The organism is Abyssisolibacter fermentans (assembly GCF_001559865.1).
Classification (GTDB): Bacteria; Bacillota; Clostridia; order Tissierellales; family MCWD3; genus Abyssisolibacter; species Abyssisolibacter fermentans.
The window spans coordinates 57,672-115,342 of record NZ_LOHE01000074.1; the positions used below are offsets into that span (position 1 = coordinate 57,672).

Annotated in this window: 55 protein-coding genes (1 of these 55 only partly in view); 26 read left to right on the top strand and 29 right to left on the bottom strand. The window is 28.1% G+C overall.

Features of this window, described 5'->3' with window-relative positions:
• Positions 1-343: 343 nt before the first annotated feature.
• The 8 genes from AYC61_RS14080 to AYC61_RS14115 all read right to left on the bottom strand — a co-directional run bounded on the left by AYC61_RS14080 (position 344) and on the right by AYC61_RS14115 (position 9,587).
• Positions 344-1,612: a lipase family alpha/beta hydrolase gene (locus AYC61_RS14080; RefSeq protein ID WP_066503673.1), complete on the bottom strand. Its 1,269-nt coding sequence runs from the start codon at positions 1,610-1,612 to the stop codon at positions 344-346.
• 555 nt (positions 1,613-2,167) lie between these two features.
• Positions 2,168-2,701 carry a methylated-DNA--[protein]-cysteine S-methyltransferase gene (locus tag AYC61_RS14085; protein WP_066503675.1) on the bottom strand — a complete coding sequence of 178 codons (534 nt, stop codon included), beginning with the start codon at positions 2,699-2,701 and terminating at the stop codon, positions 2,168-2,170.
• Entirely contained in the window at positions 2,692-3,378 is a 687-nt protein-coding gene (locus AYC61_RS14090) for a DUF2225 domain-containing protein (RefSeq protein WP_066503680.1), read from the bottom strand. Before AYC61_RS14090 ends, AYC61_RS14085 begins: the two co-directional genes overlap by 10 nt.
• A gap of 38 nt (positions 3,379-3,416) precedes the next feature.
• Positions 3,417-4,742: a VanW family protein gene (locus tag AYC61_RS14095; RefSeq protein WP_066503682.1), complete on the bottom strand. Its 1,326-nt coding sequence runs from the start codon at positions 4,740-4,742 to the stop codon at positions 3,417-3,419.
• Positions 4,743-4,842: 100 nt separating this feature from the next.
• A complete protein-coding gene (locus tag AYC61_RS14100) occupies positions 4,843-6,843 on the bottom strand; it encodes a cell division protein FtsA (protein ID WP_242866806.1) in 2,001 nt (666 codons plus the stop codon).
• A gap of 458 nt (positions 6,844-7,301) precedes the next feature.
• Entirely contained in the window at positions 7,302-7,796 is a 495-nt protein-coding gene (locus AYC61_RS14105) for a sigma-70 family RNA polymerase sigma factor (RefSeq protein WP_066503684.1), read from the bottom strand.
• Between the two features lie 345 nt (positions 7,797-8,141).
• Entirely contained in the window at positions 8,142-8,366 is a 225-nt protein-coding gene (locus AYC61_RS14110; protein WP_066503685.1) for a hypothetical protein, read from the bottom strand.
• 111 nt (positions 8,367-8,477) lie between these two features.
• On the bottom strand, positions 8,478-9,587 hold the full coding sequence (locus AYC61_RS14115) for a tyrosine-type recombinase/integrase (protein WP_066503687.1): 1,110 nt from the start codon (positions 9,585-9,587) through the stop codon (positions 8,478-8,480).
• Between the two features lie 344 nt (positions 9,588-9,931).
• Between AYC61_RS14115 and AYC61_RS14120 the strand changes: the two genes are divergently transcribed.
• From AYC61_RS14120 to AYC61_RS14235, 24 genes are all read left to right on the top strand, one after another.
• Positions 9,932-10,270: a sigma factor-like helix-turn-helix DNA-binding protein gene (locus AYC61_RS14120; RefSeq protein ID WP_066503691.1), complete on the top strand. Its 339-nt coding sequence runs from the start codon at positions 9,932-9,934 to the stop codon at positions 10,268-10,270.
• Between the two features lie 100 nt (positions 10,271-10,370).
• Positions 10,371-10,700, top strand: a complete 330-nt coding sequence (locus tag AYC61_RS14125) for a hypothetical protein (RefSeq protein WP_066503698.1) — start codon at positions 10,371-10,373, stop codon at positions 10,698-10,700.
• Positions 10,701-11,228: 528 nt separating this feature from the next.
• Positions 11,229-11,660 (top strand): hypothetical protein, encoded by a 432-nt coding sequence (locus AYC61_RS14130; RefSeq protein ID WP_066503701.1) that lies wholly within the window; start codon positions 11,229-11,231, stop codon positions 11,658-11,660.
• Positions 11,661-11,675: 15 nt separating this feature from the next.
• Complete coding sequence (locus AYC61_RS14135) at positions 11,676-12,425, top strand: hypothetical protein (RefSeq protein WP_066503703.1); 750 nt, start codon at positions 11,676-11,678, stop codon at positions 12,423-12,425.
• Positions 12,426-12,560: 135 nt separating this feature from the next.
• Positions 12,561-12,944 (top strand): hypothetical protein, encoded by a 384-nt coding sequence (locus AYC61_RS14140; RefSeq protein WP_066503705.1) that lies wholly within the window; start codon positions 12,561-12,563, stop codon positions 12,942-12,944.
• 74 nt (positions 12,945-13,018) lie between these two features.
• Positions 13,019-13,207, top strand: coding sequence for a hypothetical protein (locus tag AYC61_RS14145; protein ID WP_066503715.1), 189 nt, complete (start codon positions 13,019-13,021; stop codon positions 13,205-13,207).
• Positions 13,208-13,516: 309 nt separating this feature from the next.
• A complete protein-coding gene (locus tag AYC61_RS14150) occupies positions 13,517-17,695 on the top strand; it encodes a phage tail tape measure protein (protein WP_066503716.1) in 4,179 nt (1,392 codons plus the stop codon).
• Positions 17,696-18,024: 329 nt separating this feature from the next.
• Positions 18,025-19,047: a hypothetical protein gene (locus AYC61_RS14155; protein ID WP_066503717.1), complete on the top strand. Its 1,023-nt coding sequence runs from the start codon at positions 18,025-18,027 to the stop codon at positions 19,045-19,047.
• Entirely contained in the window at positions 19,048-19,725 is a 678-nt protein-coding gene (locus tag AYC61_RS14160; RefSeq protein ID WP_066503718.1) for a hypothetical protein, read from the top strand. It begins immediately after the preceding gene.
• Positions 19,726-19,728: 3 nt separating this feature from the next.
• A complete protein-coding gene (locus AYC61_RS14165) occupies positions 19,729-20,781 on the top strand; it encodes a hypothetical protein (RefSeq protein ID WP_066503719.1) in 1,053 nt (350 codons plus the stop codon).
• Entirely contained in the window at positions 20,781-21,056 is a 276-nt protein-coding gene (locus AYC61_RS14170; protein ID WP_066503725.1) for a hypothetical protein, read from the top strand. The genes AYC61_RS14165 and AYC61_RS14170 overlap by 1 nt, the downstream gene beginning before the upstream one ends.
• A 21-nt stretch (positions 21,057-21,077) precedes the next feature.
• Positions 21,078-21,833: a hypothetical protein gene (locus AYC61_RS14175; RefSeq protein ID WP_066503727.1), complete on the top strand. Its 756-nt coding sequence runs from the start codon at positions 21,078-21,080 to the stop codon at positions 21,831-21,833.
• Position 21,834: 1 nt separating this feature from the next.
• A complete protein-coding gene (locus tag AYC61_RS14180; protein ID WP_066503729.1) occupies positions 21,835-22,146 on the top strand; it encodes a hypothetical protein in 312 nt (103 codons plus the stop codon).
• 1 nt (position 22,147) lies between these two features.
• On the top strand, positions 22,148-22,294 hold the full coding sequence (locus AYC61_RS21710) for a hypothetical protein (protein ID WP_202906846.1): 147 nt from the start codon (positions 22,148-22,150) through the stop codon (positions 22,292-22,294).
• 491 nt (positions 22,295-22,785) lie between these two features.
• Positions 22,786-23,607, top strand: a complete 822-nt coding sequence (locus tag AYC61_RS14190) for a hypothetical protein (RefSeq protein WP_162265469.1) — start codon at positions 22,786-22,788, stop codon at positions 23,605-23,607.
• Positions 23,591-24,772: a hypothetical protein gene (locus tag AYC61_RS14195; RefSeq protein ID WP_082759978.1), complete on the top strand. Its 1,182-nt coding sequence runs from the start codon at positions 23,591-23,593 to the stop codon at positions 24,770-24,772. The genes AYC61_RS14190 and AYC61_RS14195 overlap by 17 nt, the downstream gene beginning before the upstream one ends.
• Positions 24,769-25,044 (top strand): hypothetical protein, encoded by a 276-nt coding sequence (locus AYC61_RS14200; RefSeq protein WP_066503734.1) that lies wholly within the window; start codon positions 24,769-24,771, stop codon positions 25,042-25,044. The genes AYC61_RS14195 and AYC61_RS14200 overlap by 4 nt, the downstream gene beginning before the upstream one ends.
• Before the next feature lie 329 nt (positions 25,045-25,373).
• Positions 25,374-25,898, top strand: coding sequence for a phage holin family protein (locus tag AYC61_RS14205; protein WP_066503736.1), 525 nt, complete (start codon positions 25,374-25,376; stop codon positions 25,896-25,898).
• Positions 25,899-26,085: 187 nt separating this feature from the next.
• Positions 26,086-27,237 (top strand): AAA family ATPase, encoded by a 1,152-nt coding sequence (locus tag AYC61_RS14210; protein WP_066503738.1) that lies wholly within the window; start codon positions 26,086-26,088, stop codon positions 27,235-27,237.
• Positions 27,212-27,988, top strand: coding sequence for a hypothetical protein (locus AYC61_RS14215; RefSeq protein ID WP_066503739.1), 777 nt, complete (start codon positions 27,212-27,214; stop codon positions 27,986-27,988). Before AYC61_RS14210 ends, AYC61_RS14215 begins: the two co-directional genes overlap by 26 nt.
• A gap of 481 nt (positions 27,989-28,469) precedes the next feature.
• Positions 28,470-28,841 (top strand): hypothetical protein, encoded by a 372-nt coding sequence (locus AYC61_RS14220; protein WP_066503740.1) that lies wholly within the window; start codon positions 28,470-28,472, stop codon positions 28,839-28,841.
• Positions 28,842-29,802: 961 nt separating this feature from the next.
• A complete protein-coding gene (locus tag AYC61_RS14225; protein WP_066503743.1) occupies positions 29,803-30,282 on the top strand; it encodes a hypothetical protein in 480 nt (159 codons plus the stop codon).
• 934 nt (positions 30,283-31,216) lie between these two features.
• Positions 31,217-31,906 carry a hypothetical protein gene (locus AYC61_RS14230; protein ID WP_066503745.1) on the top strand — a complete coding sequence of 230 codons (690 nt, stop codon included), beginning with the start codon at positions 31,217-31,219 and terminating at the stop codon, positions 31,904-31,906.
• Between the two features lie 484 nt (positions 31,907-32,390).
• Positions 32,391-33,083: a hypothetical protein gene (locus tag AYC61_RS14235; RefSeq protein ID WP_066503747.1), complete on the top strand. Its 693-nt coding sequence runs from the start codon at positions 32,391-32,393 to the stop codon at positions 33,081-33,083.
• Positions 33,084-33,476: 393 nt separating this feature from the next.
• On the opposite strand, the gene nth is transcribed toward AYC61_RS14235, so the two are convergent.
• The 8 genes from nth to AYC61_RS14275 form a co-directional block, all read right to left on the bottom strand.
• Positions 33,477-34,121 (bottom strand): endonuclease III, encoded by a 645-nt coding sequence (gene nth / locus AYC61_RS14240; RefSeq protein WP_066503751.1) that lies wholly within the window; start codon positions 34,119-34,121, stop codon positions 33,477-33,479.
• A 12-nt stretch (positions 34,122-34,133) separates the two neighbouring features.
• Positions 34,134-34,421 (bottom strand): DUF503 domain-containing protein, encoded by a 288-nt coding sequence (locus tag AYC61_RS14245; RefSeq protein ID WP_242866807.1) that lies wholly within the window; start codon positions 34,419-34,421, stop codon positions 34,134-34,136.
• Between the two features lie 315 nt (positions 34,422-34,736).
• Positions 34,737-35,849: a lysylphosphatidylglycerol synthase transmembrane domain-containing protein gene (locus tag AYC61_RS14250; protein WP_066503755.1), complete on the bottom strand. Its 1,113-nt coding sequence runs from the start codon at positions 35,847-35,849 to the stop codon at positions 34,737-34,739.
• Complete coding sequence (locus AYC61_RS14255) at positions 35,839-36,540, bottom strand: polysaccharide deacetylase family protein (protein WP_066503757.1); 702 nt, start codon at positions 36,538-36,540, stop codon at positions 35,839-35,841. The genes AYC61_RS14250 and AYC61_RS14255 overlap by 11 nt, the downstream gene beginning before the upstream one ends.
• On the bottom strand, positions 36,540-37,631 hold the full coding sequence (locus AYC61_RS14260; RefSeq protein ID WP_066503759.1) for an MGDG synthase family glycosyltransferase: 1,092 nt from the start codon (positions 37,629-37,631) through the stop codon (positions 36,540-36,542). The genes AYC61_RS14255 and AYC61_RS14260 overlap by 1 nt, the downstream gene beginning before the upstream one ends.
• Before the next feature lie 1,439 nt (positions 37,632-39,070).
• Positions 39,071-40,258, bottom strand: coding sequence for a glycine C-acetyltransferase (locus tag AYC61_RS14265; RefSeq protein WP_066503762.1), 1,188 nt, complete (start codon positions 40,256-40,258; stop codon positions 39,071-39,073).
• Between the two features lie 164 nt (positions 40,259-40,422).
• Complete coding sequence (queG, locus tag AYC61_RS14270) at positions 40,423-41,529, bottom strand: tRNA epoxyqueuosine(34) reductase QueG (protein ID WP_066503766.1); 1,107 nt, start codon at positions 41,527-41,529, stop codon at positions 40,423-40,425.
• Positions 41,530-41,543: 14 nt separating this feature from the next.
• Positions 41,544-42,374: a deoxyribonuclease IV gene (locus AYC61_RS14275; RefSeq protein ID WP_066503767.1), complete on the bottom strand. Its 831-nt coding sequence runs from the start codon at positions 42,372-42,374 to the stop codon at positions 41,544-41,546.
• Between the two features lie 244 nt (positions 42,375-42,618).
• Here AYC61_RS14275 and rodA point away from each other — a divergent pair, with 244 nt between their 5' ends.
• Positions 42,619-43,734: a rod shape-determining protein RodA gene (gene rodA, locus AYC61_RS14280; RefSeq protein WP_066503768.1), complete on the top strand. Its 1,116-nt coding sequence runs from the start codon at positions 42,619-42,621 to the stop codon at positions 43,732-43,734.
• A gap of 239 nt (positions 43,735-43,973) precedes the next feature.
• Here rodA and AYC61_RS22100 read toward each other — a convergent pair whose 3' ends face one another.
• Positions 43,974-44,105 carry a hypothetical protein gene (locus tag AYC61_RS22100; protein WP_275935255.1) on the bottom strand — a complete coding sequence of 44 codons (132 nt, stop codon included), beginning with the start codon at positions 44,103-44,105 and terminating at the stop codon, positions 43,974-43,976.
• A 135-nt stretch (positions 44,106-44,240) separates the two neighbouring features.
• Between AYC61_RS22100 and AYC61_RS14285 the strand changes: the two genes are divergently transcribed.
• On the top strand, positions 44,241-44,582 hold the full coding sequence (locus tag AYC61_RS14285) for an IS1182 family transposase (protein ID WP_066503772.1): 342 nt from the start codon (positions 44,241-44,243) through the stop codon (positions 44,580-44,582).
• Between the two features lie 222 nt (positions 44,583-44,804).
• Here AYC61_RS14285 and AYC61_RS14290 read toward each other — a convergent pair whose 3' ends face one another.
• From AYC61_RS14290 to AYC61_RS14345, 12 genes are all read right to left on the bottom strand, one after another.
• Positions 44,805-45,212, bottom strand: coding sequence for a hypothetical protein (locus AYC61_RS14290; protein WP_066503775.1), 408 nt, complete (start codon positions 45,210-45,212; stop codon positions 44,805-44,807).
• A gap of 197 nt (positions 45,213-45,409) precedes the next feature.
• A complete protein-coding gene (locus AYC61_RS14295; RefSeq protein WP_066503777.1) occupies positions 45,410-46,453 on the bottom strand; it encodes a HAMP domain-containing sensor histidine kinase in 1,044 nt (347 codons plus the stop codon).
• Positions 46,446-47,123, bottom strand: coding sequence for a response regulator transcription factor (locus tag AYC61_RS14300; protein ID WP_156456474.1), 678 nt, complete (start codon positions 47,121-47,123; stop codon positions 46,446-46,448). The genes AYC61_RS14295 and AYC61_RS14300 overlap by 8 nt, the downstream gene beginning before the upstream one ends.
• A 1,247-nt stretch (positions 47,124-48,370) precedes the next feature.
• Entirely contained in the window at positions 48,371-48,922 is a 552-nt protein-coding gene (locus AYC61_RS14305) for a class IV adenylate cyclase (protein WP_066503782.1), read from the bottom strand.
• A gap of 14 nt (positions 48,923-48,936) precedes the next feature.
• On the bottom strand, positions 48,937-49,626 hold the full coding sequence (locus AYC61_RS14310) for a metallophosphoesterase (protein WP_066503786.1): 690 nt from the start codon (positions 49,624-49,626) through the stop codon (positions 48,937-48,939).
• Positions 49,627-49,796: 170 nt separating this feature from the next.
• Positions 49,797-52,046 (bottom strand): ATP-binding protein, encoded by a 2,250-nt coding sequence (locus tag AYC61_RS14315; RefSeq protein WP_066503789.1) that lies wholly within the window; start codon positions 52,044-52,046, stop codon positions 49,797-49,799.
• Positions 52,046-53,152: a metallophosphoesterase family protein gene (locus AYC61_RS14320; RefSeq protein ID WP_066503791.1), complete on the bottom strand. Its 1,107-nt coding sequence runs from the start codon at positions 53,150-53,152 to the stop codon at positions 52,046-52,048. The genes AYC61_RS14315 and AYC61_RS14320 overlap by 1 nt, the downstream gene beginning before the upstream one ends.
• Before the next feature lie 229 nt (positions 53,153-53,381).
• Positions 53,382-54,110: a metallophosphoesterase family protein gene (locus tag AYC61_RS14325; protein ID WP_066503797.1), complete on the bottom strand. Its 729-nt coding sequence runs from the start codon at positions 54,108-54,110 to the stop codon at positions 53,382-53,384.
• Positions 54,111-54,389: 279 nt separating this feature from the next.
• On the bottom strand, positions 54,390-55,853 hold the full coding sequence (locus tag AYC61_RS14330; RefSeq protein WP_066503801.1) for a UDP-N-acetylmuramoyl-L-alanyl-D-glutamate--2,6-diaminopimelate ligase: 1,464 nt from the start codon (positions 55,851-55,853) through the stop codon (positions 54,390-54,392).
• Between the two features lie 15 nt (positions 55,854-55,868).
• A complete protein-coding gene (locus tag AYC61_RS14335; RefSeq protein WP_066503804.1) occupies positions 55,869-56,375 on the bottom strand; it encodes a hypothetical protein in 507 nt (168 codons plus the stop codon).
• 867 nt (positions 56,376-57,242) lie between these two features.
• Positions 57,243-57,635 carry a C-GCAxxG-C-C family (seleno)protein gene (locus AYC61_RS14340; RefSeq protein WP_066503807.1) on the bottom strand — a complete coding sequence of 131 codons (393 nt, stop codon included), beginning with the start codon at positions 57,633-57,635 and terminating at the stop codon, positions 57,243-57,245.
• An 11-nt stretch (positions 57,636-57,646) separates the two neighbouring features.
• Positions 57,647-57,671: the 3' portion of a hypothetical protein gene (locus AYC61_RS14345; RefSeq protein WP_066503808.1), read on the bottom strand. Its footprint extends 194 nt past the window's final position; the window shows 25 of its 219 coding nt (coding positions 195-219); its start codon lies beyond the right edge, outside the window; the stop codon is at positions 57,647-57,649.

Here is a 57,671-nt window from a genome sequence, read left to right on the forward strand (position 1 = left end):
TTATTCATAGAAAATTATGAGCAGTGAACTAAAATCTATGATTTTATGTGAATCGCTTACTCATATGAAGGAACTGAATAGGAGATTCATTAACAAGGTATCCTTCCGATTATAACAAGGCGAAAGATGTCTCTCATCTCTATAGGTAGCAGGTATCGATTATATTTAACAGTCGGTGCGTAATTGCGCCTTGTTGAAACGGTGTGTTGCAATTACTACGTAATTGCCTTCGTTGTTATAAGATGTCCATTAAATGGCGAGCATACCAACTCGGTATGCCTTCGAATTCACCGAAATCTTCTAATTCAAAGTTATATGAATAATCAGGGTTAAATATACATAATTACAAATCTATCCATCCTGAATTATAAATATTTATATTTATATTTTGATTTTTATGAACATTGCTATTACTAAATACACTTACATTACATTTTCTACTTAATGGATCAACTTTTATTTTTAACTTATCATCCTCATTTACATATATTAAAACCCAATAATTATTATATCCAGTTTTCTCAACATTGATATTTTTATATACATTTTTGTAATGCCTATCAACAACTATTTCATTCTCATTAACTTTTATATGTGCTCTTTTAGCACCATTTATAAGCACATTACAAATTTTCTTATTCTTTTCTTCCTTAATTTTAGTTTGTTTTACTTGTTTATTTAACATATTTGCTAGAATAAGCTTATTGTCTTTTAATAAATCTGTATGGCTACCAGTTACTAAAACTTGTTTGCTTTTTATAGTTTTACAACTATCACATGTTACTCTACCATCCCCATAAACAGTCTTGACACTATATACAGGTTTTCCATCTTTCCATGTTTTTTCATCCGCTTTTTTTATACAGATATATTCATCAGTCTCATAGCCATATCCAATTATTTGATATATTTTAATTCTTCTCCTATACAATATATTACTATTATCATTTAACTCATTAAGAAAATTATTTTGCAATTCCATATCACTAATTGGTATAAATTCTAAACATTCTTTATCATCATCTTTAAAAATGTAATCTCCATATTGTCTACAAGGCAATAATTCAGTAACACTTGGAAAAAAATTTTTCAATTTACCCATCTTATTTCCTTTACTAGATGCCTTCATATACCATACAAAACCTTCCCATAAAGCCTTAAAAAAGAAGTTATTGTTAACTTCATCATATGGAAGCTTTCCCCCTGAACAAAAGAAATAAGAACTAGGAGAACCTGCATTAGGTGTCCCAGCTAAGATTAGTTTATTTATATCATCTCTGTAATCTTCACTTTGTATATAAGATCTAGCTACTAACCCTCCCATACTATGAGCAACTATATCCACTTTATTCGATCCAGTTTTATTTTTTGCCTTCTCAATTATTGGAATCAAATATTCTTTTGCACTATACTTATTTGATTTTCTCCAATTATAAAAACAAACGAATAAAGTCTCTTCTTTTTTATAACCCATATCAATAAAATTTTCCACGACAGGTTCGTATACGTATTTTGATGGACCAAATCTCATTTTACCAGTACCTGGTATTATGTCATGTCCTAAAGAGCCGAATATTCCAGGTACAAACACAACCGGATTTTGAGATGTCATATATCGAATATTTCTCCTAAAATGCACTATATCACTTCCCATAACTATCTATATATTTATTTTATGAGAAGCTATAGCACTCTGACACAAAAGAACATGCTTTACAAAAAAAATATATAAGAGCCTAAGAAATATAAACACTTCTTAAGCTCTTGTCATTTTTATATACTACAATAGTGCAATTTTTTAATACATTTAATACCAGTCTGGATATTAAACATAAATTTGCATTATTAACTAGCAACCATATAGATACTAGGAGACATGCAGGGTTTCTTTCTAAGGAACATTGGTGCGCATGTTTTTTCATTCAACTTCTACTAAATAGGTAACTCCTACTCATTTCATTCCTAGCAGTAAGTGATTCACGAGAAATCATAGATTTCTGCTCTCTACTCAAAACATGTACACACACCGCGTAAGAGAAAGATTCCTGCATGGCTCCCTCGCCACAAAGTAAAGAGTTAAAACATTTTTTAGCAATTTAATTTTTACTATAAAAAATTTCAAAGCATTGGTTGGTTTTTAATTATAAGATTTCCCAGCAATTTTGCACTATTGTATTATATAATATTTTTTACCTGCTTTTGTTTCTTTAGTTTTTACATCATGACCTTCTAATTCAAGTAAACGAACTTTATAGTCCATTCCTCCACCAAAGCCTACTAAATCACCATTATGCCCAATTATTCTATGACATGGTATAATTATTGGAATAGGATTTCTATTATTAGCCATTCCAACAGCTCTATAACCTTTAGGACAGCCAATTTTTATTGAAATATCTTTATATGTCCGAACCTCTCCATACGGAACTTTTGCAAGTTCATTCCAAACACGTAGTTGAAAATCAGTTCCTCTTAAATCCAAAGGAATATTAAAACTTTTTGTTTTTCCTGTAAAAAAACTATTCAATTCTTTCAAGAGTATTTCTTTTTCCTTTGATGAATCAACAACCTGACCTTTATGCTTCTGTAAATACTCTTTCATTTCTGTATTATTAATACATAATTTCACAATCCCTACATCTGAAAAAGCTGCCCACATTTGTCCTAGTTTAGTATTTAACTCATAAAATTTTAAACACATTGTTCCTCCTTATATTTAGCTTTGGCTTCCATCCACTGCTCTCTTGTAAGTTTTTCTATTCGAGGATTTGTCTTAATAGAACTACTTGATGCCGTTTTACTAAACCACTCTACTGCTTTTTTGTAATTACCTAGTCTTCTATTTAACTCGCCAATTAAATATGTAAGTGAATTTTCATCAATTTTATCATATGATATATTTTCTCCTTGATATGACTCTTCATATAATTTGCAAGCAAACATTAAAAATCTTTTTTCTTCATCTTTTTTTTCTACTAGCCTATTTAACCATGCAATTCTCATACATATACCAGCTAAATCAAATTTTTTATATTTTAAAGTCTGAGCGCAATATAGTGCTAATTTATAACATGCAAGTGCATCATTGATTGTTCTCTCATTTGTATAATCTTTTTTCTTCCACTTAGCAGTAATCATATCTGCTACTATATGTTTTTTATCATTTGGAAAGTATGAAAACTTATTTTCTAAAGCAGCAAACCCACACTCTGGACATACTACCACATCATATATAAGCGGACTTTCTGATTTATAATAAACCATAAAATCCGTATCTGTTTTAAGTATTCTCGTTCTAGAAGCTTTAACCTTTGTTGTTTTAAACTTTTTGTTACATACAGGACAAGTTATATGTTTCTCATATAGTTCTATATTCAATTTAGATTTCCTCCTTATTATGTCTATAATATTATGTCTTAATCTATTGGTCCTTCTCTAATAATTGCTTTTTTTGGTTTATATACATCTGTATGTAGTTTTACTCTTTTGATAAACTTACCATTTTGGTAATAATGTTTGTATGTTTGTACTTTATATCCAGGACTTGCTGTCTGATCTACTATTCTTTCACCAGGGTTTAAATTTTCATCTAATTTTATTTCGTCTTCAGGTAGGTCAGTTTTGCTTAAAACCTTAGATGATATTTTGATTTCATATTTTTTATCTGAACTATCACCATAAATTGATGTATATACCTTATTACTCTTTGTATACATCATAATATATATAGGATACTGTTTATTGTTTCTAAATTTCAAGTCAAAAACATTAAAAACAACAGTAGCATCTCTTCCTTTATCTACATAATGTGATGGAAAAGAATGATTATGTCTTTGAATTATCTCTAGATCAGCGAATAAAGCAGCATTATACAAGGTTGTAGACACTTGACAAATTCCACCACCCATACCTAAAATGTATTCTCCATTTTTAAGAATCTTCGCTTCCTTATATCCAGTTTTACTGCTTCTAGGTCCAACTACATCATTAAATGAAATAATCTCACCGGGCATTAAAACTTTACCATTAATAGATGCACTGGCACGTTTAATATTACTTGTTCTATTAGTTTTGGCTGTGTTAAATGATGTGTAAAAGCCAGCAATTTTATATCCAACATGACTTAATAGTTCTTTAGTTTTCTTTGGTTTAATTATATTAACAGGTATATCTATTGATTGTTTTTTATTAATAGAAGCTTGTATTAGTTCCTGTAACTTTTCTTTGTTAACCTGTAATCCATTTATTTCAGGTTTTATAACAAATTTTTTGTTTTCATATTTTAATGAAGCATCTTTAGCTTCACGATATAATTCATCCGAAATTTTGTTTGCAATGCTTTTTAATTTTTCTATATTTAAGTTTAATTTAATATTATGATTATATCCATCTTTCTTCAAAGTTCTAATTTTGTTATACCTAGTAAGAAAATTTCCTTTTCTTCCAAATTGATAAAGTTCATCTACCGTAGTATTATAATCACAACAAAACCCTAATTGTTTATAATTGAAATTATATACCTTATCTTCGTACTTAAGCTGCATTTTATTATTCTCTAATTGCAAATTAATCTCATTCTCTAATAAAGTTACTGCTTCTTTTTTATTAAGTCCTCCTATATTAACGTCATTAACAGAGATACCATCATATATTTTGTCAGTATTTAATTTAAAGTAAAATACCCCAAAAACTGCTATAATAATTATTGGTACAAATAATAATAGCTTACTAAACTTCCTCACTTTTAAAATTTCCTCCCTCTTTGTAGGTAGAAAAACCAATTAGTTTTAGAATGTCCTTTAGTTATTATTATTATGTAACACAAATCTTTATGTTATTGATTTATATTTCATCAGTCTCCCAAAAAGCTTCTATGTTATCTCCATTAAAAAGTCTTTGATAATAATCAGCTTTTACACCATTTACATTCAAAATAAGTTTACCTTTAGGTTTAGATAAATCTATGTCAATATAATTAAAAATATCTATAAATACTAAATATTCCTTGTTATGCTCTAATTTCATCTCTTCTCCATTAATTATCGCATATAAACAATTGTTATTATTTTGTTTTTTTGGCATAACTTCATCTATTAATAATACATCATTCTCTTTTAATAGTCCATCTTTTTCAACTTCTACTCCATTTGAATAAGTTACAGTAGAGTTTTTGTTCAGTTCCATACTATCTAATAACTCAAAAACAAATTTAATTTCTTCAGTTATTATATTATCATCATCTCTTAATAGAACGTTCTCTCTAGTAATATTATCATTAACTTTGATAGCTTTTATCAAACTAATATCTTTACCATTTACATTGACCTTTTTATTGATATTTATACAATCGTAAAGATATACCTTAGCAGTTTCACCTTGAGTTGCTGCTGTTACTTTAATTATGTCACCATTTTTTAAACTGTAATCCAAATTAGAAGGTTTGTCATTTACATAAACCTTTGCTGGTTCTCCAAAGCCACTTTTCGCTATATACAATTTACCATTAACATAGTACCTAAAATCCTTACCTTTTTGAGGAATAAGTTTTCTAGGATTGTATCCAATAAGTATTAACGCATCTGAAACTTTCATTTTTCTAGAATTGAATAATTTTATTTTTTCATCATTAACTATTACTTCAAGAAAATCTTTATCTCTTGTTAAACCTGCTGTAATAGCTATACCTATAGGAGTAATAAAACTTGGTCCTATTAAATCCTCATTTAATTCCTCAATATCCTGTATTATATCAGAGCTTCTCATTACTACTCTTTCTGGGGGCATTTGCAAGAACTCAGCTATAAACCCAGCCAGCCTTGGAATTTGACTGCCTCCACCTATCAAAAATACAGCACTTGGTGATTTTTGATTGTATTCTAGAATTTTATCACTAATTTCTCTAGCTAATTTAACAATAGATTCCTCTATGTTGTCTAATATTTGCTCAGAAGCTAACTCTTGCTCAATTCCTACGATATCAGTAAATTTTTGCGTCTGTTGTTTTGTTAGCTTAATCTTTAGTTCTTCAGCTGTATCAAAATCTAATAAATATTTCTTAGCTATTTCTTCGGTTATTTCATCTCCAGCTATTGAAGCCATTGCATATGCTGTAATAGCACCATCCTTTGTAATAGCAATATCAGAAGTCCCAGCACCTATATCTATTAGGGCAAGATTCAAAAGCCTCAAATTTTTCTTAATTGCAACATTAATTGCTGCTATAGGCTCTAATGTCATGTTCATGACATCTAATCCTATTCTATTCATAACTGTATACAGACTATCAACTACAACATGTGGTAGAAATGTTGCAAGTACATCAACCCCAACACTATTTCCTCTGTGTCCTTCTAGGTTATCAATAAAACTTCCATCTAAAAAATAGTTTGAAATAGTATATCCAACACAATAGTATTTCATATCATTTTCATTAGTTTTATCTATCATCTCTTGAGCTTTTTGTATAGCTTCCATTTCAAGACTCTCTATAGTTCTAACATCTATTTCCATACTTATATCAAAATCTCTATCAATTTTAATTCTTTGAGTTTTCAATGCTCTACCAGCAGCAGCAATAGCTGCTTTAGTAAGTTTAATATCAAGCTTTTCTTCTAGACTTTCCTTGACAGCTCTGCAAATATTTACCACTCCATTAATATCATGAATTTGACCATCATACATATTTCTCTTATCATGTTCCTTTATTTCAGAAGCTAAAATTTCAAATTTATTATTTATATATTTTCCTACAATACCTATAACACTTCTAGTACCTATATCTAAAGAAAATATTACTTCATTTTCATTATCCACACCACCGTATGAATTTTGAATACTATCCACAATTTAACACTCCTTTGAACCAATATACATAATCCTAAAATTCTAATGTAATAAAATGTATAGCTAGTTTAGAATTATTACCAGATACTGTATGTCTCAAACTCAACATATAATGACAATTATTCTTCATATAATATTAAATTTCCTTTAATATATTAAAAATAATGGTGATTTAGGACATAATCTTTGATTATTTAATCAAACCCAATGTAATTCTGATTATTTTCTTCAAAAATATAGTTAGTATTTCAAGTGTAAATACAAACATTTTGAAAAACAAAGTAAAAAAAAGAGCCCTTTCGGACCCAACGGTAGGTTAAACGATAGGTGATATTTATTTCATCAAATCGTTAACATTTTTATTTTACCATAACTTCTATAGTTTTTCAATAATTTTTGGTATAATTTTTCTATATTCTTAATATTTTCTTTTAAAAAATATATATATTTCCATATTGCTACTTAGTTAACCATTTTAATTTTTTTCTTAGAATTATCTTCGCTTTTTTTATTCTTCTACAAATAGTTCTCTCACATAAATTATATTTTTTAGCTAATTCATTATTTGTTAGCTTATTAACATATTTATCAACTAAAATATTAACATCTTCTTCTGTAATATATTTATTCATTTCAATAACTATCATATCTAAAGCAACATCATCTTCTAAACAACTTGTATGATTATCAAACATAACATATGAATTATTATTTTTCTTGCTTTGCTGCTTCCTTAGCCAATCTATAATATCACTATATATTATCTTGTAACAATGTGTTATTAGAGAATAGTTAGAATTCTCTTTATATGTATCTAATGCCGTCCAAAGAGAAATTCTACCCACTTGCTCCAAATCTTCTATTTCAACATTTTTAGGAATATATTTTAAACCATTTATTACTTTATAAACTATCTTTTCATTAGATTTTATCAATATATCAATATCTTTCATAACGTCTCCCTCACTTTGTTATTAACATATGTTATGTTTTATTACGTTCAATATTTTTAACTTCTTCTTTATAGCATTATAATTTTCATCTTCTTGAACTATAATTAAAAGTTTTATCGTATTCCACTTACTTCATCATTATTATTTCTTCATAAGCTATTACCTTCTCATAATTTTATGTAATTCACCACGTTATTATTATACGTTATGTTTTATAGCTGGGTTAACAAATTTTCTTCCTTTAGATTCTATACTTACTTCTGCTTTTAAATATTTTTATTATCTATTTATTACATGTTTTATATTTAAACAGCACATTTAAACTATATCACATATAATATAAGTTTATCTATACTTTAAATTCATATTGTCTACCCAATTAAAAATTACATCTTGAGCTTTATTTTTTGCCTCTTCATTATCTGAATTAACAAGTTCTAAAACTAAACCATTTGCTTCTTCTAACTCTAAATTACCCTCTATTACATTATGGCATAACCTACACAAAAAACATTCTACTCGTTCTTCATCAAACTTAATTGTATTAATTCCCCTTTTTTTATTATACATTGCTTGATTCTCCCCTTTGTTTTCATACGTATCACATTAAGGGTGCTTTTGCACCCTCTTATTGTTCGAACGTGTGTTCGTATTTATTATACTACTTTCATCTTAATAAGTCTAGTATAAATCTCTAAATTTTTCCGGATATAGTTTCTGTGCCATTTTCAGGTACCTTTTTACAACCCATTTATTTTCATCACCCATAAGTGTTTGAACCTCTTCTACACTTTTGCCAATTGAAAATAAACAAGCTCTTTTTGAATGTCTTAATGTTTCAGTATTAATACTTGAAACTTTTTCTTCGGAAATTTTTTTAGCTTCTTCGACGTTCAGTTCTTTGTTTGCTAATTTATTAAGATAATATTCAAAAGCAGTATCTTTGAGAGCTTTATAAATAGTTGAATAACTAATTTGAGAACTTCTTGGAGTCTGAAATAGATACTCTGAAATCTTTAACTCATAATATGTTCCACCTTTAGCTTTTACTCTTTTCATACGTTTGTTATTAATCTCTTCAACTTTTTTCTCCCACTCATCAATATATTGAACAAGAAGCTCTTTAACAAAATCTGAAAAATATCCAATTCTATCAAAATTACCATCATTAAATATTTTGACAGTTCTATTCTCAAAATCAATATATTCTTTTTTACAGTCAATAAGCTCTTGTCTTCTCATTCCAGTTTCATACATAAACAAAATTAATAATTTGTTTCTTAATGTATCTGAATACTCTGCAATCCCTCTTATTTCTTCATCTCTTAACGCATCAATCTTAGAAGCTGTATTTTTAGGAATTTCAATGTCTCTTATTTGGGGTCCATCATAACCTAACTTTGATAAGTAATTAAAATATTGTAATAAACTATTCTTAAATCTTCTAATTGAAGCTGGAGAGTATTCATTAATAATTAAATGAGTAAAGAATCTTTCAATATCATCTTTTGAAAACTGAGGTAATTTTACATCATCCTTAATATCTTTAATGTTTTCTGCACAAAAAATATACTGCAAAAACTTTTCAACATTTGTTTTATAACCACTTTTCGTATTCTGTGTATATTCATTTTTAAGATGCATCACGAACTGATTAAAGGTTTTTTTTATGTAAAATTCACTGTCATTTTCAATAATTTCTTTATTTAATTTTTCTACGTCTTCTTTATTTAATAAACCTTTTTCTAGTAATATTCTTAATGTATTTTGATCTAAATCATTTTTACTCATTTACACCTACACCTCCTCTCATCAATTAAATAATGTTTATTTACATCTACGTTAATATAAGTTCATTTTTGATATTATCTCATATTATTCATAGAGAATTATACAGTCTAATATTCAAAGTTAATAAGGGATAATCATAATCTTAAAATTATTATATCAAATTCTATTTAATAAGTTCTACTAACAATCTGACACTTTTTAAATTTATTTTAAAAAATGTGTCTGTCTTTTAATACTTTTATCGATTAATAAAGTATAACCCACTTATTAAACATAACATATTTTTGTATCTTTGTGAAGTGAAATCTTTAAATTAGCAAAATGTCAATAGGAGGTGTTTATTTATGGGATCAGGTTATTCAATAAATTTTAAAGATAAATATACCTGTATAAGTTATAACAATAAAAAATGTATTCAGGGCTTACTAAGATTTTATTACGCACTAAAAGTAACAAACGAATTTAACCCAAATTTTGAATTAGTATGTATTTTAATTGATATTGACAATTCTCTATGTGCAGCAGAATTAACCACAAAACAAAAAATAGTTATTAACTTATACATGAAAGGTTTTACAGAAAAACAAATAGGAAAGAAACTCAATATAACTCAACAAGCAGTAAATAAACATATAAATCTAACATGCAAAAAAATATCGGATTATTTATTCTTCAATAAGTAAAACAAGTTATTTAAAAGCTTTATAAATAAATGTACTAAGTTGTTTCGTATTTCTTACAACTCATGATTTTCTCAATTAAATGTGAAAGGACGTGTTATTAATGAAATTAAAACTAAATGGTGCAAGGGACATTAAACTACCAAAGGAGCTTGATTGCCAACAAAGATTAGAATTATCAAAAAAAATTATACTAGATCATCCAAGAAGCTTTGAAATAACAGGTTATGCTATTACAGATAATAAAGTAATAATTCGACTTGATATACTAGGAACTTATATACTCAACTCAGTTAAGGATATTAGAGAAACTGTACTCAGTAGATACAAAGAAAAACGCAGACCACATCAAGAAAAGGCGTTTAGTAACTTATTAAAGCAGCAAGAAATAGATATTATAGAAAAGATTTATTCGCAAAGAAAGATATCTTAAAACTTTATTCATATAGCCTTGAATAATCTGGTTTAAATTAATTCTAACTCTCAAGTATATGGAGAGGGAGCCATGCAGGAATCTTTCTCTTACGCGGTATTGTACGTGTTTTGAGTAGAGAACAGAAAACTATGATTTCTCGTGAATCACTTACTGCTAGGAATGAAATGAGTAGGAGCTACCTATTTATTAGAAGCGAAAGGGAGAAACACTATCACCAATGTTCCATAGAAAGAAACCATGCATGTCTCCTAGTAACTATATGGTTATTTTTTATAGCTATTCTCTAGGGATTAATGCTAAAGCTATAACAAATTTATTTATACATTAATTGTATTAGTAACTTAATAGCAATAAAAAAATTTTTAAAAAATAGGTTGTATTATTATCGAGTTATCGACATATAGCTGTGAAAGGAATTGTTAATGTTAATAAAGTTGATTTAATAACTTTGCTATAGCAAGATTACAACTTACCGGTAAGTTACATTACATTTCCTATCAAATAAACTGCAAAGGAGGGATATGAGTGAGATTCAAAGACATTGTAGGCGGTGTTTTTTCTAAAATTGCTGTAGACAGTGAACTATTAAATTTACTTGATATACCTTCTGATAATTTAGAAACAATTAAGAAGCAGATAGTTGAAGAAAAATATCCAGCTGAAATTGGAGCTGATAATTTACCAAGGCTGTATATTTATGAAAATCAACCAACAAACTCTCTTAATTCTTCTACAGAATGTTGTAATATCCAAATTGATATCTATGTACCTAAATCTCTATACAAAGAAGACAAAAGAACACTGTTAATTGCAAGTAGACTTTATGATCTCTTAAGCGGCAGTGATATTGAAGGTATTACATTAAGATATTCAACAAGATTGCCAAATTTACCAATCGACAATAATGATTGGATTAAATATGGGATAGTTTTTAACTATACAAATATAATCATTTAAGGAGGTAATATTATTATGAAACAAATTTTATATGGTGTAGGTAAATGTGTATTAAAGGATTATTTAGACTCAAAAGAGGTAATTGCATTATCCAAATTAAAGGATGTTGCAATTAATTTTGCTGGTGAGGAAGAAGCCATCACAGGTGGTGACGATCCATATCCAATAACATATTTTCCAAAGGATAAAACAATAACAATATCAGCAACTAATGCATTATTTGACATAAAATTACTCAATGCTGCTCAAGGTGCAACTATTACAACAGGCAAAGTTATAATGACAGAATTTATTGAAGCTGACATACCAGCAGATGGTATTATCACACTTGACTATACTCCTATCGCAGGTAGCATAGTAATTAACGGTTTCGAAGAAGTCAATGACGAAGCCAGTTTAGCTGAGGGCAAATTCTTTACAGATACTGCTAACAATGAAGTTAAATTTGATGCTTCTGATGCTAAAAAAGGCATCAACGGAGTTTATGAGAGAGAATCTTCTGAAACTGCCGAAACTATGAGCATATTAAAAGATACTCTTGCTAAACCTTTCACTTTCATTCACAGAATACCTGTATATGATGAAAACAACAACATTGTTGGACAAGGTCAGCTAACAGTCTACAAATGTAAAGCAAGTGGTAACTTTGATTTTAATTTACAACCACAGACTGCTTATGCTCCAAAAATTGATCTTAAAGCATTAGATCCAAAAAGACCTGATAAAAAACTTTGGGACTTCACTATTGAGACTACAAACTGCTAACATTATGAGCTAAAACTACTTTAGCTCGTGTTAAAAGGAGCTATGAAGGAATTTTTTCGTCACTGTTAAAAACCCTTCATGTCTCCTAATAACTTTAGAATCACAAATTGATACTAAAATAAAAGAGGTAGCCATATGAAAAATAACAATGTTCAAGATAAAGTGAAAAAACAATATCAAGATCTTGATGAAATGCTAGGCAGTAATGATTCTTTAGATGTTTTTACAGATGGTAAAACAAGAGAATTTAAACCTATTCCCCTAAAGGATTTCAGTGAATTTATGAGCAATATTGCTATTATAAATTCAGAAGCTCTTTGGACTAATTTTTTGCAAGATGAGTCTGCACAAGCAGTTACTAAAATCCTCTCTATGTCCATAGATGAAAAAGAAGATGAGATAATGAAGGTTGTAAATGCAAAAAATTATCCTGCAATAATAAACAAAATATTAGAAATCAATGGCATAGAGTTAAGTTCTAAAGAAAATGATGAAATTGACTCAAAAAAAAAGGAATAAGTTTTAAAACTGGAATTACTGCAATACTCACCTATACTTCTCTTGATATAGATCAAATTAAAGAATTAAGTTATGTGCAGTATAAAGAAATCATAAACGCAATTAATACTAGATTAAACTGGGATGTACATTTAAGTACATTAAGTGTTACAGGTGAATTTAAAAATGAACTCAACCCTCTATATTCTGAAAATGAACCTGTAGATAGAGTATTTAAATTATCAGATGCCATGAAGTTGAAGAATATGGCAAGTAATAGTTAAAAAAATTTAAATATAATATGTAAATAACTAATTGTTTAGCTCATAAGTTTTTGGTGAGGGGAAGCATCTCTACACGTAATCATATAATTTTTTCAAAATGTGTATAATCTTTGACGGTTCCGACAAGAGCTCGTTTCTTTTTAGTTAAGTAGAAGCAATGAAGAAACGAACTCTTGAAGTCACACTTTCAAAGAAACATTAGATACTTCCCTAGTAACTTTATTAGTTTTACAAAAAACAAATGATTTCAATACATTAAAGAAACGTAGTATTTTACAATTAATTATATAACAGAAAGGAGGGCTACATTTGGACTTAACAACAGTAAATAAAGATATAAAAACTATGCAGTCTTTAATCAATGAAACTGAATCTGACATAAAAAAGCTTGGCAGTACATTTTCAAAATCCATAAAACAGATAGATGATAATTTCAAAAGTTCTTCAATAAACAAAAAAGCAATACAAAGTGTTATAGATATATATAAAGCTTTTGAAAAAGAGCAGACAAAACTCAGACGAAGCTTGAAAGCTACTAATGAAGAAATGAAAAAATTGACTGCTATGACTATTGAAGTGGGAAAAGCTACAGGAAAATCTGTACAGGAAATACAAGCTATTGAAAATCTCTGGGTTAATGCAGGTGTAAAAAGTCTAAATGTCTTAAAGGAGCTTGTTAATATCACAAGTATTGGACTTAATACCGCTAATTTTAGAGATGCAGGTGAAGCAGTAACCTTCCTAAGTGATGCAGTCAATAAAATGGCTGGTGGAGATTTTAGTAAAGCTGGAGGAATAATTGACAGCTGGACTAATATAGCTCACAATACTCAAACTTCTGTTAGAAATTTAGCAGAAATTATTTCAACTGCTGGCAGGCAGGCTCAAAAGCTTGGTGTTGATTTTCACAGGTTAAACGCTATTACTACTGTATTATCTGAAAACATGTCATTAAGCTCACATCAGATAGGAGCTTCTCTAAAATCAATGTTTGATAATATAGGAGCATTAAGCGGTAAGTTAGACAAACTAAGCCTTGAAGATTACAGCATCAGCTTAAATGCTGACAGTTCATTTGATGATGGTTTTCAATCAGACATTACCTCTAGCTTAATAGAAAACTGGAATGAATATGGGGAAATTGTAGAAATGTCCTTAAATTCATCAGGTTGTGCTTTAGAGCAGAATAATTTAGTAATGCAGGATTTTAACATGCAGGTTGAAGCGTTAAAGACAGCTATGACTGAGCTTGCCATTTGTATTGGTGAAGATGGGCTTAATAGTATTTTAGATTTAGCTAGTGGTACTGATGAAGCTATTAGTTCATTTGATGGTCTTAGTCCTAAGATGAGAGAAGCAAAAGGGTTTACAACAGAGTTATTTACAGCATTTGGTCGTTTAAATACTACAACTAGTTTATTGGCTAAAACAGGGATTATAGAATGGCTAAATGGCATTATTCAAAAGAACACTGGAATTAAGGTACTAGCTAATGCTGAACAATTGCTTAATCAAAAAGTTGTAGCAGGTACAATAAGTGCCACAGACAGAACTAATATATTAAAGGTTCTAAGAGGTGAAGAAGTTGCAAGTACATTACAAGGAAGAGCAAGAACTGCAATGCTTGAAGCTGAAACAACAGTAACATATGGAGCTACAGCAGCAACAACTGCTTTAACTACAGCAATATCTGCTGGACTTATTGTTATACCTATGATCATTTCAGCTGTTTCAGCATGGAGTTCTGCACAAGAAGAACTAAACAAAAATGCCCTAGAAAACATAAACTCTCAACAAGAAGAAATTGAAAACATAGATAATTTAATTAGTGAATATGAAGCATTAAAGCAAAAATCAAACAGTCTTGGTGGTCAAACAGCACTAACAGCTAATGAAAAACAACGATTATTAGAAATAGAAGAGAAATTTGCAGAAATATACCCTTCTACTGTCACTGGCATAAATGCTCAAAATAAAGCATATAGTAATCAATTAGATATAATAAAACAATTAACTGATAAAAAGAAAAAAGAACTATTAGATGACACTCAAAATTACGTAGATGCTAACAGCAGTGAATACAAAGAAGCTCAAGATAAAATAAAAGAAGCAGAGGAAAAGAAAAAAAACGCAGCTAATGAAGTAATGAAAAAGAAACTCTTATTAGGTATTTTATCTCCTATTAATCCATTAAACAGTAAGCCAAGTAAAGAAGAAATAGCAGAATATAAAATTAAGCAACAGGCAATTATTGATGAAAATCAAATAATAGTTGATACTGTTGATAACAAAAAAAAGCTAATCAACAATTTGGCTTCTGCATTATATGGAGATACATTTAAAAAAGTTATTGATGAATTGCCAACTATACCTGGAACAAAAGATCTTTACAAAGGTTTAGCAGACAAAGGTATAAAATACCAGCGACAAGAAAGTGATAAAAATGTATTCAACGAAAATTCATTTAATAATAAATTAGATGAACTTAGGCACAAATACAGAATGGATGATTTATCTAAATCGGAATATTCTAAAGAATTAGATAAACTGTTACAAGACAACAAAAGAAGCCTAGAAAAAAAAATAATATGGCAGTTAGAGGAACAAATTAAAAACTTAACTGATGATACAGGCGAAAACAATCATATTGAAAAACCATATCAAAAACAAATAAAAGAATTAAAACATAGATACAAAATAAAAGAACTTAATAAAGAAGACTATGCTACTGAGCTAAACAGAGTATTAGATACAAATAAGGATTTAATGAAACAAGATGAAATTTGGAGATTAGAAGAACAAATTTATAATTTGAAAAACTCTAAAAAAGGCTTCTCCATAGATTATAACGAACTAAAAACATCTCTAAATTCTCTTAATCAAGAGCTTAAACTACTTGAAAAAGAAGAAAAAATGATAAATCTCTTAGGTGAAGATAAATCAAAGCTCTTCCCTGTATTCACTAAGCAAATGCAGAATTATAAAAACACTATAGACGAGCTTAATAACTTGAATAAAAAATATATAAGTTCACTTGAAGAAGTAGATGACATGATTTCAAAGCTTGACCCTGATTCAGATGATTATGATAAGACTCTTAATTCTCTTATCAACAATAAAAGAAAGCTCACACAGGAAATTGAAAAAAATACCTTGAGCATACAAGACAACCAATATGCTATAGAAAAAATCAAAATAACTATGCAGGGACAAATAGAATCACTGCTTAAAAAAAGCTACTCTCTTAAAAAAGAAATGGCAGCACAAATATTAAATAATAATCACAAAAAAGATTTGGAAGCTTTAAAAGATGAGCAAGAAAAGTATAATGAAAGAATGAAAACATCTATAGCGAATAAGCAAAGTGAACTTGATATGCTTGATGAGCAAATTTCAAAGCAGGAATACCTAAACGAAATTACAAATATCAAAGATGAAATAAGCAAGGTCAAAGCAGATACTAGATTTGCATATATAGATGAAGCTTCTGGCAGAGAAATATATACCTATGACAGAAATAGAGTTGCTGAGCTTGAAAAACAGCTTGAGGAAAGAGAACAGCAAGAAGAAAACAGCATCAAAAGAAAACTACTAGAAGATGAACTTACCAAGCTTCAAGAAGCTCAAACTAATAAAAATGAGAATTATGATGAAGAAATGAGAAAAAAAGAAGAACAGCAAAGAATAGAGCTTGAAAACTTCAACTTGTACTGGAATAAAAAACTTAGTGACGAAAGCATCAAACAGCAATCACTAAATTTAATTCAATCAGAAGGCTACAACAATGCATTAACTATAGCTCAAATTTATTATGAAGATATGAATAATGAATATGAGAAAAATTCTCTTGAAGCTTTTACAGCAGGAGAAGATATAACAAATTCTCTTGCGGGAGGTTTATTTGCTAATTTAAATAAAGTTATTGATATTTATAAAGAAAAATTAAGAGAGCTGACTAACTTAAAGAACAAGACATCATCCAAATCAGCAAAAAGGAGCTATAGAGAACTTGCTGGTTTTGAGAAAATGACTCCAGAAGACTTTAAAAAATATAAGCAAAATAAACTTTTTGCAGAAACAATAGCCAAATTTAATCGTAATTGGAATCACAAAGATATTGAGCCTTACAGAAAAGAAAATGAAGATCTTAGAGAACACTATGGTATAGGCAAAGATAACGATAAATACAGCTATTCTGATTTGAAAAAATACCATACTGGCGGTTTTATAGGAGGAAAACCTCTAAACAAGCGACATGAAGTAGTAGCAAAATTCTTAAAGGGTGAGCTTGTAACTTCTATACCTGCTTTGGACATGCTGAGTATCAAACTTCCTCAGATGACGTATAACTCTATAAGCACAACAAATACAACAACACAGCCAAATGCCAGCAGCAGACCTATTATGATACAGATTGATAAATTAACACCTAGTGATTTTAATGATTTTATGAGGTCGATCGATCCATATATTATTTCCCACAAGTAGGAATGTCCCAAAATGGTTAATTCCTTCGTTATTGAAATGTCTAACGACTACTCACGTACCTTTAGTACGCTCGTATCCGTAAGAATTTCAATGCCTTGGAATTCATCCATTTTGAAACATTCCTACCCTCCATACTGCATAACTGAAACATCGAGGGTTTTTGGGAATGTTTAAATGAATTCTAAAAAATTACTTTGACACTAAAGTATACTACAAGAAAAGTATACAATTTTTAAAATATCAACTTAATAATAATTTTAAAAAACAACAAATTATGGTTGTTTTTTTGTGCTTTTATCGACATATATAGATGAAAGTGAGGTGATTTGATGATTTTAAAACCAACAGAGTTAACCCCTAACAATAATACTTATTGTGCAGATGAAGCTGTTACTATCTCTTGGAAAAACAACGGGGATATTATGACTTCATATAGTATTAATGTTAAGGATAATTCTACTGGAGTTATAACTTATTCATCAGGTTTAGTTAAAAGCAATATTACAAAGCATGTAATTCCTGCTGACACGTTAGAAAATGAAAAGGAATACTGCTACACTATAACAGTTTATAATGCTGTTAATAACAGTATTATCTCTGATGCAGTTATTTTTAGAACTAGTGCAAAACCAGTAGTTACTATACCAAATGATGGTTATGTAAGAAATCAGTTTTTGACGGTTAAAGCTGAATATACTCAACCCTCTGACGTAGCAATAAAGTCATATAAATTCATACTTTATGATATTGCAGAGAATATATTAGAAGAGTCTGATAGCTTTCTAGATGACAAATTAATCTATACGTTTAAATATCAACTTGTTGATGGTGAAACCTATAAGGTTGAATGTACAGCAGTCAGCCAAAAAGACATCAGCGGTAGTTCTGGCAAAATAACCTTGACAGCTGATTACAATTCGCTGGAAAGTTACTCAAACCTACAAGCAGAAACCTTTAGTGACAAACCATATGTAAAACTCCAATGGTCGATAACCAGAATAATTGGAGAAGCTGATAAGGAGTTTGATTATATTGAGGGTGAGAAAGCTGATTTAACTAACGGTTCAGTTGTAAGCTTTGACAATAATTTTTCAGTTGGTGATGATTTTACACTCAAGCTTTGGGTTGAAAAGCTTAGAGATGATATAGACATAGTAAATATTTCAGGTACAAATGGAGCTTTAAATATCAGGTTTAAAGATGACCGTATACATGTTTATAAAGCTTTCAGTTCCCTAACCTATCACACAGCTTCAGATAAGATCAATCCAAGGGTAACAAAGGATACAAAGCTGTACATTTGTATTCAGCAAATAGAAAACAGAATAAACGTTTATTGTGAGGTGATATAAATGACAAACAGATCTAATTTCCCTAACTCTGTAGATACCTTTATAGAGCATTTTGATATTAGAGCTGATGATGTACCAAAGGTTAAAAGATATCAAGCACTCAAACTTAAATCAGACCTTACAGCCTCGGAAAGCACTGAACTCGAGAATCTGACAACAGTCCTCAGAGATAAGATTATAACCTCAGAGGATTGGAATAAATTTCAAGATGCACTAGTTAATATGCAGATTTTTATAAAGGATGAGGTTGAGGGGTATATACAGGAGAAGCAGACTGAATTTCAAAATAAAATAAATAAATTTCGTGTAATTGGTGATTACAATCCATCTGCCAGCTACTCCGCTAATAATATGGTGAGATATGAAGCCTGCTTATACTTATGTATAAAAGACTGCAAAGACATAGCTCCAAGTAACACAGCTTATTGGGAGCTTATTTCTTCAAAGGGTGATCAAGGTATTTCAGGTGTAGGGCTGTCTTACAGAGGTGAGTTTGATACCAATAAAACTTATTACAAAGATGATTTAGTAAGATTTGATAACGGCTTTTATTATGCATTAAAAGAGTCAAAAAACATACTTCCTACTAATACCGACAGCTGGTGTTTGTATATGCTGACAGGAATTACACAAGAACAGTTTTATAATTCACAAATACAAAACATTTTGGGGGTGTAAATATTGAAAATAACTGAACCAAAGAGGTTATTTGATTCAACTCTTAAAGTAACCGAAAACTTAATAACAAATACAGGAGATGAAAAATGGATAATATCTGATTTATGGATATCAAATTCATCAGATGTAGAAAAATACGTTACACTAAAAACAGAATATCAAGGCACATATGACAAAGTCAAAAGAACACTTTTAGACAGCATAGAGGTACAGCCTAAGCAAACATTGATAGTAGGTAATTTTATATTAGAACCAAATGAAAAGCTTTATGCTTATACAAATGGAACAATTCATGCACATTATGATGCAGAATTTGAAAGTGATGATAGTGATTTAGTATTTGTAGCAAAGGAATGTGGAACAGCAGGAAACAATATCACTTTAGAGATACTTAATCCTCAAAAAGTAAACAATCCTCTGTCCTGCATAGTTGATAGTAAAGCTATTTCAATTTCACTTGCAACAGATGACATGACAATACCTCAAAAAGCATCACTGACAACAGAGCTTTTTGACCCAAATAATGATTTAGTTTTTACTTCTAAAGCATATGGTAGTGACAGCAACAATATAAGCATTGAATATATAAATCCATCAGCACCTAATGTACCTCTAGCTTTAGATGTAAATGTATGGGCTTTGACAGTAACTCTGGGAACAGATGATAATGGTAACATAGTTACTACTGCAAATGCTTTAAAAGACTATGTGAACAGTAATCAGGAGTTAATAGATGTTGAGCTTGCTGAAGGTAATGATGGTACAGGCTTTGTGAGAGCTTTGGAGAAAAAATACCTAAGCGGTGGCATTGATTCAAATGTCACTACTACCGCAAATGATGTTATAAATTTAGTCAAAACCAATGAAGCATTAGATGAGCTCGTATATATACTAAAGAGTGAACCTCACAGCGGAGAAGGTTTATTAAGACATTTTACCTTACCAGGTACTCACGACAGTAAGGTTCAATTTAACTATGGAGATGCAGACAAATATAACCCTAACCATTTTGGTATAACAGGTGTTGATATTATAGGATATGGGAGGTCGATATAATGAAATCAGTTGTAATACCTCAAAGCGGTTCATATTATGAAAAATTAGAAAAAACTCCTATTGGACAGCAAAAGTATTGGTGGGATTTATTTTACAGTGATTACAATAGCAGCATTGGGTTATTAGAAATGATTATGAACGATAAAGAATTATCAGCTGAAATTGTTAATAACAAATATGCACTTAAAGCCATATTTAGTGGGTATGAAAAACATAGTATACAAACATCAATTAAAGAGGGTATTTCTAATTTAGAATTAAAACATAATAAATAAATTTAAAGGAGGAAAAATAAATTGGATTTAATTAGTGCGTTTTTTAAAGGTAGATATAATGTTGGGTTGGGGCTAGCTAATTACGTAGGTATAGATAATGAAACTTTAAAAAAAGTAAACACACTTAAGGATTTTATTAAATATGCTGACCGAGAAACATTAGATTTATTATTAAACAATGAGAACTTTCTAAAATACTTTCTAACAAATGAAGATGCAAGATACATTATTTGTAACAATCCTGAACTTAAAGAAATTATATATTGTCAAGATAATATAAATAGGTTATTAAATACTTTAGATAGTGAATTTAATCTTGTGAATAGTGATGGTAAATTAATTATTAAAACGCCGTTTACACCAGTTGGCAGTTGTCATTACGGAAATAATTATGAATCGTCATATGATGATAGATTTATTATTGGTACTAATGGTGCGTCTGATAGAGAAAATACTTCAAATTTTTATAGTAATGAGAAATTTGATTTAACGCACATTGATAGTGTCTTAGTTCAGTCATATGTATATTATAATTACTATTCTCCTACAGTTTATGTTGGTTTCTATTCTGATAATACGCAAACAAATAAAACATTTGATTCTAGTGGTGCTTATACTGTATCGTCAACGAACACATATGAATTTGAAATTAATACAAAAAACTTAAGAGGATTTTATTATATAAAATTTTCTTTTTATGATAATTATGTAGATCACATTGAACAATGTAAAATGTCAATTGATAAAATAATTTTTAAACCTGAAAGGAGATTATAAAATGAATTATGTTGTATATAACACAAGCATGAAGGTAGAACAAATAGTAGCTATCAAACCTGAAAGTATTGAAGAAGGTTTATTTATAGCTCAATCAGAAGATCTACAGCTGGGTGATGAATTTAGTTATTCTATAACTATTCATGAAGTAACAGAAGATATAGTTAAAAGCTATTCAGCTTATAGAGTAGCACCAAAAGTAGAAGAATTGCTGAAGGATAATTATGAAAAAGAGAAAGAAATAAAAGATTTAAAAAAGCAATTATCACTTGCTCAACAGGCATTAGACGATTTAATTTTAGGAGGTATGTAGTATGGGTGCTTATTTAGGACAAAGGGTAATAGATGAAGTTTATACTTATGATTTTGTTATAAGTAAAAGACCAGATTTAAAAGAAAGCATTAATGCTTATTTAATTGAAAAAGGAAAAGAAGCATTGATTACAGTGGAAAATTCCTAATATTAAAAACTATAAAGCTTCAATAATAATTAAATAATCTTACAATTAAAATTAGTCTATACTCAATGATTATTTTATAATAAAGTTATTTCTCTTTTTGTTTTAGCTCTTTAGTATGTGGTGAGGGAGCTATGCAGGAATCTTTCTCGTCTCGGTGGTGTACGTGTATTTTCTGATTAGAAGTGAAAGGAAAATACACGCGCACCAATGTTCCTTAGAAAGAAACCCTTCATGTCTCCTAGTAGCTTTATTGGTTTTTATTATAGCTATTTTCTTTGGTCGTTTATTGTAAGGCTTTGTAAGAATAAAAATAAAGAAAGATATTTTATGATTTATGAATATATGATAAAATTTATGATTTTATTATTTAAGTATGGTAAGAGGACTATTCAGGGTTTGCGTGATGGTATCGTAAACCTATTTATAGTTTTCTTGCCATTGAATATGAAAATAGAAAAACAGAATAAGGTGGTGATATATAAATGACCACAATGATTGGAATTGGGGTTTATGGTGATGGTGGGGTTTTTGACCCTGCTACTTCACATATATATAATATAGATGAAGTAAACATTACTAACGCTGTATTTGATGAAGTTGATTTGTTTGATGGGTTACAAAATATAGCTAATGAAAAAGGTAAATGGAATTCTAATACTAAATTTGTTGCTAAGTTTTTGGGTAATCTAGAAGCTGGCAATATATCTCTAGGTGAGGCTGAAATATCTGGGCTTAAGGTTAAGAGGAAAAGGAAGAAAACCTCTACTTATAAGGATTTAGCTACTGTTGATTATATACCTAACAGTATGATGACCTACTATGATTACTTTGCTGCAAGTAGTAAAGATTATGAATATGCTGTTGTTCCTATTGATAATGCTGGTATTGAGGGTGTTATAAGTACTATAGCTACTTCTCCTGATTTTGAGGGTTGGTGGCTTATTGATCCTGATAATCCTGAGGATGGTAGTTTTCATTTTTACTACAACCTTGAAGATGTGAGTATCTCTACTTATGAGGACAGGACTGAATTAAATACCTTTGCTAAATATCCAAAAGTATATTATGGTCAAAAGCGTGCTAAGCATGGAAGTCTTTCTGGCTTATTTATTCCTGAAAAAGACAGTGTAGTCAAGCAGTATGAGAAATTAGAAAGTATTATCAGCAAGCATAAACCACTATTACTAAAAGACGGTGAAGGCAGATGCTATTATGTTGATGTGTCTGCTCCTAATGAAGTTGCTGTTCAAAGACCTTCTGGAATATCTTCTTTTACTATAAATTGGGTGGAGGTTGATGAGTACAATGATTAATGCAAGTGATGCTTTTAAACAAACACTTCTCTCCCCTATTTCTGAGGTTTATGTTAAATTAGAACTTTTAGATAAAGATGAAAATGTAATAGATATTTTTACAGACCAGGTCAGCAGTGATTCGATTGGTGATATATCTGTAGACGGAAATAGAGATATAAGACGTATGTTTACTCTTACGCTTGATAACAGTGACGGTAAATTTACTTGGAATGAAAATGGTTTGATATGGATTGATAATAAGAAAATCAAGCTGTATATTGGTTTGAAAACTCCTTTGGGAATTGAATACATTCCTCAAGGAGTTTTTGTTATTACTCAACCTGAGGCAGTTCACAAACCTCTTGAAAACTCTGTTACTATCAGTGGTCAAGACAAGTGGTATCTGCTCACAGGGAATTTTGGACGCTTCACTCATGAAACTACTATTAAAAAAGGTACTAATATAAAAGAAGCTGTCAAAATTTTAGCTCAAGGTGGAGGTATTAACAAGATGATTCTTGAGGATACTGATATAACAGTTCCTTATGATATGACTTTTCAAATAGGTCAAAATAGAGGTACTGCTATCAAAGACCTTGCGGGTAAGGCTTATGTAGATGATGAATATTTTTATGATGTCTATTTTGATATTAACGGTTATCTAAGGTTTTCTAAATACAAAGACCCGTTACTTGAAGCTCCCTGCTGGACTTATAAAATAGATGACTCTACCCTATATGCAGGAAGTGTAAGAAAACTAGATGATACTAATTTGTTTAATCACATTCTTGTATTAGGAGGTTCTTCGCAAACTGCGGAGTTCAGAACTGAACTGGTTATTGATGAAAAGCTCCCTGAGTGGGAAAGTAATCCTTATTCTATACAAAAAATCGGTAACAGATTTTATGCCTATAATAACGGTAATCCTGACAGTATGATTGACAGTCAGTCGCAGTGTGATGCTAGAGCTAAATTTGAACTCAATAAGCGTTTACAGTTCTCTGAAAAAGTCTCTTTAGATTTAGCTCCAAATTATTTACATCAAATAAATGATGTTATTGAGATTATTGATGATAAAAATGGCTGTTTAGGAAGTTATCAATTGGTACAGTTTTCTATACCTATCAGACCAAAAATCATTACAGCTCAGGCAAATAAGATAAGAAAGGGGCTTACAAAATGAAGCAGGATGAATTTATAAACAAAATACAAAGCATTATAACTAACTTCTTAGAAAAAAGAGGTTTTTTTATTCATGAATGGCATTTAGGCAGAGTTGCCGCTGTAAACTCTGATAAAACTTTAGATGTTTACATTGACGGCAGTTCTACCTCTACCCCATCAATACCTGCAAACTCCGACATAAATTTTTCTGTAAATGATTATGTATGGGTTCATTTTGTAAACAGAAATCCAAATAATCTTTTTGTTCCATATCATAGATTCGTTAAGTAGAAAGCAGAAACTTTATTTGGTGTAAGTTAAATTATATTGGGATGTTCCAAAATGAGTAAAGTTCAAGGCGTTGAAATTTTCGCGGATATGAGCGTACTAGATGTAGCTCACTACTCACTTCGTTCCTAGGAATAAGTGATTCACAAGAAATCATAGATTTCTGTTCTCTACTCATGATTAGTCGCGAAAAAACTAATGAAACTCCTACTCATACTTCCTAGGAGTAAGCGACTCACTAGAAATCACAGATTTCTGTTCCCTGCTTAACGCAGAAATTTGCCATTTTAGGGCATCCTTTTAGGTTAAATTAGAGGTAGGTGATATTAATAATGAAAGAAATGCTGATTGAGATATTTAACTGTGCTGTTGACATAATACAGCTTTGTCTGAATAAAGGTATATGGTTATTAGGTACTATTTTGGGAATAGTTCTATCTGAAATAGGCTATCCCAAAGAAATTCTAATATTTATCGTTACTTTGATAGTATTTGATTTGATAAGTAAACAGTATTCTATTATCATGAAAAGTTACAAAAGATTTACTATAGCTTTATATTTTCAGGGTTGGAAGGACAAGCATTTGACAAGCCGCTCTTTAAAAAACGGTATTTGTGTTAAGGTGCTGTTATATTTACCTGTGCTTTATACTGCAAATAAATGCTCTGTTTTACCCCAAATTGTATACGGCTCTACTATATCTAATATACTTTATACTATTTTGGCACTGGTTGAATTAACAAGTATTTTAGAAAACTTTATAGATGCAGGTTTTACTAATTTGAAGCCTCTTTTAAAGTTTTTAAAAAATAAACAAAAAAAATTAATCAATGATAATAGTAAAAAAAATAGTTAGTTACAATATTTTAGCTAAAATCATATTTATAAATAGTTATTTTTTTAATAAATGTATATCAACTAATACTAAATCAAAAACTACAATTGATGGTAAAAAAATTACACCTAAATACTATCCATAAGTAATAAATGTACTATTTATTTTGAATTTGGTGTATAATACTATTAAGAAAGGAGTGAATAATATGTTAACCAAATTAAGAATTAAAAATTATAAATCATTTAAAAAAAATACAATTATAGATTTTACGAAAACTAATTACAAGATCTTATCTAAAACTAATATACATGAAAATACATTAAAAGGCGGATTATTTATTGGAGCAAATGCTTCAGGAAAAACAAATGTAATAAAGGCAATAAAAAAATTATTAGAACTACTATTTGCAGAAAAAATTACTAATATTGAAGCTGATAATTGCTTATTTTCTAAAGAAAGCAATATGATACTAGAGTATAGTTTTTTAATTAATCAAGCTGTTATTAAATATCATATTGAATATGATATAAAAAAAGAAATTCTTATCGAAAAACTATTTTTAGATGAAAAATTATTATTAAACAGAATTGGTACAAATGGAGAAACAATATTAACAGAAAATAAAGTTTTTAATGAATTAGATAATGAGTCACTGCTTTTAAGAGAAATTTATTTTAACACTAAATTTAGAGGTCATGATATATTAAAAGAATGGTTTGATTTTCTTTTAAATTCAGTTGTTATTGATGCTTATTATGGAGGTATCTTTTCTCCAGGTAAAAAAACATTGATAATAAATGACTTTTTAGAAGAACATGGTGTTAATAATATAAATGCTTTTTTTCAAAAACTAAATTTTAAGCAAAAGATAGAATATTCAAATACAAGCAGTGGTAGTTTAATCACAATAAACTCAAATGATGAAAAAAGTGTTTTTTTTAAAAGAAAAGGAATAGGAGAACCTATACCATATCAATTAGAATCATTAGGAAATAAAAATTTATTGAATCTCTTACCTTCATTTTTTCATGTGATTAATAATAACGGAATGTTAATCATAGATGAATTTAGCAGTGGATTTCATAATCAATTAGAAGAATTATTATTAAGATACTTTATGCAAAAATCTAAACAGTCACAGATATTCATAGTCTCTCATTCAACAAATTTATTATCTAACTCATTATTAAGACCAGACCAGATTTATCTAATTGAATTTAAAGATATGAAAGGAAGTATTATTAAAAGAGCATCAGAAGAAAAACCAAGAGAAGCACAGAATATCGAGAAAATGTATTTAAGTGGAGTGTTTGGGGGGATACCAGCATATAATGATGAAGAACTTAACTATAAATAAAGAAAAAAATATAGGACAAGTATTGTTTATTGTAGAAGGATCAAAGACAGAATTTTATATTTTGCATAAAATATTTACTAAAATATTCAACTATCAATTTGAAAGAATAACTAGATACAAACCATATAGAAAATATAATAATAAAGATAATCCATTATCTCGCATTTTAGTCATAAATACAGAGGAGTCAAATATAAAATATATTGATGATAAAAATGAATATTTAAATGATTTATTCAAAGAATTAATAGATGAATATCATGTTAGAATTGATAATGCAGCTATATATTATATTTTCGATAGAGATAATCATTCAAATACAGATCCAGAATTTATTGATTCATTATTAAGAATTCTTAAAAACTCTCGAGATAATGACAACTATTATATGCAAGGACTGCTACTATTAAGCTATCCTTGTATAGAAAGCTTCACTCTTTCAAATTTTGATGACAATTCATATCTCTCAAGCTTTGAAAAAGGAGAAAAAGATATTAAATTACATTTAAATATGAATGGAATAAATCAATGTAAAATCAATGAAACATCTTTGCTGAAAGCAGCACAGCAAATGGAATTTGCATTAGATAAATTGGGAATTAAGGAGTATGATTTAGATGAATTTTTCCCAACAAATATTGATATATTTAATAAACAAGAAAACCTGTATAGTATTAATAAAAAATATAATACATTAAGTCTTCTATGTATTGCTCTCTTAGATTTAGGTCTAATATCTGTTGAAGATTGATACAAAACTATTTTTACAATAAAAAACATGAGCCTTTCATATTGCAAACTTTTATTTCAAATTCGGTTCGTCTTATAAATAAGATGAGCCTTTTATTTTGTAGAAAATAAACGCTGATAGCATGTTTGAAGATAATAAGCTTAAAAAATAAGTATAGGTAGTTGCAAAACTAAAATATAAAAAATGTGGATAACTTTTAATGTTTTAGCTCATAAGTTTTTGGTGAGGGGAACTATCTCATAATCTTTGACGGTTCCGACAAGAGCTCGTTTCTTATGATTTAAGTGAAAGCGATGAAGAAACGAACTCTTGAAGTCACGCTTTCAAAGAAACATGAGATGGTTCCCTAGTAACTCTATTGGTAGTTTTTACAACTAACATATGGGGGAAAATGAATTCTTCATAGCAAATAAACATTGAATTTATGCATAGTGTAGAGTTTTGCAATTAACTAAAAATAAGTAAATAGGAGGAGATAAGTATGATTAATTGGGATATTATCATAGGAATTCTTATTGTTACAGCTCTGTTAATATTTTTAAAATACATTGTTCCGTATTTAAAAATGAACAAAATGGATTTTTATAGAGAAATCAAATTGGGATTAATGATATTTGGGTATACTTTTAAAGATGAAAAAATCAAGGCTATTGCTGATATGACATATGAGGTTGTCAATGATTTACAAATATTATCTGACACACCTATAGAGAAGCAAAATGAAGCCGTCAGACAATTATCTGGAAAAATCATGGATGAATTTGGTGTAGGTATTGAACCAAAGGCTCTTGATTTAATTGTTCAAATAGCTGTTACTTTATTACCAACTAAAAACCCTATCGAAAGAATTTAATCAAATTTTTTACATGAATATGAGTGCTTACGCCACGTTAATATTGATATCTATATACTATCTATTTATTTTATAACTATTTGGTATATCTATAAGCTATTTTGTAATTCTTTAAAGATTTGATATAGTCAAACTTTGTAGGTTATTTAACTCACTACTTCTTTGATTCAGCGATGTAAGAGATTTTTCTAACTCGGAGAAGGGAGTATTTTTCGATTTTTATAAGGTTAAAATATACCCTTCCATGTCGTTTACGAAAAATCTCTTACCCGCTTCTATGTATTTTGGAGAATTTTCTTTAGGAACAAGCTTTGTAGGACTTACAATGAAAATACTCATTTGTTTTCTTTATTCACTGGTATAGGATTTCTCTCTACACGTTATCATATAGTTTTTTCAATATGTGTATCTTCTACAGCTCAGTAAAGAAATTGTTTCTTTTGATTTTATAAAAGCATTGAAGAAACAAGCTCTTAAAGTCGCTCTCCGAAGAAACCTTAGAGAAATCCTAGATACATATCGGTAATAATCTTTTTTAGCTATTATTTAGGGTCAATATCAAATTTACAAAATAACAAACCCCAATATCTGCTATTAAAACTATCCCAACCAATAAACTTACTAGGGCTCAATCTAAGGTTTCTTGGCAGGTGACTTTTAAGAAGTTTTTTTTCAGCTTTTATAAAGTTGAAATAATTGCTTTTTTCAGAAACAAGCAAAGATTCTCAAATTCGTACCCCATTCCTACACTTTCAATATTTTACTTTTTCTTGACTTGTTTTAACTAATAATTAATAATCGATATAATATTAATGTTATTTTTTTGAACAAATGCGTTATAATGAAAGTAATACTGTATTTTTGCTGATTACATTCAAATTTATTAAACAGCTCGAAGCAAAAAATTTGAAGATATGAATTGTAATAGTTATGGAATAATAAAAATGAATGGGGATAAAAAATGATAAAATTGTTTAATAAAATGAAAATACTACAAATTATTATATTTGTATTGATAATTACTTTAATTTCATATTTATCAGTCACGAAATTTTATAATAAGAATTTAAATGACGAGCAAAAATATATTACCCTTATTCAAAACTATTTTGACGGGATTAATAATGAAGACTATGAAAAATCATATAATTTACTTTTAAAAAATAAATTCACTAACTTTAAAGAAGTATCTGATTATTGGAAAAATACTTATCATCATATTGAAATAATCTCAATAGACAAGCATGATGTTATTTCTAAGAATGAAAAAAAGCAATACATTTACAAAGTTAAGGTTAACTATTCAATCAAAGAAAATCCTAGTAAATATTCAACTATTGATAAATCAAATAAAACTGATATTATTTATGTAATAATAGAAACAGATGATGACGGTACATTAAAAATAGCTAAATTTACACATATTTATATTAACGAATAATAACTATAAAACTTTATATTCTTGATATGCTCGCCTTAAGGCAGACAGTTAAAGTAATAAAACTGTTACCATAAAGGGAGCATATTTTTATGGAATTAAAAAACAAAATACCACCTAAAATGAAACTTAACTTTGGAATATCTATTCTTATCTATAATAGTGCAAAAACACTAGAATAATTTTACAATTCAAATTAGCTTATGCTTTATAATTTTTTATAGTAAAGATTAAATTGTTTAGATTTGTTTTAACTCTCTAGTATATGGTGATGGAGCCATGCAGGAATCTTTCTCGTCACGGTGGTGTACATGTTTTTTTGATTAGAAGTGGAAGGAAAAAACATGCGCACCAATGTTCCTTAGAAAGAAACCCTACATGTCTCCTAGTAACTATATTGGTTGTTGGTAAATATTGTTAACCAAATGCACAGATTGGTATAAATTGTATTTAAAATTGCACCTTTATAGTTCTTATAAAATAATTGCTAATAAATGTAGTATAACTAGTACACCCTTTAGAAGATGGGTTGCAAAGTATAAAACTTTTGGTAAACCTGTATATATTGAAACTCATGAGAATTTTGCATATTTAACACAATTGTTAAAGGTTGTTAAAGCATATTCGATTTGTAGATATTATCTGACACACCTACAAGTTCAAATAGTCCATTCTATATTTTTCACTAAAAAAAAGATTTATTTTTTTCATACAAAATAGTAAGTATTTCGCTATTTCTTGTGTTTAAATTTATTAATTAAAATCTAATTTTCGAACATCATTTGGCGAAAATGTTAAAAACCAGAATGGTTTCAGATAACTTAATGGGTGGTTTTGTATCAATTTGTCTATATTTTTATAATTTGTATAAACTTGCATATTTTTCTATTATGAACTATAATTAAGTTAAGAATTTTAAATATAAGGAGTGACCATTTTGGAATCAGATGTTTCAAAGACATATGTAAATGACGAAACTATTTTAAACATAAAAGAAATATTTAAACTTATTGACAAATTAGAGTATGAAGAAGCTTTTCTTTTATCTTCAAAAATAATTGAAAGGAATGATAACGGTGACCAATTATTTCATGAATGGATTAAAGCTTTAGCTGAATCTTATTCATGTAATAGCAAAGAAACAGCAATACAATTATTAACAAAAGTTAAACCTGACGAATTAGAAAACGAAATTCATTTTAGAATAATTAACTCTTTGATGTGCTTCTATATAGAAATTGGTAATGAGCAAAAATTTCTAGAACATAAAGATAAACTTATTTCTAATTTGGACAAGCTTGATAACGATGAACTTCTAACTATAATAATGTGTAATATTGCTAACGGGTATTACGAATTTAAAAATCATAAGATTTCGTTAGAATACTGTGAAAAAGCAATAAATATGTGCCAACAATATAGAATTTTTAGTTTAAATTTTTCAGTAGTAGTAATGATAAAAATAGTAGATTTATTTTATCTTAGAGAAATAGAAAAAGCAAAAAAACTAGAAAAAGATTTTGAGACCTTCTTAAGATTGACTAACAATATAGGTGATCTTAAGTACTTAAAAGAAAATTTAGAAGAATTTTATAAGGAGGTGCAATATGATAAAAAAAGTATTTAATAAATTATATTACAACCCATTATTTTCAACCTTATGTCTCCTAGCAGTTTTAGCTAGTAACTATGCACTTAATAAGTCATTCCCAGTTATACATTAATAAAATTTTTCCATAAAAAATAGCCCTACAATTGTAGGGTTATTATAATTATGCTAGAGTAATGTCACAACTAAGTTTATCTTATATTTTTCTAAAAAATATTTATTTTTTCAATACAAAATAGTAAGTATTTCGCTATTTCTTGTGTCTAAATTTATTAATTAAAATCTATTTACGAATATCATTTGTCGAAACGATAAAAAATCAGAACGATTTTAAGTAACTTAATAAGTTATTTTGTATTATTTTGTATTATTTTGTTTATATTATAGTGTATGTATTAGCTTGTATTATTTTGTTATATTAATAGTGTATGTATTAGCTTGTATTTTTTTCTAATTTGAGCTATAATTGAGTTATGAATTTTGAATATAAGGAGTGACCATTTTGGAATCAGAAATATCAAAAACAAATGACTCAATGATCTTAAACATACAAAAGATATTTAAATACTTAAATCAATTACAATATGAAGAAGCTTTCCTTTTATCTTCTAAAATAATGGAAAGAAAAGATAGTGGAGATCAATTATTTCATGAATGGGTCAAATCTTTAGCTGAATTTTATTCATGTAATAATAAAAAAACCGCAATTCAATTATTAGAAAAAATTAAACCTAATAAATTAGAAAATGAAATTCATTTTAGAATAATTAATTCTTTAATGGGTTTTTATATAGAAATTGAGGATGAACAAAACTTTTTAAAATATAAAGAAGAGTTAATTTCAAATTTACATATACTTGACAACAATGATCTACTAGTTATAATACTCGGTAATATTAGTAATGGTTATTATGTATTTAAAAACTATACTAAATCATTAGAATACTGCGAAAAAACAATTAAGATAATGCAAACGAATAAAATATTTGACTTTAAATTTTCTAAGATAATAATGATAAAAATAATGAATTTATTATATTTAGGTAAAGTAGAAAAAGCCAAAAATCTACAAAAAGATTTTGAAGCCTTCTTAAAAATAACTAATAACCTAAGTGATAAAGAGTACTTAGTTAGAGCTATAAAAAAGTTTAAGGAGGTGGAGAATAATGAAAAAGATGTTAAAAAAGCTTTATAAAAGCCCATTGTTTTCAGCTTTTTTACTAGTTACAATATGTGCAAGTAAATATATGGCGTTGGGCATTGACTTTCCAATTAATCATTAGCCAAATTTCTGGGACAAGCTCCTTGGAAACATACTAGCTAATGAAAAAAACTCAATATCATTTAAGTTAATTTATTTTAATGATAACGATCGTTAGCATTTGAGTCTAATTACATTTCAACTTACTAATATCTAAAACAACAAAGAATACTTCAATAAAAGAGGCTGTTCAAAATAAAAAATTATTTTGGACAGCTCCTTTATTTTATCTAACTCTTATTCATTCATATATATAATAGATCCACTACAAATTAAATTTTGTTCTCTGCTTAACGCAGAGTTTAGCCATTTTGTTAAAATAGCTCCTTAATTACTAGAATCTATATTCTTATCTTTATATTTACATATTTCTAATATAGGACACCTAAAACACTCTGGTTTACGAGCTTTACAAGTTCTTCTACCATGAAATATTAACAGATGATGACTTCTTGACCATCTTTGTTTTGGTATTATCTTCATTAGCTGTTTTTCTGTGTCATTTACATTGTCACTGTTTGCAAGTCCTAATCTGTTTGATACTCTAAATACATGTGTATCTACTGCTATTGCAGGTTTTCCAAAAGCATTTGACAATACTACATTTGCAGTTTTTCTACCTACTCCCGGAAGCTTCATCAATTCTTCCATGTTATTTGGTAACTCTGAGTTATAGTTTTGAATTAAAATACTGCATGTATTTAATATATTTTTACTCTTATTTCTATAAAAACCTATACTGCGTATTATCTCTCCCAGTTCCTCTTGTGAAAGATTTAAATAATCCTTTGGCTTACTATATTTTTTAAACATATCTTTTGTAACTTCATTTACTCGCTTGTCTGTACTTTGTGCTGACAAAATTGTTGCTATTAGTAGCTGAAATGGTGTGTCAAATTTTAACTCACACTCAGCATCGGGATATGTTTTTTCTAGTATATCTAACAGCTTAATTGCTATTTTTTTATCCATTTTATCCTCCAATTAAAGTATCTCTACACAAGTATTTAATATCTCTATCCTACTGTCTCTGTCAATATAGTTTAAGACTTTAGAAATCACACTGTTAGCATGAGCTGTATCATTTGTAACACAAACAAATCCAATTTCTGATTTATTCCAAATATCATTAAAACCTACTTCTGCTATTGATACATTAAACTTTGCTTGTATTCTGCCAATGATGCTCTTTATTACATGTCTTTTTTCCTTTAATGAGTTTGATTCATATATCATCAATTCTACCGCACATGAACCTATTATCATACCCATCACCTCGTCAAAAGAATTACTGCTTTATAACCTACTTAGTAATTGCAACACACCACATAATTAAATCTAATAGCTACCCATCACCTATTGTAATGGGGAACAATTTGAGCTATGTTATATTTTATGATAACATAGTTTAGAAATTCATACAACGAATGAATTTAAGCAGAAAACGAATAAAATGAGTAGTAATTACCTATTTCATCTATACTATTGTAAAAACATTTCAAAAATTTATCAACCAAATATTGTCATAGCTTTATGACTCTTTTGTAGTAGAGCTGAAAGAAAAATAATACATCTATAAAAATTGTTTTAGCTCTTTTCTATATGTGAGGAATAGCTTTTTATCGGGTATTTTACTGCTTTTGTTTCTTTCTTTTTAGAAATGATATGTGCCCCAAGTGATACTATTCCACTTATGACTAAAAATGCATAATAACTTATCCCTCGACTCAAAAGCATTGCTGACATAAGTATTTCTTGTGAAAAAAACATCTTAAACAAAACCATGAAACCACCTTCTAATGCACCTACTGCACCAGGTAAAGGCAGTGAACATACAGCTATTGATAAAATTGATTGCAAACAAATAAAATCAACTGCTGAATATGTATTAAGTCCATATGCTTTGTAAATAAAATATGGAACACTATACATTGCTGTTAGCTGGATTATAGTTACTAAAACCACTTTTGCTATTATCTTAGGATTTTTTTTAATATGGTTTGCTCCATTTTTATATTCTTCGATTTGCTGTTTAATTATCGCTGTTACTTTTTCACTATTTTTTAGTATTTTGATTTTATTTAATAGCGATATCACCCATAATGCAATTTTTAAAACAATTTTATCCGAAAAAATTGCACCCAATATAAAACTTATCAGTACAATATTTATACCTATACTATAGATAATCAGAATACTGATTGAAGATGAACAACTCTCTATAAAATCAGGATTTATTAAAAATGCTGTAATACCATAACAAATCATTATAATTTGATATATTACTACTATGATTAGTAATGTAAGTGAAGATAGTGATACATTTATATCATCCTTTTTCATATAATAAACCTGCATAGGCTGGCCACCTGATGCAGATGGAGTTATTGAACTGAAGAAAAAGCCTATAAATGCATATTTAAGACATCTTAAATAATTTGTTTTTTTATTTAATGTATTAAGTAAAATCTTTATGTTCATGCCTTCACAATTTATGAATGTAAATACTGCTATTAGTCCTGTTATAATATATATTAAATTTACTTTTTTAACTGTTTTTATTAATGTTGATATATCTTGATCCTTTAGTAAAAAATAAAAAGTCAATGTTATGAGGAGAACAAGAAAAATTATACTGCCACCAAAATTATTTTTTTTATCTTTACCATCATTTTTATATTCTGTATTATTAAGCTCCATATTTTACTTGATCCAATCTTACAAAATTAAATCCTCTATCTTTAAGAATAGGAATATCAGTTTTTAGTGCTTCTATAGTTCTTTTTGGTGCACACTCTGCACCTCTTGAATCATGTAAACATATAACAGATCCAAACTTTGTTTGTCTTAAAATTTCTTTTTTTATTTTTTCTAGGGAATTAAATCTACTCCAATCCCCTACCATTACATTCCACAATACAAGCTTAAGGTTGTTTTCTTTTAAATATTTTAAGGTATATAGATTAACATGCCCCCAAGGTGGACGATAATATTCAACATTCCATCTGTGTTTTTTCATGATTTCAATAGACCTTTTGAAATCATTTTTTGTATATTGATATCCTTTAAGCCATGAATTTTTATGCTGTAATGAATGAAGTCCTATAGCGTGTCCTTCTTTTATCATACGATCTATTATTTCAGGATTTTCATCTGCTTTTTCTGCTACAACAAAAAAGGTGGCTTTTACATTTGCTTGTTTTAATAAATCTAGTAATTCACTTGTATAAACCTCATCAGGACCATCATCAAATGTAAGTGCTACATCCTTTGAATAACCAATATTTTTGATTGCATAAGTTTTAAAAAACTTATGATAAATTGTTGGAATTACACAGTAAATTGAATAAGTCAAAATTAGTGCTATAATTATTATTAAAAAATAACTCATTATGAAACGCTCCTCATTTGTACTTTATTTAATACATCCAAAATTTTATTTTCATCCAAACTATTTTTTATGAATTTCATATTACTTTTTATTTTTTCTAATGTACATGTATCGTTTATCATATTTTCAATTTCTAAAGCCATGTCATTTGGTTTGTTCCAAATTATCTTTCCTATTTCCATATTTTCTATATAATGTGCATTGTTTATTTCCTGTTCTAAAAATGGACAAATAACCATAATAGGCAGCTCTGAATAAATTGTTTCAAACAATGTTACTCCTCCTGCTTTTGAAATGATAAGGTCTGCATTTTGCATATATTTATATACTTTATTTGTATATCCTACAACCTTAATATTTTCATATTTATTATAAAGTTTATTGTAAAGACTTCTATTATTCCCAGCAATTACTGTCGTTTTAAGATTTTTTATATTGTTTATTTTTTTATAGAAATCTTTACTCGCTGGGATAAGGCCAAGCCCTCCACCCATGATTAAAAGTGATTTTTCTTTTTGAGTATTTCTACTTAATATTTCAATATTTTTAAACTGTTTTCTTACAGGAATTCCGCTTACTAATATATTTTTTTCTTCAATACCTCTTAAAATAAGGTTGTCTTTGACTTTTTTAGATGCAACGATATAAATATTTGTATGTGGATTTACCCATTCTTTATGAATACTTATATCAGTTATACAGGTTATGAATATAATATTTGAACCTGTTATTTCCTTATATGCTGATATAATTTTTGAACAAATAGGCAATGTAGAAATAATAATACTTGGCTTTATTTCATTTATTAAAGAATCTATTTTATAAGCAATCTGTTTTATAAAAAGCGTTTCAAAATAAGAATCTCCTTGATCAGCCTTTTTATAGAAAAAGTTGTATAATTTACTTCCTCTATTAACAAGTAATTTAAAACCACCATAAATAACTTCACATAAATTTGGTGCCATATATTCAAATATATCTACAACCGTAGTATTTGTATCGCCAAAATTATTTTCAATATCCTGCTTTAATGTTTCTGCTACAGAACAATGTCCCATTCCAAAACGTCCTGTAAGAATTAATATATTCATTTTTATTCCTCCCTTTCAATTATGTAAAATTAACATCAACTGTACTTTTTGGTTAAATTAGTATTAATAGGATTGATTTTAGGCATAACAAATAAACTCATGCTCATTTCTACTCTGAGTATGAGATACAATAAATAATAATTTTGCTAATCTGCTACACTTCGTTAATCAAAATTATAGTATATAAAATTTAAAATAAAGCTAATATAATTCTTAATATTTTCTTAAATTTTCCTAAAATTAATCTAGTTACTTTTGATTCTCATTCATAATTCTATAATTATCATAGATAACAGAAATAATTATTACTTTTACCCCATTTTTATTTATATTTAAATAATACTACTGCTATCTTAAGTACAGATTAATATAATATTAACTAATTGTAATATTTCTAAAGTATTTATTCATAATTTTGGACTCGTATCAAATACTTTACACTTCAAATTATTTAATAAAAAAATAAAAATTCATTGAGAAAGCAGAAATATGTAGGAGTAAGCACTTGACACCAAATCATAGATGCGGGTTATAATCAAGCCACAAACAGTTGCTATAACAACTATTCCAACCAATAAATTCACTAGGGCTCAATCTGAGGTTTCTTTGAATTTGACTTTTAAGAAGTAATTTGGGGGCGCTTTTTTTATATGAAAAAAATTTCTTCTTTACAGTAACAGCAAAGATTCTCAGATTCGTGCCCCCTTCCATTTGGTAATGACTCACCATCATGTAATAACTTCGTACTCACAAAGACTTACCCTAAAGAAATTAAACCTTTATGTCCTTTAGAAGCCACATGACATTTTTTGACCACGACATTGATGCCTATATTTTTTCATCTTTATATAATCAGAAAAATACAAGCATCTCCGAGTAAAAAAAATGTCTTGTATGGCTTCAACACAAAAACATTGAGCTACACTTCCCTCAAAGGCTTACCCTAACTGTTTTATTAATATTCCAACCAATGATTCACTAGGGCTCAATCTGAGGTTTCTTTGTAGGTGACTTTTAAGAAGTAATTTTTTCAATGCTTTTTTTATATGAAAAAAATTTCTTCTTTACAGGAACAGCAAAGATTCTCAGATTCGTGCCCCAATCCATTCGTAACGAATAACCATCATGTATTAACTTCGCACTCACAAAGACTAACCTAAATTATCAAACCAATCAATTCTTTAGAAGCCACATGACATTTTTTGACCACGACATTGATGCCTATATTTTTTCATCTTTATATAATCAGAAAAATACAGGCATCTCCGAGTAAAAAAAATGTCTTGTATGGCTTCAACACAAAAACATTGAGCTACACTTCCCTCAAAGGCTTTCCTAGCTATTTTAACAATTTTTTTGAACCCTTATTAAAAAAATAGAACTTTCTCATTATAAAAAAAAAGATTGACTACTCAAGTCAATCCTTTTTAAATCTATTCTTATAATATATTCATTTCTTTTCCAACTTCTTCAAATGTTGCTACTGCTCTATCTAGTTGTTCTTTTGTATGTCCTGCTGTTACCATACATCTAACTCTACCTGTACCTTTTGGAACAGTTGGAAATACTATAGCTGATACAAATACTCCTTTTTCTAATAATTTTTTACTGAACTCCATAGCTTTTGCTTCGTCACCTATTATAACCGGTGTTATTGGAGTTTCGCTATGACCTGTATTAAATCCTAGTTTGCCTAATTTCTCTTTAAAGTATTTAGCATTATCCCATAGTCTATCTGTAAATTCTGTAGTTTCCATAAGCATTTTAACAGCTTCTATTATTGCTCCAACTGCTGCTGGTGGTAATGATGTACTAAATAGAATTGGTCTACCTCTATGATTTAACCATTCTTGACCAACTTTGCTACATGCAACATAACCTCCTATTGCACCTATTGCTTTTGATAATGTTCCAATACTGAAATCAACTCTTCCATGTAATCCAAAGTGGTCTACTGTACCTCTTCCAGATTCACCTAATACTCCTGAACCATGTGCATCATCTACATATGTAAGAGCATCATATTTTTCAGCTAATTCTACTATTTCAGGTAATTTAGCTATATCTCCGTCCATACTGAAAACTCCGTCAGTTATGATAAGCACATTTCTATATTTGTCTCTATTTTCTTTTAAAACTCTCTCTAAGTCTTCCATGTTAGAGTGCTTGAATATCGTTCTGTCTGCTTTACTTAATCTAGTTCCATCAATTATACTAGCATGATTTAATTCATCTGATATTATTAAATCGCCTTTTTTTGTTATAGCCTGAATAGTACCTGCATTACAATTAAATCCTGATTGAAATACCATTACTGCTTCTTCTCTTTTAAACTCAGCTAAAATTTCTTCCATTTTTTCATGTATGTCCATATTACCAACAATAGTTCTAACCGCTCCAGACCCAACACCATATTTTTCTACAGCTTCTATGGCTGCTTTTTTTAATCTTGGGTGATTTGCAAATCCTAAGTAATTATTAGAAGAAAGATTTATAACCTTCTTACCATTAAGAATAATTTCCGCTTCATTTGCTCCTTCTAACACTGGAAGCTTTCTGTATACCCCTTGATCCTTTAACCCCTGTATTTCATCCTTTAAAAAGTTTAATTCATGTACGTTTGACATAAAAAAATCCTCCCTATACTAATTTAGCCTAAATTTAAGCTCAAAAAATTAATTGTAATATATCGTGTAAACGTTTGCCTATTTATATAATATATCTAAAATATATATTTAGTAAAGCAAAAAAGTAATTTTTAATAATTTTTAATATTTTTAACAATTATTTTTTATTTTTGAGAAATTAGTTTATGTATTTCTTTGTAAACATTTTCGTCTTTTTCATTGTTTACATGTTCTAGTATTAATTTTTCACCTTCATTTTTATCAATTCTTAATGCTGACCATGCTGAATATTCTCTAATCATTGGACTAGGGTCTTTTATTGTTTTCTTTAACAACTCTAACCCTTCTTTATTTTTTAAATTTCCTAATGCTATAATTGCATTTCTTCTCAATATATTTCTTCCTCTCCAACCTCCAGACATTTCACTATATTTCTGCTCAAATTCTTTTTTACTCATAAAAAGCAATTCTTTTATATCTATGAAATTAGATGTTTTTATTGGTATAAATTCTGTATGTTTACTTAGTTTTGCTTGATGATTAATCGGACATGCTAATTGACATATATCACACCCGTATATGCTCGTTCCCATTTTTTCACGCAATTTATATGGTATTTTATTTTTTGTCTGTGTTAAATATGAAATACATTTATTAGCGTCAAATTCATAATTTCCTTTCAAAGCTCCTGTTGGACAAGCTTTTATACATAAATTACAGCTGCCGCACTTACTATTAGTATTAGTATCTAAAATATCTAAATCTAAATCTGTTATTAGATATCCAATGAATATAAATGACCCATATGTATCATTTATAATTGAGCAATTTTTCCCAAACCAACCTATATTTGATATAGCTGCTACTTCTCTATCTATTAGTGGTGATGTATCTACACATATTTTATAATTAAAAGTTTTAACTTTTTTTATCTCATTTGCTAACTCATTTAATTTATTCTTTAAAACCTTATGATAATCCATTCCCCATGTAGTTCTTGATAATTTACCTGGTAAATTAGGTTTACTATTAATTTCATAATTATTATTATACGCAAGTCCTATAGTTATGAATGATTTTGCATTTTCCAAGTATAATCTTGGATTACATCTAATTTTTATATTTGCTTCCTCAAATTCACAAGAATAGTTTTTGTCCCTTCTTTGAATTAGAGCTTCATTAGCTCTTTCAAAAGGTTCTGTATTAGCAAAACCAACAATATCAATACTTAATTCGTTTGATTTTTTTATAATATATTCTTTTAAATTCATTAATATCAAATCCTTTATTTATATGCAGTTCTTAGCATTTCAATTTCTTCTTTATGACCTTTCACATCGTTGGGTGTTTCTAAATTAAATGGCAATTCTCTAAGATATGGGTGATTGATAATATTTACTATCGCCTCCATCCCAATAGTTCCTTTTCCAATAAGCTCATGTCTATCTTTATTCGAAGCGAATTCAGTTTTGCTGTCATTTAAATGAACTGCCTTAACTCTATCAAAGCCAATTATCTTATCTATGCTATCTATAACACCATTTAAATCATTTACTATATCAAAACCAGAAGAATATAAATGACATGTGTCTATACATATACCTAAATTTTCATTGTATTTCACACCATCAATTATTTTCTTTAACTCTTCCATATTTCTGCCGATTTCAGTTCCTTTTCCTGCCATACCTTCTAATAGTATTGTTATTTCATTATCCTCTGTTAAAGTTTCATTTAAAGCCTCTACTATGTATTCAATGCCTTTATCTGAACCTTGTTTTAAATGGCTTCCAGGATGGAATATATAATATGATTTTGGGAACAATTTTAATCTGTTTAAATCATCTTTTAAAACACTCTTTGCAAAATCTCTTATATCCTCTTTATCTGAGCTCAAATTCATTGTATATGGTGCATGTGCAAATAATACTCCAAAATCATGTTCTTTCACAAGCTCTGAAAATTTATTTATATCATCCATATCAAGAGCTTTTGCTTTTCCTCCTCTGGGGTTTCTTGTGAAAAATTGAAATGTATTTGCATTAATATCTACTGCTTGTAATCCTGCTTTATAATATCCTTTTGATATAGATAAGTGACAACCTATTTTAAACATAATCTCTTCCTTTCTATATACAACATAACATAATTTCTATTCTAATTATTGTTATTATTATACCACATACTGTAACATAACTTACTTACACTATTTAAAATAGTATGAATAATCAGAGTTAAAAATATTTGTTAAATTTAGGTGGAAATTTTTATACTAATTAAAGCTTTTGTTATTTAAATATGTTATAATGTAGAATAGTATATTAGTACTATTTTACATTATAAAATTGAAAGGATATATTATGTTTGGATTTGAAAAAAAGTTATGGAAAAATTTTGATATTATATTATTTTTGGATGTTCTTTTATTAAATGCATGTGGTTTCGTTGTTATTTATCTTGCCACATTAGAATCTAGTGCTGGTTATATGCGATATCTTAAACCTCAAGGTATAGCTTTTATTCTTGGTATTGTAGCTATTCTTGTTTTATGTACTATAAACTATGATCTACTTAGAAAACTATATTTACCTATTTATATTTTTTGCAATCTCTTGTTATTAGCAGTTTTAATTATTGGAAAAGGCGACACTACTTGGGGGGCAAGAAGTTGGTTGATTATTGGTCCTATAAGATTTCAACCTTCTGAGATTGCAAAAATAGGAATTATAATTTCACTAGCTCAATATATAGATAAAAATAGTGAACATATAAATGAACTTCGTGTACTATTAAAAGTTCTAATCTTTGCTTTTGTTCCAGTTGCATTAGTTTTAAAACAACCTGACTTAGGAACTGCTACTGTTTTCATTTTCTACACTGTTATTATGTTATTTATAGCAGGTGTAAAAATAAAGTATTATTTATATTCCATTGGTTTAGGATTAATCAGTATACCTTTTGTTTGGATGAATTTGGGGAAATATCAAAAAAATAGAATACTTGTATTTTTAAACCCCGCTATAGATACATCTGGAGCAGGATACCAAGTATATCATTCTAAAATCGCTATTGGCTCAGGAGAGTTATTTGGCAGGCTGATATCTAATGAAGCTAGATTTATTAAAAGTGGATATTTACCTGAAAAGCATACTGATTTTATATTCTCAGTTATTGGAGAATCCTTTGGTTTTATCGGAGGATGCATAATACTACTTTTATTCTTTATACTTATATACAGGTTAATAAAAAATGCTAGGGAAGCAAAGGATTTATTCGCTTCGCTTACTATAATAGGTATAACTTCACTTATAACATTTCATATATTAGAAAATATAGGAATGACTATGGGGCTAACCCCAGTAACGGGTATTCCACTTCCTTTTATCAGCTATGGAGGTACATTCCTATTGTCTAATATGATTAGTATAGGTATAGTTTTATCAATTTCTATGAGGAAAAATAAGATTAATTTTTAGAGTAGTCATGTAGTTATAAACAAAACGGCTAACGCCGCGTTAAAAGTCAGTCGCTCTTGACTGACTTTTATTTTTATATTTTTTCCTAAGCTACCAGATGGTTATTATTATACTTTATCTTATTACTTTCCTCTTTTGAATACTTTTAACTTTTTATTTCACTTGTTCTATTGTATTATTTTTTAGATTTAGTGTAACTATTATAGAATACAGTAGCTCCTTCTGCTATTTCTTTTAAACTATGATAATTCAACTGCTCTTTCTAAAGCTAAAACAGTACCGCTATTAATTATATTAAAGGGTGCTTTTACCCTTAACTGTATACCTTTGTTTGGGTCGTAATCTGAATCACAAGGAACGGCAGACTGCATAAAAACAAACAAAATAAATACTAATAAAATATGATGAAACCATTAGAAAATAGCCAATATATGATATAATTGAAATAAAAAAGGACGAAAAACATGCAAAGATATATAAAAGGAAAAAATAGAAACTAAATAAATATGATACCATCATCATTTGAAGATATGATAGCTGAAGATAATAGATGCATTGTAGAAGGTCTTAATACAGAAAAATTAGGGTTAAAATATGCAAAACCAAAAACAACAGGTAGAAAACCATACAATCCAACGGATTTATTGAAATTATACATATATGAGTATTTTAATGGCATAAGAAATTCAAGAAAGTTAGAAAAAGAATGCAAAAAAAATATAGAAGTAATGTGGCTAATAAATGAGTTAACGCCAGATGACAAGACAATCTTCAACTTTAGAAAAGATAACAAGAAAGCATTAAATGAAGTAATTTCTTTTTTAAGTTTGGGTTATGTTATAAAATAAATTTAATTTAATGAGGTAAATAAATGAACTTATTAGAAAAATATTAGTTGAATTACATGGTGAAATTTTAAAGCAATGTGTTTTTAAGAAGATATTGAAAGAAATGTAAAAATTCCAATAATATTGCTATTTGAAATAAAAAAGGTGAGAAGCCTTTAAATTCAGACCTTATCACCTTTTTTTTTACTAAATAAGTTTAATCAGAATAAATATGATTTGTTTCTATGCCAATGGAGCATCAGAGAGTGCAAAGCCTTCTTTAACTCTAACACCAATTGGTTCAGGATTTTCCTTAAAGTTTACAAACTCCATTGTGTTTTGTGTTATTTTTTTGCCAGTTTTTTTGTTTGTAATATAAACAACATATCGAATAGCACACCAACCATCTTCAATAAGCATATTTTTAAATTCACCTAGTTCTATATCAAATGCGGCAAAGAATTCACCCATCATGTCTTTATATTCTTGAAGTGTTAATCTTTTAAGCGCTCCGTTATATTGTAGATTGTAATGTGCATCAGGTTCATAAAGCGTATCACACCATTCCAGCCATGCCTCATAGCCCATGTTCCAGTTTTTAAATCCAGATGTTAGTCGGTTTTTAATTGCTTCGTCAAATTTTGTATTCATAAATATCCCCTCTCAAATTTCATATTTGTATTTCCAATGTTCTTTATTGGATAACCTAATGATAACGTATCAAAGTAAACACATTATCAATTCAATATCAATTTTAAATCAACTTTGTAAAGAATGCTTATTTCACTTTCAAAAAAATCTCCATCGCTAATAAGTGATGGAGATTTTTATCATTGTTTTCTATTTTCTTATATCTCAAAGGTATTAAGAAATACATTAAAAGTACAACCTTTTCCTAGTTCACTTTTTACAGATATTTGATTTCCGGTTATATCTAATATCTTTTTTACTTGGGCAAGTCCAAGACCATTACCATCACTTTTATGTGAAGTATCGGCTTGATAGAATTTTTCGAAAATGTGTTGCATATCCGATGAAGCTATTCCGATACCATTATCATGAATAGAAAAGATTATTTTATTTTCGACAGACGTTAAACTAATTTCAATAGTACCACTGTGTAAACTGTATTTGACAGCATTACTAATTAAGTTTGACCACACATGATATAGAAGCATTTCAGGTCCACTAAAAGTAATTTCTTTAAGATTTAATTCAAAATCAAGTGCTTTGACGTTCCATACATTTTCTTGTTGTAATAAAATTTGAAGAATTTGCTCATCTAGTCGATACGTTGTGATTTCTGGTTGCAAAGTTTGATTATCTAATTTGTTTAACATTAAAATATTTCCGATAAGCGAGGAGAGTCGTTTGGTATTGTACAATATTCTATTCGTGTTTTCTACTATCTCTTCCGGGGACATATCTGGATTTTGCAAAAGTGTTGCATAGCCTTCAATGGCAGTTAACGGAGTTTTAAATTCATGAGAAACATTTGATACAAAATCAGAACGTAATGTTTCAATTGAAGATAAATCTTCGGTCATAGTCTTAAAATTTAAAAAGACCTGTTGCATTTCAGATATTTTTCCGGAATAATCTAAGTTAACGTTAAATTCTCCTTTTGCTAACTTTGCAGATGCCCGATTCAACTTTTCTAATGGCTTTACTAATTGCCTTACAAGAAGATAGGGGCATAATAATTCAACATTTACAATTAGTATGAACAAAATACCAATATTAGCTTGTACGGCTCCGGTTGTACAGCTAAAAGATGTAATAACAAATATACTTCCACCCAACAGAAGCGTTGTTCCTAAAATAGAATTGACAAGAATTTTTAAACAGTAAGCAAATGCTGTTAAAGTTAATTTTTTGTTGTTTTTATTCATGTTTTTTCACCACTTTATATCCCATACCACGAATAGTAATAATTTCAAAGTCTGGATTGTCATTAAATCGATTACGTAACCTGTTTATATGTACATCTACTGTGTGAGGATCAGTCTCTGTACTGTATCCCCATACTTCATCCATTAATTGCAATCTTGTAAAGGCTTTACCACAATTTGAAATCAAATAAAAAAGAAGAAGAAATTCTTTTTGTGGTAGTATTTGTTCAAAGCTATTGTCAATTACTGTATATGAATCATATTCAAAAACTGTTTTCCCAATTACAAATCGATGTTCAGTAGCCATTTCAGCTCTTCTAAGGAGTGCTTGTACCCTTAGAACCATTTCATTGATATTGATAGGCTTAGTCATGTAATCATCGGCACCTGAAAGAAATCCCTGCTGTAAATCATCGAAGGAATCTTTTGCAGTTATCATTAGAATAGGCATAGTATATCCCGCGCTTCTAAGAGATGTTAATAGTTCGAAACCATCCATCTTAGACATCATGATATCTGTGACAATTAGATTTATAAGATTAGTTTCTAATATAGTAAGAGCCTCATACCCATCACAAGCTTCAATAACATCATAATTATTTCTACGTAATATTTTCGTATAAAGTTGGCGAATTTCTGTATCATCCTCAACTACTAATATTTTAAACAAATTTATTCTCTCCATTTCAAAAATTGTATTTACTATAGTATACACCATGAAAATCAACAATACATCAACAAAATTCAAGATTTATTGATGCAAAGTTTATCTATTATTGATATTATACCCTACAATAGTTGATATAATATAAACAAAGAAGAAAATGGAACTAAACTAAAACCACTCATTATGAGAAATCAGATCATCAAGAAAAATTTGTGCAAAAGAACAGTATAAATTTATAACAGAATCAATTCATAGATACTTTGAGAAAGGCACTATTAGGATTTGCTAATATAAGTATAAAGATTATATTAGGGGGAGGTTTTTTGTTTATAGAAATACCCGGATTTGTAAAATGATTTCCTATTTTATCAAGAGTTATTTCAAAATTTAAAAATATTTATAATTCTACTGTTTTCAATGAGTTATGCCATGTTTTTTGTTGTCTTGTTGAATCTCTGACGACTTTTACATCTTTGTCAAAAAGAAAGATAAATAGAAAAAATGTTTATAATGGCATTTTTATGCAGTAACATATTGGTGTATTACAGATTAATTACATAAATAATAATATTAAAGATTCCGCAGATTATAGGTATCTTGATATTATTGAGGTATTAAGCAATAGGGGTAGTTTATTAGCAGAATTTGATAAAGATATATTTAATGCGTTAGTTGATAAGATTGAGATTATCAGCAGAACGCATTTTATTTTTGTGCTAAAGAGTGGGGAAAGGTTGAGAAATTAATGTAGCACAATGTAAATTATGTCTAGAAATTAATAATAGTTGAGGTATACTAAAAATAGAATTTTTCATTTTGAAAATTTTTTATATTAAGAAACTCAGTTCATTATATTAAAAGTAAGGGAGTAAAAAAGATGGCTAAAGATTTACAAATTCAGGAGTTGACAGACAAAATATACTAAATAATAAAACTGTCCCCAACCCCCTGAGGCTTATCACATTAGTTCTCCCTTGAACGTAAAACGGACAAAGCAGTTGCCCACGTTCAAGTACAGAAACTAATAAACACTCAAGTTATTCTTCAGCATAGCCTTATCCTGTTATTAGTTAAGAACTAAAGAATACTATACATGACAATAATCAAGTGTGAACAGATTGTTCGATGAAATGTTAAATTCTTACACAGGGGTTTTCGACAATTTCAATCTTTGCTATTAGAGAGAGAATACACAAAATTATTTACACGCCCGAGAATATTTACTATAACCACGAATGAGATGAAATGTTTTACAGCACTTCCATTCCAATATCTTTTCTAAGCTGATCAAATGATTTAGTTGTTACATCCTCTTCTTTTAAATCTAGCATATCTATTGCTTTCTTTAAATCATCTGTATTTTTAACTTCCAACTCCATATAAGTGTCAGGGTAAGTATCCTTGTCCCATGTATCTATTTCAAATAGAATACCGTCTTTTTCATAAGAAATCCTCTCTTTTGTTCCTTTATGTAATTTTTTTACATTTATCAACTGTAATATTTCCATCAAAGCTTCTTTGTCTTCAAATTTTGTCTCTATCTCTATATTTCTTCTTAATTCATCATGAGATACATTTCTTTTAAGTGTAAAAATACATTCAGTTTTATTCGTCTTTAAATTTTTCTTTTCTCTTATTCTTAAATAACCATTTAACTTATTTTTTACAAATCTATCTTCTGTATCAAAAATTGTATTCTCTTGATGTTCATGCTTAACTAATTTAGCATCTAGTGCTTCTAGTCTGTTTATTATATCCTGCTTTTCTATATTTAGAACCTTAACTTCTAACTCATTAACCATAAAACCAACTCCTGTTATATTATTTTCTTTAGTTTAAAATCTATAAAATCACTTGATACACATTGAAAATCTATATCTTTTATTATACCTTCTGTTACATATTTGTGTCCTTCTGAATGTAAATGACCATAAAGACATATATCTACTCCATATTTTTTCATTACATCAACAAATTCATTTGGTGTGCTATCAATATTAAATGGTGGATAGTGTATCATAACTATTTTTTTATCTACATCTTTATCTTTTAAAGAGCTTAGTGATAATTCTAATCTATTAAGTTCTCTGCTATAGATTTTTATATCTTTTTGCTTAAATTCATCACTATCCTTTGACAACCAGCCTCTAGTTCCAAATATAGCGATATTATTGTATATAAAGCAGTCATTTTGAATAAACTCTATTGTTTGTAAATCTAATGCTTTAAGTTTAGCTTTTGTTTCCCACCAGTAATCATGATTTCCCTTTATTAAAACTTTTTTCCCAGGCAATTTATCAATTATATTTAAATCATTATATGCTTCTTTCAGTTTTAATGCCCATGATATGTCTCCTGGAATAAGAACTAAATCTTCTTCTTTTACTGTTTGCTTCCAGTTATCAATAATCTTCTTATCATGGTCTATCCATTTCTCGCCAAATATACCCATTGGCTTTTTGTTTGTAAAATCAAAATGTGTATCTCCTATTGCATAAATGGACATATATATCACCTCTAATCATTTAACCGTACTTGTTTTTTATTTAGAACCCATAAATTTTCTAGTAATTAGTACAATGTTTCTTCTGCTTTATTATTTGATTTCACTGCTTAAACTTAAACTTTAACTTTAATGAATATTTGGCTATTTTTACAGTTTTACAACAGTTAATGTTATACATTAATATAGTTGTACTTTAACCCTAATTTATCAAAATATTCTTTTTCTCTATAATGGCATGTAAATAATAATATCTGTTTAGTATTACTTATATTATTAATCACCTTTAATATGTTATGTAGTCTTATATTATCATATTGTATGAAGCTATCATCTAATAATAATGGTATGTTTTTATTCTCACTTAATAAATCAATTATTCCTAATCTAACTGCAAAATAAAACTGATCTATAGTACCTCCGCTTAAATCCTCTATACTTACTAATCTACTACTTGATGGATCAACAACTCTAACATCCATATTTTCGGACATCTTCACTTCATTGTATTTATCATTCGTTATGCTACTTGTAATTTCATTAACCATTTTATTTAGTTTTGGTGCAAAGTCCTTATGTATATCTTTTGATATCTCCTCAATTGTATTTTTCGCTAGCTTTAATGAATTTAGCTTATTTGATAATTTATGTAATTTTTTCTTCTTTCCTATTATATCTTCATGTATATCTACTAACAACCTTTTAGTTAATCGTATATCTTTTATCTTCTCTTGATATATCAATTGTCTATTCTTAAATTTATTAATATACTCATCTTTTTCTTTTAGGTTGCTTTCAAGCTCTTCTTTATTATAGTTTTTAATTTGACATAAATCTATATCCCCAGCAGCTTCCATTTTTTGCTTTAAGTCTTGTATTGTTTTATTTCCTAACAATTGTTTTAAAAGTATTTTTTTGTTAGCTGCTTCTTCTTTTTGTTTAAGAAGTTTATTTTTTAATTCTACAGCTTTATGATAACCCTCTATACTATCTGTTTTGTTTCTGTTTAATACAAATTCAATATTTTTATACTCCTTGCTCAATCTACTTTTAAGTATAGATATATCTTCATATTCTTGATTTATTTTTTCTTGTAATATGTTAGTTATTTGCTTATTAACAGTACTTTCACTATTTTTGCTATTATTTTTACCATATTTATTTGATAAATGTTGTATGTCTTTATTTAGGTTAGTGCTATTAAAACTTATAATCAGTATTACAATAAAAGATAATATTGCTCCAATGCTGTATTTAACATCTTCAATATATCCTAAATATATTGACCCAAGTGTTATTAATACAGCTGCCCATCTAAACAATTTCAATACCTTTAGTTTTTTATTTTTACTTACTAAAACTGACATAAAATCTTCTTCATTAGAATTATCACTACTTTGATTATCATTTAAGACTTTGTTAATATCAAAACTTACTTCCTTTAGTTTATTCTTTGTTTCATCATATTTATTTTTAGAAACTTCTATACTTTCTTTAATATATTTGACATTATCCTCAAATCTTATTAATAAGTCTCTATCCTCTAAGCTAATATCTTCATATTTATTTAATTTTTTGATACTTTTTTCTAAATCATCTATACTTTCTATTAGTGTTTTTGCTTCTAAATACTGTCTAGTAATTTCACTGTCTTTTAATAATTCTAATATATTTATTATTTCATCCCTTTTATTCTCAGTTAATTTAATTTCATCACCTAATGCTAATAGCTGTTTTTCATAATCTCTAATAGCTTCTTCTCTTTCCTCGGCTAAATTTTCTTCAGCTTTTAAGTCCTCAATTTCAAGTACTAAACTTCCATATGGGGATTTAACTCTTCCTTTTGTTCCTATTTCTTTTATACCATCATCTAGTTTTTGCAAAACTCTATTAACTGAAATATCTTCATCTAAGGATTGTCCAATATTGACCAAATTATCTTTTACATGCTTTGCAAAATCATTTGTAATCCTACTTTGTGACTGATTAATACTTATTGTATTTTTATATATAGTATTATTAATGCCTAAATGTAAAGAAAAAGGTTCGTATAATCTTATAACCTTGTTATAATTAAATTGAGAGCTAATATCTTCTCCTAAATCTTCATCAAATATCTTTACATCATCATTTCCTTTAAGGAAGTTTCTCTCTATTCTATATGTTTGATTATTAACTTTATATTTTAATATTCCTCTATAATCACTATAATTCCACGGTAAATAACTATCATATTTTTGAGTATATCTTTTTGTTTTTGTGTTAGGATTAAAAAATCCATAAAACATTGCTTCTATAAAGCTGTGTATAGTTGTCTTCCCAGATTCATTATTTCCATATATTATGTTTATTCCCTCAGTTAGTTCTATTTTTTTGTTTTTGAACTTACCAAAAGATATTAAATTAAGCTCTTTTATAATCATTATATATTCACCTTTTCACTTAATAATAATTCTAATCCTATATACAAAGCTTCTTTAACTACTGGGTTATTTAAATCTTTAGTCTTCATTTCCTTGATAAAACATCCTATTATATTATGTTTATTGTTTAAATATAGTTGATCTAAATCATAGTCTGATTTAGTTTCATCAATTATTTGAACAAATTGTACTAAATTACTTATCTTAGTTTTAAATTGATCTATATCAAGCTTTAAACTGTTATCTCTAATTCCTGTCAGCTTTATTTTATAAATATCTTCTTTTCTATTAATTGTATTCATATTAGCTTTTATTGCCTCTAAAACATCAATTTGATTCATTTCGGGATTAATTTTTATTTCTAATGCATGATATCTTCTCTTACTTAATGGTATAAATTTCATATTTGATATCTGTTTACTTAGAATAACTTCTACTACTCCATGCTCACCAGTTTCACCAAAATCTAATGGTTCAGGACTTCCACAATAACATAAATTATCATAATAAGCAATATGCTTATGAATATGTCCCATTGCTATATAATCAAATCCACTTCTTAACAAATCATCCTTATTCAATGGTAAGTATTTTGAATCGCTGTTAGTCATATCACCATGTACCATTAGAATATTTATTCTACTATAATCTTTTATTTGAATATTCTTTAATATGTTATCTTGTCTTTCTTTAGTTTTCCAGCTAACTGAATAAATTGATGTATTAATATCATCAAAATCTTTCTCTTCAATAGCATTACAATTTGAAAAAATGTGTACATTTTCTGCCCAATTAACTAGCTTATATAATGATCTGTCATCTATTGGATCATGATTACCTGCACATATTAAAATTTTTATATTCTTTAGTTTCTTAAATTCATCATTTATTAGTTTTAAATCTCCAATGTTACAAGTATTTTCATCAAAAAAATCTCCAGCAATTAATAAAAGATTAGAATTTTGTTCCTTAGCTCTATTAATTATATTCATAAACGTATCTAATATATCATTTCGTCTCATTTGTCCATAATTAATATAATTGGAAAAATTCTTAAATTCTCTGCCTATGTGAATATCACCGGTATGTATTAATTTGATTTTCATAAAATCACTCCTATGTTAGTATAACTTCTACTAAATAAAAACATCAATAGTTTCCTGAAATTCTGCATATAGAACATATATTCGATAAATTAGTTTTGATATCCTTCTTTTGTGTTTATAATAGTTGTTAAAAATTATTTCTGTAACTCATACTTAATTCGATCCTAGAAGTAAACGTGAATTGCACCTCATAAAAAAACAGATAAATAAATACTTATTTACCCGTTTTTTAATCGTATAAATTTTTACTATTACTAAGTCCAAAAAATGCTTCGGCAATATATTCTTTACCCGGAACATCTCTTTCATTTAACTGTATAAACAAATCAGATTTATCATATAATATTTTATGTTTTGTTATTTTATATTTTCTTGAATTAAATTCTATTATTATTAATCTTGCATAAGAATCTCTTGAACAACCCATTGAACCAGGGTTAATATATCTTTTTTTCCCTATAATATCTGAGCTTTCATGATTATGTCCATAAAAAATAATATCTGCATCTATATTGTTAAATAAAATATCTAAATTATTACCATTTGGTTTCTCTATGATTCTGTTAAATTTATTTTCATTTAACATACCATAATGCATAAATGCTATTCTTGTATCATTAACAGTTAGATATTCTACATATTTAAGCTTAGATATTACATCTCCCAACGGACGAACTGTAGAATTGACCCACCTATGATGGACTTTTTCTAAATCTCTTACACTACAAGGTATACCATAAATAAAATACTGTTCATGATTACCCATTATAGCATGAATATTGGGTAAATCCGTTATCATCTCAATACATTCTCTGGAAAACGGTCCAAATCCTATTGCATCTCCAGTATGATATATGTAGTCACAATGTTGTTTGTCTAAAAAATTCAGTCCAGCTAATAAAGCAGGAAGATTCCCATGAACATCAGTAAAAACCCCTATTTTAATATTTTTGTTCATAATCTACTCCACATAATGACTTGTACTTCTTATTGCTAAACTTATAAGTTTATGTTTATATATTATTTTCCTTATACCAACTTAACTATATTCAAGCTAATCTTTTCCATTATAATAATACATCAAAGATCTGTTGATATTTTTTATAAATAATACTATATATCATTCTTATTTCTATATTTTTTATTAAATATCCTTTTTTCGAATTTAATAAGTTTAAATATATCAAAAGCTTGTCCTATAATAATATAAATAGTTTCCTAGAAAAATCTAGGAATACTATGTTTTTAGATATTTTTTAACAATTTCACAATCATCAAAGGGAATTACATCTCCATTTATTTCTTGATAAGTTTCATGTCCCTTTCCAGCAATTATTACTATATCATTATTATTAGCTTGAGTTAATGCAAATCTTATTGCTTTTTTTCTATCTTCTATTATTATACATTCGCTATTTACATTATTCATGCCTTTTATTATATCTTTAATTATATTTTGTGGATCTTCTTCTCTTGGATTATCAGAAGTTATGATACACAAATCTGCAAGTTTTGATGCAATTTTACCCATTAATGGTCGTTTTGTTTTATCTCTATTTCCTCCACATCCAAAAACTAATATTAGTTTTCCTTTTTTAAATTCTCTAGCTGTTTTAAGTACATTTTCTAATGCATCTGGTGTATGTGCATAATCAACAATTATACTACTGCCATTTTCAGCTTTTATAGTTTCAAACCTACCTTTAACATTTGTTATAGAGGCTAAACCATTAATAATGTCATCTATTTTTAGTCCAAGACGTATGCATACACCTGTTGCTGCTAATGCATTATAAACACTAAATCTACCAGGTATATAAATCTGAACATCTTTATTTTCACCTTTATAAGTCATAATAAACTTCGTCCCTTGATTAGTAGTTTTAATATCATGAGCATATATATCAGCATATTTGTTTAAGCCGTATGTAATATACCCATTTGTAGTTTCATTAATTATTTCTCTTCCTACATTATCATCTAAATTAATAACAGAAAATTTGCTCAATCTAAATAGTTGTTTTTTGCAGTTTTTGTAATTTTCCATTGTCTTATGGTCATCTAAATGATCTCTTGTTAAATTTGTGAATACTGCTATATCAAAATTACAGTCATCTACTCTGTTCAGTTTTAAACCCATAGATGTAGCTTCTATACAAACAAATTCAACACCTTTTTCTACCATAGTTCTTAACATACACTGAATTTGGGGGGCTTCTGGTGTAGTATGAGTTGTTCTTACTATGTCTAAAATTTCATCTCCACAAACATTGTTTATAGTTCCTATTATCCCTGTTTTCTTACCTGATAATTTTAGAATCTCTGATATATAATATGAAACTGATGTTTTACCATTAGTCCCTGTAATACCAATAACTTTAAGTTCACTAGAGGGATTACCATAAAATTTACTTGCAACCTTTGATAATGCTTTTCTAGTATCTTCAACTTTAATAAATGTAACTTTTTTCTTAAGAATTGGATTAATTAACTCATCTCTTTCTACAATTACTGCCAAAGCACCATTATTTACAGCACTATTTATATAATCATGACCGTCATATTTATATCCTTTTATACATATAAATAAAGTTCCCTTTGTAACTCTTCTTGAATCGTATGAAATATTTTTTATCTCTATGTTTTCATTTTCACTTAATAACTCGTAATTTAAATCTTCAAGAATTTTATATAAATTCATTATATACCTTCTTTCTTAAATAAAGGTATTTGAATTTAATTTAGCTAAAATACTTGTATTTAAATCATCATAATTTATTGGAATTATTTTATTTTTTCTTTCTATTATTTGCTCTTTTTTAACCTCTTGTTTTATTTCTCGTTCTACTTCAGTAGTCATAGTTGATTGTTTATCATGCTCTTCTTTTAACTCTTTGCTCTGTAACTCTTCTGCAACAATTTGCGGCTGTATTAAAGTAGGTTTATCATCTTTAACTACTTGGTTTTGTTGCAATTTTTCCTCTAATACCTCTAGTGTATCTTTAATATCTTCTATGCTTTCTTTTAATTCAGTATTAGTAGGTTCTACAAGCTCTACATCATCAACTACTTCTTTATATTGTTCTTTATCATCAAGCTCCATGCTTTGAATTGGTACATGATAGATTTCTTCTGTTTCTTGTATTACTTCGGTATCTTCCTCATTGTCCTCTTGAAGTTTTTTATCTAGCTCATTTTTATAATTTTCAGCCTTGTCTGCCAAATTAGCTATATATGATAGAAAGTTTGATTTTTCTTCATCTTCTTGTTTATCATTTTGTTCGTTTATATATGTCAGATAGGTTAATAAAAAAAATAAAGCTATTTCAATAATTTTAAAAACCTCCTTTCAAAATATCTATATTATCCCTGATTATTCATATAACTCCCGATAATATGCTGTAAGTTTCTGAATTAGAAGATTTCAGTGAATTCGAAGGCATACCGAGTTGGTATGTCAAGAATTTAATGGATCTCTTATAACAACGAAGGAAATTACGTAGTAATTGCAACACACCGTTTCAACAAGGCGCAATTGCTCACCGACTGTTAAATATAATCGATACCTGCTACCTATAGAGATGAGGGACATCTTTCGCCTTGTTATAATCAGAAGGATGCCTTGTTAATGAATCTCCTATTCAGTTCCTTCATATGAGTAAGCGATTCACATAAAATCATAGATTTTAGTTCACTGCTCATAATTTTCTATGAATAATATGGGGATTATTAATAAAACAATTTTGTATAAACTCATAGTATTCTATTTTATACAATGTTCCATCTATATATTATATTTTAAAAGGAAGTATTTGGTTACAATTAAATCACTAATGGGAGAGAATTATATCTATGATATATGTAAGTCACTTACTCCTATGAAAGATTTAAATAAACATTTAATATAGGCTTTTCTGGTTATAAGTTATCCATGAAATAACAGGCATACCGATTCGGTATGCCTGCTGTTTTACTAAAATAAAAATTTGCTTTTAAATTTATAGTCAATTGACCATAATTTGTTATTATAAATTCATTTAATAGTCAAGATAAAAATATTTAGTATAACAAATGCTATTGTTATTAATCTCTAGTTAGTTTTCACAAAATAATCTAATAGCTGCGCTGCTTGTACTATTATTTCATCACATTTTACAACTTCATTGTAGTATCTATCCTTTAATTCTCTACAATTTATGTCCCCCATTTTATTTTTGTATGTATCTAAAAATTGAGATATTATTTTTCTAAAATCCTCTTTTTCATATTTGTCTTTAAATAAATTACTTAACACCATAATAGAAGCTGTTAATGCTCCACATACGCTTTCTATTGCCATTCCACCACCAAAACCAGCAGCTAAACTAAGTGCTTTTTCGTCTAATTTTAAATTATATGCTTCATTTGCTCCATATAATATCTTTTGAGCACAATTATATTTCTCTTTTTTACCATAACCTTTTTTCATTAGTTCTTCTAACATATTCTCTCTCCTTATTTAATAGGCATATTAAATACT

Coding starts and splice junctions, on each gene's coding strand:
- AYC61_RS14080 (WP_066503673.1), bottom strand. CDS start 1,612: ATGACATCTCAAAATCCGGTTGTGTTTGTACCTGGAATATTCGGCTCT.
- AYC61_RS14085 (WP_066503675.1), bottom strand. CDS start 2,701: ATGTGTTTAAAATTTTATGAGTTAAATACTAAACTAGGACAAATGTGG.
- AYC61_RS14105 (WP_066503684.1), bottom strand. CDS start 7,796: ATGAAAGATATTGATATATTGATAAAATCTAATGAAAAGATAGTTTAT.
- AYC61_RS14110 (WP_066503685.1), bottom strand. CDS start 8,366: ATGTATAATAAAAAAAGGGGAATTAATACAATTAAGTTTGATGAAGAA.
- AYC61_RS14115 (WP_066503687.1), bottom strand. CDS start 9,587: ATGAGTAAAAATGATTTAGATCAAAATACATTAAGAATATTACTAGAA.
- AYC61_RS14120 (WP_066503691.1), top strand. CDS start 9,932: ATGGGATCAGGTTATTCAATAAATTTTAAAGATAAATATACCTGTATA.
- AYC61_RS14125 (WP_066503698.1), top strand. CDS start 10,371: ATGAAATTAAAACTAAATGGTGCAAGGGACATTAAACTACCAAAGGAG.
- AYC61_RS14135 (WP_066503703.1), top strand. CDS start 11,676: ATGAAACAAATTTTATATGGTGTAGGTAAATGTGTATTAAAGGATTAT.
- AYC61_RS14140 (WP_066503705.1), top strand. CDS start 12,561: ATGAAAAATAACAATGTTCAAGATAAAGTGAAAAAACAATATCAAGAT.
- AYC61_RS14155 (WP_066503717.1), top strand. CDS start 18,025: ATGATTTTAAAACCAACAGAGTTAACCCCTAACAATAATACTTATTGT.
- AYC61_RS14160 (WP_066503718.1), top strand. CDS start 19,048: ATGACAAACAGATCTAATTTCCCTAACTCTGTAGATACCTTTATAGAG.
- AYC61_RS14170 (WP_066503725.1), top strand. CDS start 20,781: ATGAAATCAGTTGTAATACCTCAAAGCGGTTCATATTATGAAAAATTA.
- AYC61_RS14180 (WP_066503729.1), top strand. CDS start 21,835: ATGAATTATGTTGTATATAACACAAGCATGAAGGTAGAACAAATAGTA.
- AYC61_RS21710 (WP_202906846.1), top strand. CDS start 22,148: ATGGGTGCTTATTTAGGACAAAGGGTAATAGATGAAGTTTATACTTAT.
- AYC61_RS14190 (WP_162265469.1), top strand. CDS start 22,786: ATGATTGGAATTGGGGTTTATGGTGATGGTGGGGTTTTTGACCCTGCT.
- AYC61_RS14195 (WP_082759978.1), top strand. CDS start 23,591: ATGAGTACAATGATTAATGCAAGTGATGCTTTTAAACAAACACTTCTC.
- AYC61_RS14200 (WP_066503734.1), top strand. CDS start 24,769: ATGAAGCAGGATGAATTTATAAACAAAATACAAAGCATTATAACTAAC.
- AYC61_RS14205 (WP_066503736.1), top strand. CDS start 25,374: ATGAAAGAAATGCTGATTGAGATATTTAACTGTGCTGTTGACATAATA.
- AYC61_RS14210 (WP_066503738.1), top strand. CDS start 26,086: ATGTTAACCAAATTAAGAATTAAAAATTATAAATCATTTAAAAAAAAT.
- AYC61_RS14215 (WP_066503739.1), top strand. CDS start 27,212: ATGATGAAGAACTTAACTATAAATAAAGAAAAAAATATAGGACAAGTA.
- AYC61_RS14220 (WP_066503740.1), top strand. CDS start 28,470: ATGATTAATTGGGATATTATCATAGGAATTCTTATTGTTACAGCTCTG.
- AYC61_RS14225 (WP_066503743.1), top strand. CDS start 29,803: ATGATAAAATTGTTTAATAAAATGAAAATACTACAAATTATTATATTT.
- nth (WP_066503751.1), bottom strand. CDS start 34,121: ATGGATAAAAAAATAGCAATTAAGCTGTTAGATATACTAGAAAAAACA.
- AYC61_RS14245 (WP_242866807.1), bottom strand. CDS start 34,421: ATGGGTATGATAATAGGTTCATGTGCGGTAGAATTGATGATATATGAA.
- AYC61_RS14250 (WP_066503755.1), bottom strand. CDS start 35,849: ATGGAGCTTAATAATACAGAATATAAAAATGATGGTAAAGATAAAAAA.
- AYC61_RS14255 (WP_066503757.1), bottom strand. CDS start 36,540: ATGAGTTATTTTTTAATAATAATTATAGCACTAATTTTGACTTATTCA.
- AYC61_RS14260 (WP_066503759.1), bottom strand. CDS start 37,631: ATGAATATATTAATTCTTACAGGACGTTTTGGAATGGGACATTGTTCT.
- AYC61_RS14265 (WP_066503762.1), bottom strand. CDS start 40,258: ATGTCAAACGTACATGAATTAAACTTTTTAAAGGATGAAATACAGGGG.
- queG (WP_066503766.1), bottom strand. CDS start 41,529: ATGAATTTAAAAGAATATATTATAAAAAAATCAAACGAATTAAGTATT.
- AYC61_RS14275 (WP_066503767.1), bottom strand. CDS start 42,374: ATGTTTAAAATAGGTTGTCACTTATCTATATCAAAAGGATATTATAAA.
- rodA (WP_066503768.1), top strand. CDS start 42,619: ATGTTTGGATTTGAAAAAAAGTTATGGAAAAATTTTGATATTATATTA.
- AYC61_RS22100 (WP_275935255.1), bottom strand. CDS start 44,105: ATGCAGTCTGCCGTTCCTTGTGATTCAGATTACGACCCAAACAAAGGT.
- AYC61_RS14285 (WP_066503772.1), top strand. CDS start 44,241: ATGATACCATCATCATTTGAAGATATGATAGCTGAAGATAATAGATGC.
- AYC61_RS14290 (WP_066503775.1), bottom strand. CDS start 45,212: ATGAATACAAAATTTGACGAAGCAATTAAAAACCGACTAACATCTGGA.
- AYC61_RS14295 (WP_066503777.1), bottom strand. CDS start 46,453: ATGAATAAAAACAACAAAAAATTAACTTTAACAGCATTTGCTTACTGT.
- AYC61_RS14305 (WP_066503782.1), bottom strand. CDS start 48,922: ATGGTTAATGAGTTAGAAGTTAAGGTTCTAAATATAGAAAAGCAGGAT.
- AYC61_RS14310 (WP_066503786.1), bottom strand. CDS start 49,626: ATGTCCATTTATGCAATAGGAGATACACATTTTGATTTTACAAACAAA.
- AYC61_RS14315 (WP_066503789.1), bottom strand. CDS start 52,046: ATGATTATAAAAGAGCTTAATTTAATATCTTTTGGTAAGTTCAAAAAC.
- AYC61_RS14320 (WP_066503791.1), bottom strand. CDS start 53,152: ATGAAAATCAAATTAATACATACCGGTGATATTCACATAGGCAGAGAA.
- AYC61_RS14325 (WP_066503797.1), bottom strand. CDS start 54,110: ATGAACAAAAATATTAAAATAGGGGTTTTTACTGATGTTCATGGGAAT.
- AYC61_RS14330 (WP_066503801.1), bottom strand. CDS start 55,853: ATGAATTTATATAAAATTCTTGAAGATTTAAATTACGAGTTATTAAGT.
- AYC61_RS14340 (WP_066503807.1), bottom strand. CDS start 57,635: ATGTTAGAAGAACTAATGAAAAAAGGTTATGGTAAAAAAGAGAAATAT.